The following is a 57,671-nucleotide window of genomic DNA, read 5'->3' as shown; positions in this document are numbered from 1 at the left end:
CGGTCGCCGGCGGCGGCGGCCGCGGCATGCGGTTGGTTGCGGATGCTGCGGCATTTCCGGACGCGCTGCGCAGTGCGCGCTCGGAGGCGCAAGGCGCGTTCGGCGATCCCACCGTCATCCTCGAGCGCGCGATTGTCGATCCCCGCCACATCGAGATCCAGGTGTTCGGCGACCGCCATGGCAACGCCATCCATCTCGGCGAGCGCGATTGCTCGGTGCAGCGGCGGCATCAGAAGCTGATCGAGGAAGCGCCGTCGCCCGCGGTGACGCCGGAGCTGCGCGCGCGGATGGGGGCAGTCGCCGTGCAGGCGGTCAAGGCGATCGGCTATGAGGGCGCCGGCACGCTGGAGTTCCTGCTCGATCGCGCCCGGCAATTTCTACTTCATGGAGATGAACACGCGGCTGCAGGTCGAGCATCCCGTCACCGAGGCGATCACCGGGCTCGATCTGGTCGAATTGCAGTTGCGTGTCGCCCGGGGCGAGCCGCTCGGCCTGAGGCAGGAGGACGTCACCTTCTCCGGCCACGCCATCGAGGTACGGCTCTGCTCGGAGGATGCCGGGCATGATTTCATGCCGCAATCCGGCACCATGGCGCGCTGGCAGATGCCGGTTGGCATCCGTGTCGAGCACGCGTTGCAGTCCGGCTCGGAAATTCCGCCGTTCTACGATTCGATGATCGCCAAGGTCATCAGCCATGGCGCGACCCGCGGCGAGGCGCGCGGCAGATTGATCTGCACGCTGGAGCAGGTCACAGCTTTCGGCGTTACGACCAATCAGGGATTCCTGATCGACTGCCTGCGTCATCCGGTCTTTGCCAAGGGCGAGGCGACCACGGCCTTCATCGGCAACAACCGCGACGTGCTTTTGGCGCCCCGGGCCGATCGCGGCAGCGACCTCGCGCTTGCGGCGCTGCTGCTCTACGTCACCAATCCGCACGCGCCGCCATGGCAGCGCGGCCGCTCGCTATCGGCGACGTTCCCGCTCGGCTTGCGGATCGATCTCGGCCACGGCATGCAGGAGATCGAGATTGTCCGCGAGCGCGACGGCAGCTACGTCGCGACCCGCAACGGCGATCGCTTCAGCTTCGCAATCGATGAGCTCGGTCAGGACAGCATCCGCTTCCATCATGATGGCCTGATGGAGCAGGCCAGGTTCCTGCGCGATGATAATCGGCTGCACATCCTGCATCGCGGCGTCACGCTGTCGGCGCACGATCTCACGCTCGCGCCGCCGGAGAGCGCGGCGGCCGCCGGCGGCGACGGCAAGGTCCGCGCCGCCCTGAACGGCCGGGTCGTCGCAGTGCTGGTGAAGGCCGGCGACAAGGTCGCGGCCGGCCAGCCGGTGATGACGCTGGAGGCGATGAAGATGGAGCACGTACATACCGCGGGTGTCGCGGGCACGGTGTCGGCCATCGATGTTGCCGAAGGCGAGCAGGTGACGACAGGGAAGATCGTGGTGGAAATCGAGGCCGCCGCATAAGTGGTGTCGTCCCGGCCCAGTGTGCAATTGCGCTAGGCCGGGACGACAGTGGAGTATGAGGCGGCTTGCCCCGTCCCGTCGTTCAGCCAGCACGCCACCTGATGCGCGGTGCCGGCCGCCTGCAGCGCGGGGCGTTCGGTCTTGCAGCGATCCATCGCGTAGCGGCAGCGGGTGTGGAAGGCGCAGCCAGGCGGCGGGTTGATCGGGCTCGGCACATCGCCGTCGATCAGCGGCGCGATCCGCCTGGCCTTAGGGTCGGCGATCGGCACGGATGCGAGCAGCGCCTGCGTATAGGGATGGCGCGGATTGGCGAACAATTCGTGCTTGTCGGCGATCTCGACAATGCGGCCGAGATACATCACGGCGACGCGGTGGCTGATATGGGCGACGACCGCGAGATCGTGCGCAATGAACAAATAGGAGAAGTTCTGCTTGCGCTGCAGGTCGATCAATAGGTTGATCACCTGCGCCTGGATCGAGACGTCGAGCGCGGAGACCGGTTCGTCGCAGACGATCAGCCGCGGCCCGAGCGACAGCGCACGGGCAATGCAGATGCGCTGGCGCTGCCCGCCGGAAAATTGATGCGGGAAGTTCTTCATTTGGTCGGGCCGGAGGCCGACCTGCTGGAACAGCTCCGCGACGCGCTCCTGCTTCTTTGCGCCGGTCGCGATGCCGTGCACGCTCAGCGGTTCGCCGACGATATCGCCGGCCGTCATGCGCGGATTGAGCGAAGCGAACGGGTCCTGGAACACGATCTGCATCGAGCGGCGATACGGCCGCAGCGCCGTCTTGCTGAGCGGCGCGATATCCTCGCCGTCGAGCTTGATGGCGCCGCTGGTCGGCTCGACCAGCCGCAACACGGTACGCGCCACCGTCGACTTGCCGCAGCCGGATTCGCCGACCAGCCCGAGCGTCTCGCCGGCGCCGAGCGAAAAACTGACGCCGTCGACTGCATGCACGGTGCCGACCTGCCGGCGCAGAACGCCGCCGCGCACCGCGTAATGCTTGACGAGATCGGTGACCTCGAGGAGCGGCCGGTGCTCGGTCATGACGCCTCCGCCATCTCGCCGGCGCGCCAGCAGGCCGCCCAGTGATTGGGTTTGACCTCGTCAAGCGGCGGATATTCCTGACGACAGCGGTCGACCGCGAGCTTGCAGCGCGGTGCGAAAGCACAGCCGGGCGGCAGATTGGTCAGCGACGGCACCATGCCGGGAATCTCGGCCAACCGAGCATCGCTCTTCGCGCCGAGCGCGATCACCGCCGGCATCGAGGCCATCAGCCCGCGCGTATAAGGATGCAGCGGCGTCTCGAACAGGGACTCGACGGTCGCCTCCTCGACCTTCTTGCCGGCATACATCACGATCACGCGCTGCGCGGTTTGGGCGACGACGCCGAGGTCATGGGTGATCAGGATCAGCCCGGTGCCGAGCCGCTGCTGCAGATCGACGATCAATGCGAGGATCTGTGCCTGGATGGTGACGTCGAGCGCGGTGGTCGGCTCGTCCGCGATCAACAGCGCCGGCCGGCGCGCCAGCGCCATCGCGATCATCGCGCGCTGGCGCATGCCGCCGGAGAGCTGATGCGGATATTCCTGCGCGCGGCGCTCGGGCTCCGGTATCCGCACCAGCCGCAGCATGTCGACGGCCTGCTTCCAGGCTTCCTTGCTGCTCACTTTCTGATGCAGCCGCACCGCCTCGACGATCTGGTCGCCGATCCGCATCACCGGATTGAGCGAGGTCATCGGCTCCTGAAAGATCATCGAGATCCGGTTGCCCCTGACGGCGCGCATCGCGGCATCGTCGAGCTTCAGCAAATCGGTGCCCTCGAGCGTCACCGAGCCGCCGACGATGCGGCCGGGCGGATCGGGCACCAGGCGCACGATCGAGAGTGCGCTGACGCTCTTGCCGCAGCCGGATTCGCCGACGATCGCCAGCGTCTCGCCGCGGCGGACCGAGAACGAGACGTCGTCGACCGCACGGAACAGTCCGGAATTGGTGAAGAACACCGTCTGCAGGTTCCTCACGTCGAGAACCGTCTCTGCCGTCTTGGCCTCGCTCATCAGCCGCGCTGCCTCGGATCAAGGATGTCCCGTAGCGCATCGCCGAACAGATTGGTGCCGAACACCGCAAGGCTGATCGCAATGCCGGGGAAGATCACCAGCCACGGCGCGGTGCGGACATATTCCGCAGCGGATTCCGACAGCATGCGGCCCCAGGACGGATAAGGCTCGGGGATGCCGAGGCCAAGGAACGACAGCGACGCCTCGGTCAGGATGGTCGAGCCGAGCTGCGCAGTGGCCAGAACGATCAATGGCGCGATGGTGTTAGGCAGCACGTGGCGCAGCGCGATCCGCATCTCGCTCATGCCAATCGATTTGGCGGCTTCCACGAACGGCTGCTCGCGCAGCGCCAGCGTGTTGGCGCGGATCACGCGGGCGACCGTCGGGATCAAGGGAATGGCGATCGCGAGGATCACGTTCGGCAGCGACGGGCCGAGCGCCGCGGTCATCACCAGTGCAAGTACCAGCAGCGGCAGCGATTGCAGGATGTCGGTCACCCGCTGGAATACGAGGTCGACCCAGCCGGAGAGATAGCCGGAGGTGAGACCCACGATGACGCCGAGCGTGGCCCCCAAGGTCGTGGAGCCGATGCCGACCGCAAGCGAGATCCGCGCGCCATGGACGATGCGGCTCCAGACGTCGCGGCCGAAGGAATCCGTGCCGAACCAGTGCAGCGTGGAGGGCGCGGCCAGCCGGTGTGCGGAATCGACGGTGAGCGGATCGTACCGGCTGATCAGATCGGCAAAGATCGCGGTCAGCACGAACAGCAGCATGATGATGAGGCCGATCGTGCCGAGCACATGGCGCTGCGCCAGGAAGGCCAGACGTCCCCAGCCGCCGGTCGCGTTAGCCCCGGCGCGTCGCAGTTCGCTGTCGAAGTTGATCGTTGCCACGCGGCCTCTTTAGTTGAGCATGATCTTATCGGAAAACCGGCTCCCACTTTTCCGGATCATGCTAGTCTCCGAACCGGATACGCGGATCGATCGCCGCATAGAGCATGTCGACGACGAAATTGACGACCACGACCACGACCGCGATGAACATCACGAGGTTCTGCACGATCGGGTAATCGCGCCAGCGCAGCGCCTCGACCAGGAAGCGGGCGATGCCGGGGATGTTGAACACCGTCTCGGTGACGATCAGCCCGCCAATCAGAAATGCGGCCTCGATGCCGATCACGGTGATGACCGGCAATACGGCGTTCTTCAGCGCGTGGTGATAGTTCACCGAGGCCTCGGAGGCGCCCTTGGCACGCGCGGTGCGGATGTAGTCCTGGCGCAGGATCTCGAGCATCGAAGAACGGGTGATGCGCATGGTCAGCGCCGCGCTGCGGAAGCCGACCGCCATCGCCGGCACCGCATAGATCGTCAGCGCCTCGAGCCAGGTCTTCGGGTTCGGATTGAAGATCGGCATGGTGCCGAACAGCGAGACCGAGGCCATCAGGATCAACAGGCCGAGCCAGAATGACGGCAGCGACAGGCCGCTGAGGCTGACGACGCGCAGCGCATAGTCGAGCTTCGAGCCCTGATGCACCGCACTGATCACGCCGAGCGGAATGCCGATCGAGGCGGAGAACAATAGCGCCAGCCCTGCCAGGCGCGCGGTGATCGGAATCCGCGGCAGGATCTCCTCGAGCGCCGGCTTCTCCGAGACATAGGAATAGCCGAGATCGCCGCGCAGCAGGCCGCCGATCCAGTGCAGATACTGGATCACGATCGGCTGGCTCAGGCCGAGCTCGCGCTCGAGATTGGCCTTGTCGGCGGGATCGACGAAGCCTGCGGCGTCGAACAGGATGTCGACTATGTTGCCGGGAACGACCCGCAGCAGCACGAAGATGATGACCGAGATCCCGAACAGGGTCACGAGCATCAGAAACAGCCGCCGGACGATATAGGCAAACACCCTCGCGCTTCTCCCTATCTCGTCCGTATCTTGGACTACTTGTCCAGCCAGACGTCCTCGTAACGATAGCCGTTATAGGAGCTGTTGGACATGACCGTGACATTCTTCACGTAAGGTTTCCAGCATGTGCCGGTCCGGGCGTGGAAGATGATCGGCCGCGCGACGTCTTCCTGGAGCTTCTTGTCGATCTCCCAGACCAGCTTCTTGCGCTTGTCGAGGTCGGTCTCCTCGGACTGCTGGTCGAACAGCTTCTCGATGTCCTTGTTGCAATAGTTGGTGTAGTTGCGCTCGGAGCCGCAGGCATAGTTCTCGTAGAACGACTGGTCGGGTTCGTCGACGGCGTTGCCGGTGAGGTTGAGGCCGAGCGAATAGTCCTTGCGTGCGATCTTCGGGAACCATTGCGCGGTGTCGACGACGTCGAGCTCGGCGTCGATATAGATGCTCTTGATCTGGTCGATCAGGATGATCGCGGGGTCGCGGTACACGGCGATGTTGCGGGTCGACACCTTGATCTGCAGGTGCTTGTCCGGACCATATCCCGCCTTCTGCATCAGCTTGCGGGCTTCCTCGCGGTTCTTCTCGATGTCGGGACCGTAACCGGGAATCTGCTCCAACATATCCTTGGGCATCGCCCACAGGCCGTCCGGTGCCGGCTCCATGGTGCCGCCGATGTCGCCCTGGCCCTCGAACATGATCTGGATGAACGCCTTGCGGTCGAGCGCCAGCGCCAGCGCGCGGCGGATGTCGAGATTGTCGAACGGCGGTGCGCTAGAATTGATGATGATGTTGGTAGAGACGTTGTTCGGTTCCACCACGCAGACCGCCTTGGGGTCCTGCGACTTGACGTCCTTGAGCAGCGGGATCGAGACCTCGGTCGGGAACGTCATGTCGAACTTGCCCGATACGAAACCGAGGATCGCGGTCGAGCGGTTCGGGATGATGGTGAACTCGATGCCGTCGAGATAGGGCAGGCCCTTCTTGAAGTAGTCGGGGTTCTTGGTGAGCTTGATCGACTCGTTGGCCTTGAACTCGACGAACTTGAACGGGCCGGTGCCGATGGGCTTGGTGCGCATCTCCGCCGGCGACACGTGGCAGGGATAGACCGGCGAATAGCCCGAGGCGAGCAGCGACAACAGCGCCGGCTGCGGCCGCTTCAGCTTGAACGATGCTTCATAATCGCCGTTCGTCGTAACCTCGTCGACCTGGTCGTACCAGGACTTGCGCGGGTTCTGGCGGAACTTCTGCTGCGACTTGCCCATCAGCATGTCGAAGGTGCATTTGACGTCGGCTGCGGTGAATGGCTTGCCGTCGTGCCACTTCACGTCCTTGCGCAGCTTGAAGGTCAGCGTCCTGTTGTCGCCGCTCCAGGCCCAGCTTTCCGCAAGCTCGGGCCGGATCGTGCTGGCGCTGTTTTGCGCGATGTGCTGATCGAAGATGACGAGATTGCTGAAGATCGGCATGAACGGCACGTTCAGCGAATAGGTCGCGCCCTCGTGGATCGAGGCGCTGCCGGGGCTGTCGCGGTGATAGATTCTGAAGATGCCGCCGGATTTCGGCTCGGCTGCGCGTGAAACGTCGCTGATGGTCAGCACAGCCAACACCGCGACGGCCAGCGCTTGCACGCTCCGCATGGTCCCCTCCACAAATTTCGGTCTCAATGGCCGATTGGCATTGACGATACCACGGTGAGGCTATCGGGCAACCGGCGACGGTCGTGCGGGGATTGGCAATTCGGATGACGCCGACACATTAAAATTTCCACCTGCCGCGAATAATGGCTGTGATTATAGGGAACTCAGTCTGTCTCGCTATGCAATGAGGACTCTCCGTCCGAATTCGATTGATAACCCTTTTGCCTGCGATGTGAAGCGGTCCGCAATCAGCGATACTATGTCGCCGACATCTCGCACGTTATCTGGTCTCGTCATCCTGAGGCGCGCTTCGGCTCCGCGGGATGACGGTAAAATATTCGCATTCACGGTCACTCCGCCGCTTGCGTTGAGGGCGGGTGCATGTTCGCGACACCGTCGGCCTCGGTCGCCGAGATTGTGGTGCGGATCATCAGCCGGCCTTCATGCGCCGGCCAGGGGCGGCCGCGATGCATGGTGGCGCGGTTGTCCCACATCACGACGTCGCCCTGCTTCCATTGATGCAGATAGCTGACGCCGGGTGCGGTCGCAGCTTCCGTCAATTGCTCGATCAGCGCCTTGCCGGCCTCCGTGTCCATGCCTTCGACGCCATAGGCGTGGGAAGCGAGATACAGCGCGCCGCGGCCGTTGACGGGATTGCGCCAGACCATGCGCCAACACACCGGCGGCAACGCGTCGACTTCTTCCGTTGTCGCGAGCCCGGCTGCCACCTTGCTGCGCGAATGCGCGTAGGAATGCCAGGCGAACGAGTCCTCCAATCGCTTCGCCACATCCTTGTCGAGCCGCTCGAAGGCCAGCCGCATCGAGACGAACTCGGTCTCGCCGCCATGTTCGGGGATGATGCGCGCGGACAGGATCGAGGTCAGCGCCGGCACGCGCTTGAAGGAGGAGTCGGTGTGCCAGAGCTGATTGGCCTTGGCGCGCAGCTGCTGCCGATGGTCCGACGGAACCACCTTGCCGTCTGGCCCGAAGGTCGAGAGGATCACGAAATGCGAGCCGGTGCCCATCGAGCCGACCTTGGTCGTCTCGGGCGGACCGAAGCGGCGCGAGAAGGCGAGCTGGATGTCGTCGCTGACCTCCTGATGGCGGAACACCAGCACCGAGTGTTCCTCGAACGCCGCGCGCACCGCAGCATAAGCGGCATCGCTGGCGGCAACATCCGAAAGCGTGACGCCGCGCAGTTCGGCTCCGAATCCGGGGCGCAGTGGGATCACTTCCATCGGCAAATCCTCCCTGTCTTTTTCTTGTTGGGGTGAGGTTAGGGGAAAAGCCGGCCAGCGGCAACGCGGCACGCGCCTTCTCACCCCATCGCGATCAGATTGTGCCGCGTACGCCGATCTGCGACCTCCATGCGATGCGTGATAGAGGCGAACAGCGCCCAGCTGGAATGGAACGCGACGCCGGCCAGAACCACGATGGCGCCGGGAATCGGGCCGATCGCGGCGCGGTCCCAGATCTCGCTCCGGGTGGTCAGCGGCAGGGGATGAATCGCCAGCTTGCCGTAGTAGGCGATGGCCTGGATCGAGAAGATCCAGCCATAGGTCCGACGCAGCCGCCGGCCGATCGCGCGGGCAAGGCTGATGTGATAGCGCGGGCGGCGGTAGTCGTTGGCGAGCAGCTCGGTCCAGGCTGCGTTCGGGGTGGGACCTTCGCCGCGGATCATCGGCGCGTAGAAATCGGTTTCGAGCAGCCGCGCGCGGGCGCGCCAGACGTTGAAATAGCGATAGCGTCGCGCCTCGAACAACAGGAACACCGTGACCAGCAGCCCGACCAGCACCCATCGGCAAGGGCGAGGCCTCGGCGTTGCTGTAGGTCGCCGACAGCGCGATGCCGGTCGTGACCACCGCCCAGTTGGTGGAGCTGTCGAGGCGGGTGCGCCAGACCGTGCTGCGGTAGACCTCGCCGCGATAGAGATGGGCGAGCGCCCCGATCTCGGCGGCAGTGAATTCGAGCCTTCCGGCCGGTACCGGCTCCGGCTCGCGCGGCTGGGGCGACGGCATGGCGGCCTCCGGCGAAGCTGGCTTGCGATCCCGCAGCATAGCGCGGAATCCGCGCGACGGGCGAATTTGTTGCGCCGGCGGGCCTCCCCGCTGCAACGGCCTCGCTCATTGCATCGCTTGTTCAGACGATGCGCGAGGTCTTGTTGCCCCAATAGCGATCGCGCAGCAGACGCTTGTAGAGTTTCCCGGTCGGCAGCCGCGGCAGCTCGGCCTCGAAATCCACCGAGCGCGGCACCTTCTGGCGCGACAGCGAGCTTGCGCAGAAGGCGATCAGCTCCTCGGCGAGCTCCGGCCCCGGCGCGATGCCGTCGACCGGCTGCACCACCGCCTTCACCTCTTCGCCGAGATCGGCATTGGGCACGCCGAACACCGCGGCGTCGGCAACCTTGGGATGGGTGATCAGAAGGTTCTCGCATTCCTGCGGGTAGATGTTCACGCCGCCGGAGATGATCATGAAGGTGGCGCGGTCCGTGAGATAGAGGAAGTTGTCGTCGTCGACATAGCCGACGTCGCCGACCGTGCTCATGCTGCCGTCCGCCGAGCGGGCCTCGCTGGTCTTGGCCGGATCGTTGAAATACTCGAACGGCGTCGCGGTCTTGAACCACACGGTGCCCGGCGTGCCCTTAGGGCACGGCTGCATGTTCTCGTCGAGGATATGCAGGTCGCCAAGCAGCACCTTGCCGACGGTGCCGCGGTGCGCGAGCCATTCCTCGCTGTTGCAGGCGGTGAAGCCGAGGCCTTCGGTCGCGCCGTAATATTCGTGGATGATCGGGCCCCACCATTTGATCATGTCGTCCTTGACCAGAGCCGGGCAGGGTGCCGCGGCATGGATCGCGATCTCGAGCGTCGACAGGTCGTAGCGGCTGCGAACCTCGTCGGGCAGCTTCAGCAGGCGCGAGAACATCGTCGGCACCAGCTGGCTGTGGGTGATGCCCCATCTCTCGACCAGCTGGAGATAGCGCTCGGGATCGAAGCTCTCCATGATGACGACGGTGCCGCCCATCCGGATGGTGAGATTGACCGCAGCCTGCGGCGCCGAATGATAGAGCGGCGCCGGCGACAGATAGACCATGCCCTCGCGGTAGTGCCAGAGATTGGTCAGGAAATCGAACAGCGGCAGGTTTTGCGACGGTGGCTGCTCGGGCAGCGGCCGCACGATGCCTTTGGGCCGGCCGGTCGTGCCGGACGAATAGAGCATCGCGGTGCCCGCATATTCGTCCGCGATCGGCGTCGCCGGCAGGCCTGCGGTGGCTTCCCGCAGCCCGACGATGCGATCGCTTTCACTGTCGCCGTCGACCACGATGCAGAGCTCGACCTGCGGGCATTCCTTCAGCGCTTCGCGCGCGACGTCGAGCTTCAGCTTCGACGTGATCAGGATCCGCGACTGGCTGTTGGTCAGGATGTAGGCGAGCTCACTGGGCGTGAGATAGGAATTGACGCAGGTGAAGTAGAGGCCGGAGCGCTCACCGGCGCCGCACGCCTCGAGGTAGCGGTTGTTGTTCTCCATGAAGATCGAATAGTGGTCGAGCCGCTTCATGCCGCGGTTGCGGAACAGATGCGCGAGACGGTTGTTGCGCGCCTCGAGCTCGCGATAGGTGACGATCTCGCCGGTCCCGGCCATGATAAAGGCAGGTTGCAGCGGGCGCAGGTAAGCATGCTTGCCGGTGTACATCGAAGCTCCGATCTCCCCTCATTCTTGCCTTAGGTCGCCATCACCAGAATCTCGCGAACCTGGGACGGACCGTCGATCTTGCGCGGATTACGCGGCACCCAGGGCGTGCGCATCGCACCCGCCGCAATGCGGTCGAAATGCTCAGGGCCGACGTGGACCTCCTGCAGGCTGCGCGGCATGCCGAGGTTGCGGATGAAGCGGTCGAGCACGTCGCCGGCGTCCTCGCCCGGATGGCCCATCGCGGCCGCGACCAGCGCCTGCCGCTCGGCATTGTCGCGCTTGTTCCAGCGCATCACGGCCGGCAGCATCACGCATGAGGTGTAGCCGTGCGGCACGTCGAACTCGGCGCCGAGCACGTAGCCGATGCCATGGCTCGCGCCCATCGGCACGCCGGAGGCGAGCGGGCCGGTCGACAGCCAGGTGCCGATCTGGCAATCCATCCGCGCGGAAATGTCCTTCGGATCGGCCTTCACCCGCGGCAGGCCGGCCGCCAGCATCTGAAGCCCCTTCAGCGCCTGCGCATCGCCGTAGGGATGCGCCTCGCGCGAGCAGATGCCCTCGACGCAATGATCGACCGCGCGGATGCCGGTCGACAGGAACAGCCAGTCCGGCGTGTGCACCGAGATATCAGGATCGAGGATGGTGGCGCGCGGCATCACCAGGGGATGGCGCAGCATCTCCTTCTGCCGCTTGGCCTCGTTGGTGACGCCTGCGATCGAGGAGAACTCGCCGCCGGCGATCGTGGTCGGCACGCTGATCTGGCGCACGGTGGGAGGGGTCATCTCGGGCGAGACGCCGCCGCGGGTGCGGATCGTGTCGATGCCGTCGGATGTCGTGACATTGTTGGCGAGGCAAAGCTGCACCGCCTTGGCGCCGTCGGTGATCGAGCCGCCGCCGATCGTGACGATCAGATCGGCCTTCGCGTCACGCGCCTGTTGCGCCGCCGCGATGACCGCGGCGCGCGGCGTGTGCGCCGGCATCTGGTCGAAGGTGCCGACACAGCGGGCACCGAGCGCCTGGCGGATCTTTTCTATCTCGTCGGTTTCGCGATTCAGCGTTCCCGACACCATCAGGAAGGCGCGCTGGGCGCCAAGCCGGTCCAGTTGCTCGACGACGGCCTCACGGGCGGGCCGCCCGAACACGACCTCCTCCATGGCGCCGAATACGACACGGCCTCGATGCACGCGCGTCTCCTCCCTCAAAATCGTCCGCCTTGCCGGCGGCCCTTTGCGGGGAGGTTAGCGGAGGAAATCGGGGACGTCATCAGGGGTCTGGGTTGCACGGTCGCAGGCTCCGCATTCATCGCCGTCGTCCGGCGTCCTGGCCTTCGCCGGGACGACATGGAGTATGTTGCGTCGCTTGTGGATCAAGTATCCACATCCTCGTGGCGCGCTGCGTCCGAGTCTTGCGTTTACTTGCCTCCCCCTGGAAGCGAAGCGCCCAGCGAAAGCTCGAGGTCGAAGTCGAATGGCCGGCAGAAATCTTGACGGTAACATCGCGGCGTGTGTTACACCTCAAAGGCAACAGGGACGTGCGCATGACATCCACCGTCGATCTGGCGAAGCTCCATATTGACGACTTCACGCCGCATCAGGGCGCAGAGTTCGAGATGCAGACGGCGGAAAACGCTTTGGCGCTGCAGCTCGCCAAGATCGAGCCCGTGGGCAACAGCGGCCGGCCGGGCGGTGCGTTCTCGCTGCTGTTCACGACGCCGAAGGGAGCCTGGCTGCCGCAGGCGATCTATCCGGTGCGGCATCCGGCGCTGGGCGTGATCGAGATTTTCCTGGTGCCGATCGGTCCGCTCGGCGACGGTAACGGCTATCAGGCGATCTTTACCTGAGGGCCAGAAGTACCCGTCGCCTGCCAGCGCATCAGATCGTAGACGCCCTTGTCTTCCTCGGTGACGAATCCGAGCCGGCGGTAGAGCCGCATCGCCGGATTGAACTTCTCGACATGGATTGTCATGGCCTTGCCGGCGCGGTCGGCTTCATCGAGCAGGTCGCGCATCAGCGCGCCGCCGAGACCGGATCCGCGATGTTCCGGCAGGAAGGCGATGTCGATGACGCAATGCTCGCTCGGCCAGCGGTCGAGATAGAGGCGGCCGATATCCTCTCCACCACGCATCATCACCAGCCAGTCTGCGGTCGGATAGTGTTGCTGGTAATGCGCATGCTGCGCGTGGAATTGCATGGCGAGAAAAGCGGCCTTCTGCTCCATGCTCCAGGGTGCCACCGCCAGTTCCTCGGTGCGGGTTGAAGCATAGAGGCGCGCCAGGAACGGCAAGTCCGCATCGGCGATACGACGAAAAGTCAGGCCGGCATCCGCGGCGCGCGTCCATTCGAACGCCGCTGCAACGGGATCGGTACTCAAGCCATCCGCCATGACGGGTTCAGCCACGCGGCGGGAAAATGCCCTGCAACGCGATGCAGAAATTCAACGTGAGATAGGGCATCAGGTTGTTGTGGGGCTGGTTGCCGCCGTTCGGCAGAATAGAACTTGTCGTTGAGAACGGCGAAATGTTGGTCAGCGTCGCTGTGTAGGCCTGTCCCGGGCTTGCACGTGCAAGGGATCGTGTCGGACCGGGGGTGGCAAGCTGAGACTGATTGATATTGCCCAAGACTCCGTGATTGTGCTGGGGCATCTGGCTTTGCAGCAGGGTCACGGTCGTCGTGCCGGCGGACTGTCCGATGTCGTAGAAGGTGCCGGAGGAGCTCTGCCCCTGCTGCATCGGCACGCTGCCTTGCAGGTTGGGCAACGCAAAGGTACTCCTGCCGTCGCCGCCATAGTAGGTACCGAGCAGGGAGAAAAGTGCGGTGTTCTGCGAGATCGGCATGAGTTGCCCGTTGCAGATGGCCCATCCCAACGGCGCGAAGTCGAACGGAAAAATGCGGATCTCGGCCAGGAATTGATCAGACATGGTCCCGTCCTAGTTCGGGCTCGGGTAAACGCCGAACAGTGAAATGATGAAGTTGTAGCAGAGGTAGGGTTGCATGTTGTCGTGCGGCTGGCTGCCGCCGACGAACGAGCACGCCTGGCTCGCCATCGGCGAAGCGGCCGCGACCTCGCGGTAAATCTGGGTCGCTCCCACCGCGCCCACGACATTGCCCGTCACCGTGTTGCCGGTCGCGTTGTTCAGGGATGCCGCCATCGGGTGATTGTGGATGGGCAGTTGCTGGGTGGTCAGCGTCACCTGTTCGGAGCCACCGCTCTGCCCGAGGGTGAAGCCGCTGCCCTGGTGCAACGGTAGGCGCCCCTGCAGGTTCGGCAGCGCGAATGTCTGCTGGCCGTCACCGCCATAGGTGGTCCCGATCAGATTGTACAAGGCGGCGTACTGGTCGATCGGCAGGAGCTGTCCCTGGCAGAGCATCCAGCCGGCCGGCGCAAAATTGCCGCCGAACATGCGAATCTCGCCGACGTAAGGCTGGCCCATGGCGCGCGTCCTTTAGGTCCGGGAGGGGAAGATGCCCTGCAATGCGATGCAGAAGTTCAGCGTGAGATAGGGCTGCATGTTCTCGTGGGGTTGCGAGCCACCGGCATTGCCGACGGTGCTCGGGTCCAGCGTCGTCAGATTGGCGGCAGCGGTGTAGAGATTGGCCGACGTCGCCATCAGATTGTTGGTGACCGCTGCGTTGTCGGCGCCGTTGGTTGTGCCCTGAAACGTGTGCGGATGCTGGGGCATCTCGGCGATCGATAGCGTGTGAGACGTTTCACCGCCGGTCTGCCCGATCGTGAATCCCGACCCCGCATGCAGCGGCACTTTGCCCTGCAGGTTGGGCAGCGCGAAATTCGTCTGGCCATTGCCGCCATAGGTCGTGCCGAGCAACGAGTACAGCGCCTGGTTCTGATTGATCGGCAGCAACTGGCCATTGCAAAAGGCCCAGCCTTTCGGCGCAAAGTTGAACGACATCATCCTGATTTCAGAGAGAAACGGTAGGGACATCGATCCTCCGTCAGACGATCCGTCTCGTCAGTGACTCAATTACCGAAAATGCAAGGCAAATGCGGTCGCGCGACAACGCGTGCACGATAGCGTGTTTTGCGCCAAGTGCAACCTAAACGATTGTCCGAGTTTTGTGATTTTTGTTCGAGCGCATGACGCGCGGATGTCGTTGCGATGACGTGGCGCTTCGCGACGACGATTGCCGCGATGCGGCGCGACCGAATCGAAACGCCTGCCGGATCGTTCCGGAACCTGTTGCTACCCTCGATCAAACCACCAGATCGTGATGGGTCTGGAGATGATCGATCAGGTTGCCACCCATCGCGGCATAGGTCATTTCGTGACCGGCCCACCATGGGGTCGCGGCACTGGAATGCCCGCCGAACAGATCGGACAAGGTCTGAGTGTTCGCCGTCAGGTCCGTATGGCTTTTGTTGGTCTGCGACTGCGTCTGGGTCAATGACGAGAAGTCGAAGCTGTCGCCGCTGGTCACCTTGGGCGTACCGGTGGTCTGCGAAGTAGTGGTTTGCTGGTTCGAGGTAGAGGTGCCTTGCATGGGCATCGCCTTTTGCAGGGCCGTATTGGATTGGGCGACATCCGATGCAGTGGCAAGCCGGCGCTCACCGTCGGCGAGGCCGATGTACATCAGGCTGTTGGCGTCGGATGGCGAAACGGAGTCGGGGAGGCCGAGCACGTGACCCAGTTCGTGGACCACGGTGGTCAGCAGATCGAGATGACCCGCAGCCGCCTTCGACGGATCGGTCAGGAGATCGGTGCCGGCGGCGTTGAGGGCGTTGGTGAATTCGAAATTGTCCGACAGGGTAGGGTCGATGAACCAGCCGTGGCCGGCGGCATCGGTGTCGATCGTGATCTGCAGGCCGCCTTCCTGACCGACAATCTGGCCGGCGAGATCGGCAACGCTGAAGGATGCAGCATGCAGCAGGGCGAGCTGCGTCGCGTTGGCGCCCACGCTTGCCCATTCTGCGATCGCCGCCGACACCACCGAACTGAGTTCGGCCTGTGTCAGGTGCATCTCACCTGTGCTCGGAGTCGGTGCCTGAACGCCGCCCGCTTCGGCGAGCAATGGTGCGACCACCGCGGGAAGCGTCGGCAGCGTGCTGACCAGCGTCGTCGTGCCGTTGCCGCCCGTGGTGTCGACGGTGATGCCGCCCGTGGTGCTGGTGTTGTCGTCGGTGATGACGCCTGCGGCGGTGCCCGATGTCGAGCCGTTCTTCGAGAGGTTCAGATGGGTGCTGGCGTTGAAGTTGCTCAACTCGACGTCGGTGGCGTAGAGCGTGCTATGGTTCAGCGTATTCTTGCTGCCCGTGCCGCCCCCACCCATGCCGATGACGATATTCGTCGTGCTGGTGTCTGTCGCCGTCGCGCCGTTCTCGACATCGAGGGCCGCGAACGGACTGTTGGAGGTCGGCGACGATACCGAGTTGCCGTAGAGCGTGGCGTTGAGGGTCGAGCTGCCGTCGTTGTTCTGCAGCGCGATGCCGGCGTCGCCGACGCCGGTGATCGTGTTGTTCTGGATCAGCGTCGTCAGGCTGCCGGCGCCTGCGTCGCGGACGAAGATGCCGTCGGAGTTGGATCCCACTTTCGCCGGGCCGATATCGTTGCTGGCGATGGTGCCGGACATGGTGCCGTTGTCCTGGCCCTTCGAGACGAAGATGCCCACGGTATCGAAGGCGTTGGCGCCGCCGTCGGTCAGGATGTTGTGCGAGATGTCGAACGTGGTGGTCGCGGCGGAGACATTGCCGCCGGATCCGCTGGCGATATGGACGGCCGTGCCGCCGCCGGGAACGATCGCCTCGCCGTTGTGGAAGGTGTTGCTCCGCACCACGGCGTCCATCGACGAATTGTTGTTGGCGGCGAACGCGATGAAGTCGGACCGCGTGCCGGAAAACGTGCTGTTGGTCACGGTGTAGTTGGCGGTCGCGGAGTTGTAGACTTGGCCCAGAACGTTGTCGTTGCCGCTCGAGCCGATCAGGCCGAACGTGTCGCTGTCCATGGTCAGGCGATTCAAGGTGCCGCTGGTGTTGTAGAGATCGACATTCTGGGTGAAGCCGCCCGAAATGCTCGATCCCGTAATCGACGCGGTGCCGAGCAGATTGTCGAACCGGATGCTGCTTTCCTCGCGGTCGCCGGCATTGGTGGTGCCGTTGGTGCCGCTGATCGCGCTGTTGGCGAGCGTGAAATTGGTGACTCCATTGCCGTAGATCGCGAAGTTGCTGAAGTCGTGCAGCGCCATGTCAGTCAGCGACACGTTGGTGGTGTTGTGGAGGAAAATGCCGGTGCCGCCATCGCCCGACGTGGTTTGCCCGCCGGCGTCGGTACCGCTCAGGATATCGCCGCCGGTCTTGTTGTTGATCGTGCCACCGGATCCCGCGGAGCCGGTCCCGGTGACCGTGAGCCCGCCGGCCGTTCCCGTCGTGTCGAGAATGATGCCTGCATTGCCCGACGAGCCTGTCGCCGAAATGCTCTTGAAAGTGAGACTGCCGGTGCCGATGTTGGTGTGCTCGACATCGAGGGCGGTGCCGGTCGTCGACGTGATGTTGTTGTTGCTGCCGGTAACGGTGATGGTGCCGCCATGGGTGAAGCTCAAGCCGGCGCCACTGGCCGTCTTGATCACGATGTCGGACATCGTGACGGTGCCGACATTGTTGCCGTCGTCGCTGATGCCGATACCGGTCGAGGCCGAAGTATCGATGCTGACGCCGGTGATCGTGTGACCCGTGGTGCCGAGCAGGTCGATGCCGTTGTCGGCGCCGGTGACATGGATCACCGGATCGGCGCCCGAGCCGACATTCGCGGTGACCAGCTGGTTGGTCACCGGATTGGTGAACGTCAGGGTATGGCTGCCGCCGATCAGGTTGACGCCGTTGGCCAGATTGATGCCGTTGGCTTCGCTATAGGTGCCGGTGCCGTGCTCGAGTACGACATAGTCGCCGGAGCCGGCCGGATTCGCCGCGTTGAAGGCGGCGATCGAGGTGTACGGATCGGCCTGGGTGCCGAGGTTGTGGCTGCTCGTTGCCGAATTGTCGATGTAGAACACCTGCGGCACGACGCCGACGTGAAAGCTCTGCGGCCCCGACGAGAGCGGCCCGCCGCTGCCGGTATGGCCATTGTCGTTGATGTTCAGGGAAACCGTGTCGCTGCCGGTGAAACCGTCGTCGCTGTTGTAGGTCAGCGTCGCCAGCGCGGTGTTGAGCTGCGCGATCGTCCCCGTCAGGGTGACGGTATGGGAGCCGTTGTTGGTGAAACCCGCAAGTCCGGTGGTATCGAACGACAGCGCGCCGTGGTTCGAAGTGATCGTTGCGGTTTCGTTGCCGCCTGCAGAATCGATGTCGGCGACCGAGAGCCCCGATATCGCGAGGTTGGTGTGCGAAAAAGCTGTCCCGACCGATGAATCCGAAGGCACCGTCGCGGTCGGCGGATCGTCGATTGCGGTAACGGTCTGGGTTGCGGATGCCGACCCGGTGTCGTTGCCGCCGTTCGCGGTGCCGCCGTCGTCGACGGCGGTCACGGTATAGGTGCGCGCCGTGGTGTCGGGGGGCTCGCCGGTGTTGTTGAACTGGACCGCGTCGAGCACCGCGTTGTAGTGCGCGATCGTGTCGGTCCCGGTCAGGGTGACGGTTTCGGTGGTAGCCGTGCTGGTGATGTCGAAGTGAATGTTGCCGATGTCACCGCTGGTGCCGGCGTGACCTGCGATCGACAGCGCGTCCGACGGCTTGAGGTCGGTCAGCTCGAAGGTCGCGCTGATCAGGTTGGTGCTGTCGACGTCGGTGATCGTGAGGTTCGGGGCGATCGTGACCGGGATCGAATTCGCCGGCGGCGTGCCGACCGGCGGCTCGCTGAAGTTGGTGATGGCGCCAATTGTCACCACCGGCGGGTTGTTGACCGGGGTGACGTCGATGGTGTCGGTCGCAGGCGTGCCGTCGAGAGTCCCGTCATTGGCGGTGATGGTCACCGTGCGGGCCAGGCCGGACGGGTTGTTGCTGGAGTTGAAGTAAGTGATCGAATCCAGCGCGGTCTGGAAGTCGGCGACGGTGGAGCCGGCGGTGCCGGTCAGGGTCAACTCACCGTGCAAGGCGTCCCATGCGCCGACGATGTGCGCGGTGTTGACGAAAGCGAGTATATCCTGGCCGTTGAAATAGTTGCCGGTGATCTGCACCGTCACATGATCGAGCGTTGCGCTGTCGGCATCGGTGACCGTCAGCGCCGGATCGAATGCGGTGGCGGCCTGCCCTTCGATGTAGTTCAGGATATGGCCGCCGGTCACGACGGGCGGAGCGTCCGGAGGGGCCACGGTCTCGGTGTTTGACGTGCCGGTGACGCCGGCACTGACCGTGTCGGTCGCGGTGATGGTCTGGCTTCCGGCGGTCTCGAACTTTTCGGTGAAGGTGCCGGTGCCGCCGGTCAGCGTCGCGTCGGACGGCAGCACGGCGGTGGGATCGCTCGATGTAAAGTGCACGGTGCCGGTGTAGCCGGTGGCGATGTTGCCATGGGCATCGAGCGCCGTGACGGTGACCGATCCCGCAACGTCGGCGCGGCCGTTGGCCGGGATGCTTACCGCAAAATGGGTGGCTGGGCCGGGCGCGACGTTTTCGGCATTCGACGTGCCGGTGATGGCGCTGACCGTGTCGGTGGCGGTGATGGTCTGGCTGCCGGAGGTATCGAAAGTCTCGTTGAAGGTCCCGGTGCCATTGGTCAACGTCATGTCGGCCGGCAGCACGGCGCTGCCGTCGGTCGATGTGAAGTGCACGGTTCCGGTGTAGCCGAGGACGACGTTGCCGAAGGCATCGAGCGCGGTCACCGTGCCCGAACCTGGGGTGCCGGCTGAGCCGCTGCCCGGGATGCTGACTGCAAAATGCGTGGCGGCGGCCGCCGTCACGGCTTCGGCATTCGAGGTGCCTGTAATCGTGCTCGTCACCGTGTCGGTCGCGGTGATGGTCTGGCTTCCGGCGGTGTCGAGCGTCTCGCTGAAGGTGGCCGTGCCGTTGGTCAGCGTCATGTCGGCCGGCAGAACCGCATGGCCGTCGGTCGACGTGAAGTGCACGGTTCCGGTGTAACCGGTGACGACGTTGCCGAAGGCGTCGAGCGCGGTCACGGTGCCCGAACCTGCGATTCCCGCCGTGCTGCTGCCCGGAATGCTGATCGAGAAATGCGTGACGGGACCCGGCGTCACGGTCTCCGCATTCGAGGTGCTGGTGATGGCGCTGACCGTGTCCGTGGCCGTGATGGTCTGGCTGCCGACCGTCTCGAATGTTTCGCTGAAGCTGCCGGTGCCGTTGGTCAGCGTCATGTCGGCGGGCAGCACGGCATGACCATCGCTCGATGTGAAGTGCACGGTGCCCGAATAGCCCGTGGCGACGTTGCCGAAGGCATCGAATGCGGCGACGGTGACCAAACCTGGTGTCCCCGCGGCTCCGCTCGCCGGAATGCTGACCACAAGACGGGTGGCGGCGCCGCCCGCAACGGCTTCGGTGTTCGATGAGCCGGCGATGGCGGGGATGACCAGATCGTTCGCGGTGATGGTCTGGTTGCCGGCGGTCTTGAATGTTTCGCTGAAGGTGCCGGTGCCGTTGGTCAACGTCATGTCGGTCGGCAGCGTGGCGCTGCCGTCGCTCGACGAGAAATGCACCGTGCCGATGTAGCCGGTGGCGACGTTGTTGAAGGCATCGAGCGCGGTGACCGTGAACGAGCCTGGTGTTCCCGCCGTGCCATTGGCCGGAAGGCTCACCGCGAAGTGCGTGGCGGCGCCGGGCGTGACGGCTTCGGCATTCGACGTGCCGGTGATGCCGGTCACCGTGTCGGTCGCGGTGATGGTCTGGCTGCCGGCGGTGTCGAGGGTTTCGCTGAAGCTGCCGGTGCCGTTGGTCAACGTCACGTCGGCCGGCAGCGCGGCGTGGCTGTCGGTTGACCTGAAGTGGACCGTGCCCGTGTAATTGGTGACGACGTGGTTCAAGGCGTCGAGCGCGGTGACGGTGACCGTGCCCGGCGTCCCCGCTGCGCCGTTGGCCGGAATGCTCACGGCAAAGTGAGTTGCCGCACCCAAGGTCACATCGATCGAGAAGGTCTGCGAACTACTCAAGGTGCCGTCGCTCGCGGTCGCGGTGACGGTATAGGCGTGACCCGGCGCGGTGACGTAGTTGATCTTGCTGGGATCGGCGACGGTGATGACACCTGTCGTGGCATTGATCGTGAAGCCTCCGCCCGAACTGTCGCCAGTCAGGCTGTAGGTCACCGGATTCATGTCGGCCGAGGTCGCGGTGATGCCCACAGCCGTGCCGGCCACCGCGCCTTCCGCGACCTTGTTGGCCGCCGCATTGCTGTCGACGGGAGTGGACGGCGCAACGTCGGTGACCGCGATGGCAAAACTCTGCGCGCTCGTCGCAAGACCGTCGCTCGCCTGAACCGTGATGGTGTAGGCATGGCCAGGGCTGGTCACGTAATTGATCTTGGTGGGATCGGCGACCGTCACCACGCCGGTGTTCGGATCGATCTTGAATCCGCCGCCGGAGCTGTCGCCGATCAGCGAATAGGTGACGGCATGGCCGCTGCTGCTGGTGGCCAGCGCCGTGATGTTGACGAGCGTGTTGGCCGCGGCGCCCTCGATGACCGTGTTATTTCCCGCATTGGCGTCGATCGGAGCCGACAGCTGGTCGGTGACCGGGGGCCACAGCGTGCCGGGAGGGCAGCCGAGGTACAGATATTGCAGACCATACGTGTCGGCGAACGCCTGGGCGGCCGCGTCGAGGACGATATGACCGGTCGAATCAAGCTGAAGTTCGGGGCGCGTTAAACCACCGATTGTATAAGCAGGTATGGTCGTCATGAGCACTCCCGCGATCGGCGTGGAAGCCGATCAATATCTACGATTGTTGGGGACGATGAGGTGTGAAGCCGTTCACACGTTGAAGTTGACTGCTCGCGATCGGCGATCGCGCCAAGCCGCCTGCAATTCGAGAAAGCCGCGATCTCAGCGCAGCCGTGGCTTCAGCAAGGTCAAATGCGCTTGCCATTGACGTAGTCGCTTTCACACACTCGCGCCGCGACAAAACACCATGAATGTTCGAGAAAAAAGCGGCCGGCCAACAATATTCATGCTTTGGCAACCATGACCGTATTGGCGATGCTTCCGAGTGTCAATGTGTGTGCGAATGACAACCGATGCCGCCAACGGCGATTCCGCCGTGCAGCGAGAGGTAGAGTGCTGGAACCTGGTTAACCCTGGCTGCTGTGGGCCGCAGGTGTCCGTGCCAAAATTGGACTCCGGTGCGATGTAACGAATCTGTGAAGCAAGCTCGCGTTGTGATTGATTCGGGGCGGGCCGTCTGTGACCTAGCCGCTCCGATAGGCCAGCCAAACTGCCCCTTTTCGTCGTCACGGTTTCGCGAGCGTGTCGTAAGGCTTTCAGACTACGAAACTATTCGCTTGATCCGGCGGCCATCTTGAACAGACTGGGGTGCGGCTACATCTGTGACGTCCGCTGCCGCGACATTGCGGTGGTCCATCCGTGTTGAATCACCGCAATTTCAGTTGCGACTTTGGTAGGCCTGATTTGGTCGGCGTGCTTCGTGGTCTTTTTGGGGGAGAGCGAATTGAGTTCAATTGACAGAACGGAGCGTCCGGCTCCGGTGAACGGTGCCGAGCCGCGTTCGCTTCGCCGCCAGGGATTCGTCAGGGCGTGCCGGCGCGGTCTCGCGCCGATCGGGCTGTTGGCCGTGCTGGCGCTCGGCGGCTGCGACGACAAGACTGCGCAATCGCAGGCCGCGCCGCCGGCACCGCCCGTGACCGTCGCGCAGCCGGTCAAGCGCACCGTCACCGATTGGGACGAATTCACCGGCCGCTTCGAGGCGATCGAGGAGGTCCAGGTCCGCGCCCGCGTCGGCGGCTTCGTCAACAGTGTCGAGTTCAAGGATGGTGCGATCGTCCATGCCGGCGATCTGCTCTACATCATCGATCCGCGGCCGTTCGAGGCGGTCGTGCTGCAGGCCGAAGGTCAGCTCGCCGACGCGCGGGCCAAGGGCGAGCTTGCCAAGCGGGATCTCGAGCGCGGGCTCAACCTGGTGCAGACCAGCGCGGTCTCCGAGCAGGTCGTCGATCAGCGCCGCCAGGCGTTGCAGGCGGCGCGCGCCGCCGAGACGCAGGCCGAGGGCACGCTGAAGGCCGCCCAGCTCAACGTCGAATTCACCCACGTGCTGGCGCCGATCACCGGCCGCGTCAGCCGGCATCTGGTGACCCCCGGCAATCTGGTGCAGGGCAGCGAGGGCGGTGCGACGCTCTTGACCTCGATCGTGTCGCTCGATCCGATCTACATCTATTTCGACGTCGACGAGGCGACCTATCAGCGCAACAGCAAGCTGTGGTTCGAAGGCCGGCGGCCGAGCTCGCGGGATACCGCGAACCCGGTGCAGGTGACGCTGACCGGCGAGACCAAGCCCTCGCATGAGGGCAAGATGGACTTCCTCGACAACCGCCTCGACGTCTCCACCGCGACGCTGCGCAGCCGCGCGGTGATTCCGAACAAGGATCTCTCGATCCTGCCCGGCCAGTTCGGCCGCGTGCGTCTGATCGGCTCCTCGCCCTACGAGGCGCTGCTGATCCCGGATACCGCTGTTGCCACCGACCAGTCGCGCAAGATCGTGTTCGTGGTCAAGGACGACAACACGGTGGAAGCCCGAGCGGTCACGCTCGGGCCGCTGGATGAGGGCCTGCGCGTGATCCGCGAGGGGCTCAAGCCGGAGGACCATGTGATCGTCGACGGCCTGCAGCGCGCCCGCGTCGGCGCCAAGGTGACGCCGAAAATGGCCCAGGCGCCCGCGGCAGACACCAAGCCCGCGGAAGCTGTCAAGCCGGCGGCAGGTGCCAAGCCATGAATCTCGGCAGGCTCTCCATCAACCAGCCCATCCTCGCGATGGTGCTGTCGATCGTGCTGCTGATCGTCGGCGCGATTGCCTATCCGACGCTGCCGGTCTCGGAATATCCGCAAGTGGTGCCGCCGACCGTCACCGTCACCACGCAGTACCCGGGCGCCTCGGCGCAGACCGTGTCCGACACCGTCGCCGCTCCGATCGAGCAGGAGATCAACGGCGTCGAGGACATGCTGTATCTCTACAGCCAGGCGACGTCGAACGGCCAGCTCACCATCACCGCGACCTTCAAGCTCGGCACCGACCTCGACAAGGCCCAGGTGCTGGTGCAGAACCGCGTTGCGATCGCGCAGCCGCGGCTGCCCGAGGAGGTCCAGCGCAACGGCGTCGTCACCCGCAAGAACTCGCCCGACATCCTGATGGTCGTGTTCATGCTGTCGCCCGACGACACGTTCGACCAGCTCTACATTTCCAACTACGCGCTGCTGCAGGTCCGCGACCAGCTGTTGCGGCTCGACGGCGTCGGCGACATCCAGATGTTCGGCGCGCGCGACTATTCGATGCGGCTGTGGCTCGACCCCGACCGGATTGCCAATCTCGGTCTGACCTCGGCCGAGGTGCTGGCGGCGATCCGGGCGCAGAACCTGCAGATCGCCGGCGGCCAGATCGCCGAGCCGCCGATCGCCGATCGCGCCTTCCAGCCCAATCTCGTGTTCACCGGCCGCCTCAAGGATATCAGGCAGTTCGAGGACATCGTGGTGAAGGCCGGCTCAGACGGCCGCACTGTGCGCCTGCGCGACGTCGCCCGCGTCGAGCTCGGTGCGCTGTCCTACGCTACCAACAGCTTCCTGCTGCGCAAATCCGCCGTCGCCCTGCTGGTGACGCAGCGGCCCGGATCGAACGCGCTCGCCACCGCCAAGAGCATCTCCGACACGATGGAGCGGATGAAGGCGGGTTTCCCGAAGGGGCTCGACTACAACATCGGCTACAACCCGACCGAATTCATCGCCCAATCGGTCCATGAACTGATCAAGACGATCTATGAAGCGATGGCGCTCGTCGTCATCGTGGTGCTGGTGTTCCTGCAGGGCTGGCGGCCTGCGATCATTCCGATCATCGCGATCCCGGTGTCGCTGGTTGGCACCTTCGCGGTGATGGCCGCGCTAGGCTTCTCGATCAACAATCTGACCTTATTCGGTCTGGTGCTCGCGGTCGGCATCGTGGTCGACGACGCCATCGTCGTGGTCGAGAATGTCGAGCGGCATCTCGAGCACGGCATGTCCAGGCGCGCGAGGCCGCGCTCAAGACCATGGAGGAGGTCGGCGGCGCGCTGGTCTCGATCGCGCTGGTGCTGTGCGCGGTGTTCGTGCCGACCGCCTTCCTCGGCGGCATCTCCGGACAGTTCTTCCAGCAATTCGCCGTGACCATCGCGGTCGCGACCGCGATCTCCTGCTTCTGCTCGCTGACGCTGTCGCCGGCACTGGCCTCGCAGATCCTGGTGCCGCACGAGGAGAAGCGCCCGCCGGCCCGCTGGAACGTCATCGCGCGCGGCTGGGACAGCTTCACCGCGCTGTTCAACCGCGTGTTCGACCGGCTGGCGCATGGCTATGCGGCGGTCGCCGACTTCGTGATCCGGCACACCGTGGTCATGGTCGCGATCTACCTCGTCTTGATCGGCAGCGCCGGCTGGCTGCTCGCGACCACTTCGCAGGGCTTCATCCCGGCGCAGGACCGCGGCTACGTCATCATCTCGGCGCAGTTGCCGGGCGCCGCGTCGCTGGCGCGGACCACGGCAGTGGTGCGCGAGATCGAGCGGATTGCGCTGGATACGCCCGGCATCGTTCGCGTCGCGGCGTTCGCCGGCTTCTCCGGCGCGACGCGCACGCAGGCGGGCAATGCCGCGGCGCTGTTCCCGGTGTTCGACGAGCCGGAGGCGCGCCTGAAGAAGGGGCTGACGGCGACCGCGATCACGGCCGAGCTGCGCAAGCGGCTGTCGGTGATCCAGGGCGCTTTCATCATCGTCATTCCGCCGCCGGCCGTGCCCGGTATCGGCACCGGCGGTGGCTTCACCATCCGTGTCCAGGATCGGCAGGGGCGCGGGCCCGAACTGCTGGCGTCCGCGACCGACGAACTGGTGTTGGCCGCGCGCAAGTCGCCGAGCCTCACGTCGGTGTTCTCGCCGTACTCAGCGAACACGCCGCAGCTGTTCGTCGATATCGATCGGGTCAAGGCGCAGAAGCTCGGCGTTCCCATCGCCAATATCACCGACACGATCGAGACCTATTTCGGCTCGACCTATGTCAACGACTTCAACCTGTTCGGCCGCACCTACCACGTCACCGCGCAGGCCGATCTGCCGTTCCGCAAGGAGACCACCGACCTGTCGCGGCTGCGCACCCGCAACGCCAATGGCGACATGGTGATGCTCGGCAGCGTCGTCGACTTCAAGGACATTTCGGGTCCCGACCGCGTCGCCCGCTACAATCTCTACTCGGCGTCCGAACTGCAGGGTGAACCGGCGCCGGGCGTCAGCTCGACGACGGCGCTCAACACCATCAAGAAGATCGCCGACGAAACCTTGCCGAGCGGCTTCTCGTTCGAATGGACCGATCTGTCCTACCAGCAGGTCAACGGCGCCAATGCCGGCCTCTACGTGTTCCCGATCTGCGTGCTGTTCGTCTATCTGGTGCTGGCCGCGCAATATGGCAGCTGGACACTGCCGTTCGCGGTGATCCTGATCGTGCCGATGTGCCTGTTCGCGGCCACGATCGGCGTGCGCATCATGGGCCAGGATGTCAACATCCTGACCCAGATCGGCTTCGTGGTGCTGGTGGGACTTGCCGCCAAGAACGCGATCCTGATCGTCGAGTTCGCGCGCGATATCGAACTCGAGGGCCGGCCACGGCTGGAGGCGGTGATCGAGGCCTGCCGGCTCCGTCTGCGGCCGATCCTGATGACGTCGTTCGCCTTTATCCTCGGCGTGCTGCCGCTGGTGCTGTCGACCGGATCGGGCTCGGAGATGCGCCAGGCGGTCGGCGTCGCCGTGTTCTTCGGCATGCTCGGCGTCACCCTGTTCGGCCTTGTCTTCACCCCGATCTTCTACATGGTGGTGCGCAACCTCGCGGAAGGAAAGAACGAGGGCAAGCCGAAGGAGCCAGCGGCGACCGTGGCGGGTGGAGCATAACCCTCCCCGTCGTCATTCCGGGGCACCGCGCAGCGGTGAGCCCGGAATCCATTTATCGTCTTGGGTATGCGGCCTGATGGATTCCGGGCTCGCGCTGCGCGCGCCCCGGAATGACGGAGGAAAGGCTTTGCATGCCCATACTATTGGCTGAACTGAAATCGGTGGGCAGCAGCCAGGTTATAAAATAATGTCGCGCCGATTTTTCCTGATGAAAGACTGCTGGGAGAACATAACAATGAAGTCGGGATTTTTGGCTGCGGTTGCGGCATGCAGCTTGATGCTGGCGGCGCCGGCAATGGCCCAGGGTGTCAAGATCGGCATCCTGAACGACCAGTCGGGCGTCTACGCCGATTACGGCGGCAAATATTCGCTCGAAGCGGCGCGGATGGCGGTCGAGGATTTCGGCGGCGAGGTGCTGGGACAGAAGATCGAGATCGTCACCGCCGACCATCAGAACAAGCCGGACCTTGCGACCGCGATCGCGCGGCGCTGGTACGAGGTCGAGAACGTCGACATGATCACCGAGCTCACCACGTCGTCGGTCGCGCTCGCGGTGCAGGAGCTGTCGAAGGAAAAGAAGAAGATCGACATCGTGGTGGGCGCGGGCGACCTCGCGCATTTCAGGCGATGCCTGCACGCCCTACAGCTTCCACTGGGCCTACGACACCCGCGCGCTCGCGGTCGGCACCGGGGGCGCGTTGACGGAAGCGGGCGGAGACACTTGGTTCTTCCTGACCGCCGACTACGCGTTCGGCTACGCGCTGGAAAAGGACACCAGCGACATCGTCGCCTCGAAGGGTGGCAAGGTGGTTGGCTCGGTCCGCGTGCCGCTCAACTCGTCCGACTTCTCGTCGTTCCTGCTGCAGGCGCAGAGCTCGAAGGCCAAGATCATCGGGCTTGCCAACGCCGGCCTCGACACCACCAACTCGATCAAGCAGGCGGCCGAGTTCGGCATCGTGCGCGGCGGCCAGAAGCTCGCCGGCCTGTTGATGACGCTGTCGGAGGTGCACGGTCTCGGGCTCGAAGCGGCGCAGGGTCTCGTGCTCACCGAGGGCTTCTATTGGGACCACGACGATGCTTCGCGCGCCTTCAGCGAGCGCTTCTTCAAGCGCACCGGCCGGATGCCGAGCATGATCCATGCCGGCACCTATTCGGCGACGCTGAGCTATTTGAAGGCGGTGAAGGCCGCCGGCACCAAGGACAGCGAGGCGGTTGCCGCCAAGCTGAAGGAGCTGCCGGTCGATGACGCCTTCGCCAAGGGCAAGGTGCTCGCGAACGGCCGCATGGTGCATGACCTCTATCTGTTCGAGGTCAAGAAGCCTTCGGAGTCGAAGAAGCCCTGGGACTATTATAAGCAGCTCGCCGTGGTGCCCGGCGACAAGGCGTTCTTCACCGCCAAGGAAAGCGGCTGCCCGCTGACCAAGTGATGCGGAGCTGTTGAAACAACACAACTGTCGTCCCGGCCTTTGCCTGGCCTTCGCCGGGACGACAGCGGAGGTGTGGTCGCGCCTTCAATGCACCACCCGCCACGCCGCGCCGCCGAGCGCGCCGATCCATAGAATGATCGCGGCCATCGCCTGGATGCCAAATCCGCGGCTGCGCTTCGCCACCGCCTCGCGATAGCCGATGAAATAAACGATGCGGCCGACGACCCAGATCACGCCGACTGCGGCGGCCGCGACGTCGCCGATATAGATCGCAAACAGCCAGAGCGACGGCAGGAAGATCGGCATCCACTCCAGCGTGTTCATTTGGATCCGGAAGACGCGCTCGAAGTCCGGATGGCCCGAGACCGCCGGGAGCTTGATGCCATAGGCGGCACGGGCGCGCGACACCTCGATCGAGGTGTAGAAATAGAACGCGACGGCAAGGCAGGTGACGATGGCCGTGTAGTAATACATGGCAGACGTGTCCTCTTGTTGCATTGGCCCCGATGTCATGACGGGACGACCGCGGCCGGTGTGACTGGCGGGAATTCTTGTTGGGCCGCTCTAGTATCCGGTCATCTCAAGATAACCTAATCCGACGTGGCTGCCCGTAAAGCGGATCGGGCCTTCCCAGTAGGGGAAGCTGGTTCCCATCCAGGCTTTCGGATTGAGCGGCGTGGTCTCGATGGCGAGACCGCGCGCGGGCAGGCTGACGCGCCACGACGTCGGCAGCTTGCGGCCGTCGATTTCGGTGGTCGCGACCGGCGCGATGCTGTTGCCGCTGCTCGCAATCTCGGCCGAGCGGCCGTCAGGCGTGATCCAGTTGCCGAACAGGTTCTCGCGGCCGTCCGTCTGGCGCAGCCGGTACAGCATCAGCTTCTCGTCGCCGGGCAGATGGAGCGAGAACCAGTCCCACCCGGTCTGGTCCGCCGCCAATGGCTGGCTGCTCCATTCGCGATCCATCCAGGCCATGCCCGTAACGTCGAGCGGCCTGTCCTCGATGACGATGCGGCCGGACGCCCGGTAGAATGGCTGGCTGTAGTAATTGGAGGCCTGTCCGCGATCCGACTTGCGGCTGTAGCCATGGTCGCCTTGCAGCACCAGCGGGCGGTCCGCAGTCAGCCGGAGGGCAGTGCTGAAGTCGGCGGCCGCGGCCCTGAGTTCGAGCGGCGCGACGCGCTGCGCGTCGAACGGAGCGATCCCGTGCATCTCCCAGGTGTCGATCCAGGCGCGGAACGGCGTCGCCTCGACCCCGGCCTGCCCAACGCCGCCGCGTGCAAACGTCTCGCTGAAGCGATGTGTGGTGGCGCTGGTCACGGCGGCATGGCCCATCCAGACCTGCTGGTTGGCCCAGCCTTCGCTGGGGCCGCCCGGCTTCATCGCCTGGCGGAATAGCGTCCATTGTGCGCCATAGGCCGCGCCATTCGCGTCGGAGAGGTTCGCCGTCACGTACCACCACTCGATCCGGAACTCCGGATGCGGGCCGTGGTCGATCGGAAATACGAATTGTTTGCCGGGCGCGACGGTGGCAAATCCCTCGGCATTCTCGCCGAGGCCGGCAAAGCCCTGCGCAAGACCCTTGCCGCCGAGCGCGAGCGCCAGCGCCCCGCCGGCAAAGGCGCGGCGGGTGATCTTGCCGCTAGCGCTCATTGACGAAGACCCTGATCAGGCTGGCCGGCTGCATGCGCGCCAGTCTAGCGACCGGCAGCGCCGCCGCACAGAACGCGGCGGCGAGCGCCACCGCAAGCAGTTCGATCAGCTGCAGCGGGAAGATCTGGAACGGCAGCCGCCAGCCGAATGCTTTCACATTGACGATCGCAAGCAGGCACCACGCAACCAGAAGGCCGAGCGGCAGTGCGAACAGCGCGGTGATCAATGCGACCGCCATGGTCTTCAGCAGCTCGAGCGCCGCGAGCCGTCGCCGCGTCAGGCCGATCGCCCACAGCGGGGCCAGCTGCGGCAGCCGCGAATTGGCGAGCGTCAGCAGGCTGGTCAGGAGCGCGATGCCGGCGACGCCGAGCGTGAAGGCGTTGAGCGCCGCGGTCACCGAGAAGGTACGGTTGAACACCCGTCTCGATTCCCGCTTCATCGTCGCCTGGTCGGCGACATTGCGGTCGTCAAGACCGAATTTCTCCTGCAACGCCGTGATCAGCGGTGCAATCTTGTCCGGCGCGACGCGGAGCCCGAGCCGGGTCTGCGGCGTCTGGGGGAAACGCCGCGTCAGTGCCGCGAAGTTGACCGCGATCTGGCCCTTGGGGTTGCCGTAATCGGCGTAGATGCCGACGATCTCGAGCGGCCAGGGGCCGCCGGGGGCGGGGACCTCGATATGATCGCCGATCGCAAGCTTCATCCGTCGCGACAGCTGCTCGCTGACCAGGCAGGTGTCGCCGGGACGCAAGCGCACCCAGGCATTCGCCGTGCTGTCCAGCAACGGCCAGTTGTCTCGGTAGGTGGCGTGGTCGGGCAGGCCGAGCACCTCGATCGGCGCGCCGCCAAGCCGGGTGTCGGCGCGGCCGCCAGGCAGGATCGCCTGAACCTCCGGCCGATCGCGCAGCCAGCCCTTGATCTCCTTTGCCTGCGCATCGCTTGCCGCGCTGATATAGACGTCGGCTGCGAGGCGGCCGTCGAGCCAGACCAGGAAGGTGCGGCTGAAACTTTCCACCATGGTGCTGACGCCGACATTGACCGCGAGCGCGAGCAACAGCGCCATCAGCGCCAGTGACAGGCCCGAGAGCTGCTGGCGGCTGTCGGCCCAGAACCAGATGCCGACCGGCGCCCGCGCGCTGCGCTGGCCGAATGCGAGCGTGATCTGCAGCACCATCGGCAGGATCAAGGCCGCGCCGAGCATCAGCGCAGCCAGTACCGCAAAGCCCGCGATCAGGGAATCGCCGAACTGGATGAGAATTGCTGCGACCGCGAACACCGCCAGCGCCGCGGCACTCTGGAACAGCAGCCAGCGCCGTTGCGCCTGCTGCCAGGCCTGCGGCTGCGCCGTCGCCAGCACCGGCATCCGGATCGCCTTGGCAAGGCTCGCCGCGGCGGCTGCGAGCGCGCCCAAGATGCTGATCGCGATGCCGGCGAACCACCAGATTGGTTTCAGCGAAAGCTGCCCGGGGATCTGCGCGCCATAAAGCCCGCGCAGCGAGGCCGCGACATCGGGCAGCAAGGTCGCCGCGATGAAGTAGCCGCAGACGAGGCCAATCACGCCGGCGATCAGCGCCAGCGACAGCAGCTCGATCACCAGCACGGTGTTGAGCAGCCGTGCCGAGACGCCGCAGGCGCGCAAGGTACGCAGCATCGGCAGTCGCTGCTCGAAGGCGAGGCCGATCGCGGAGTTGACGATGAACAGGCCGACGAAGAACGACAGCAGGCCGAAGGCGGTGAGGTTGAGATGGAAACTGTCGGTCAGCCGCTCGAGGTCGGTTTCGGCGCTCGGCTCGACCAGGCGAAGTTTTTCGCCTGCCACGCTTTGCAATGTCGCGCGCGGCGCCTTGGATTTTCCGACCAGCAGGCGCGACACCTGGCCGGGCATCTTCAGGATGCCCTGCGCGATGCCGATGTCGACGATGAGCGCCCCGGGCGCAAGCTCCGCCTGCACGCGCAGGGGCGGTAAGCTCAAACCGTTGGCCTGCGGCCGGTCGCCTTCCTTGAGGCCGAGATCGTGCAGCGTCTCAGGCGCCACCAGCATTTCGCCTGGCGGCGTGGCGAAGGATAGCAGGCTGCCGCGGCCGACCGCTGGCGCGTTGCCGACCTCGGACGGCAAGGTCACCGGCTCGACGCCGAGCAGGCGGAAGCTGCGTCCATCGATCTGGACGCGGCCCTCCAGCATCGGTGACACCGGCCAGCCGGCGCGGCGCAGATCGACGAACAGTTGCTGCGGGAAAGTCGCGCTGTCTTTGGCGACCAGCATGGCGGTGCGCGCGCCGCCGAAGGTCGCGGCGGCGCGGTCATAGGAGATCCGGGCCTGCTGGTTCAGCGCCTGCACGCCGCTCCACAGCGCGGTCGCGGAGATCAGCCCGATCAAGAGCGTCGCAAGCTGCATCGGATGCCGCCGCCAATGGCTGAGCAGCACGGCGAGGATCCACAAGACGCGCTTCACGCCACCACCCCGCCATGCAGGGTGACCTGGCGGTCGAGCGTCGCGGCGAGCCGGGCGCTGTGGGTGACCATCAGGAAGCCGCAGCCGGTGCGAACGACCAGATCGCGCGCAAGTCGCAGCACCTCGTCGGCAGTGTCCTCGTCGAGGTTGCCGGTCGGCTCGTCGGCGAGCAGCAGCAGCGGCTTCGGCGCCAGCGCGCGGCCGATCGCGACGCGCTGCTGCTGGCCGCCGGACAATTGCTCGGGATAGCGCTTCAGGAGCTGCTTGAGGCCAAGGCGCTCGACCAGTTCGTCATGCCAGGCCGCATCGTGGCGGCCGGCGATGCGGGACTGGAACACGAGATTGTCCGCGACCGTCAGGCTCGGGATCAGGTTGAACTGCTGGAACACGAGACCGAGCCGGTCGCGGCGCAGCTCGGCGCGGCCGGCGTCGTTGAGGCCGGAGACAGTGATATCGGCCAGCCTGATCTCGCCGCTGTCGGCGGCATCGAGCCCGGCGATCAGATGCAGCAGCGTGCTCTTGCCGCTCCCGGATTCACCTGACAGCGCCACGCTCTCGCCGGTCGCGACGGCCAGATCAACGCCGCGCAGCACCGCAACGTCTTCGCCGGCAGAGCGGTAACTCTTGGTCAGGCCGGTGACGCGAAGCACCGCGGCGGTCTGGTCAGATGAAGCGATGGCCGTGCCTCATTCAAGGCTTCTGGTATTTCAGGACGAACTCGTCGATCGGCACCGGCGCCTTGAAGACGGGAATGTCCTTCGGGTCCTCCGTATGATGCAGGAAATCACCCTCCGCGACCAGCCTGAAGCCGGCGGCCTCGATCTCCTGCTTCAGGGTGCTCTCCTCGATCCGGTGCAGCGTCTTGGCGACGCTGGTACCTTCGCCCGCCTTGGCCGAATGGTCGGCGATGACGAGGAAGCCGCCGGGCTTGAGCGCGGCGAACATCTTCTTGTTCATTGCGGCGCGATCGACCGGCAGATAGCTGATGTCGTGATAGAAAAAGAACAAGGTGATCATGTCGAGGTTGTTGACCTCGGGCGGGATCGGATCGTCATAGTCGCGCACGACATGGACGACGTTCGTCATCGCCGGCGACTTGGCGCGGGTGTCGAACCTGTCCTTGACGAAGCGCTCGAGCACGGTCGCCGAGTCCTGGGCGTACACCTTGCCAGACGGGGCGACGGTCCGCGCCAACAGTTCGGTGCTGTAGCCGGCGCTTGCCGCCATGTCGAGGATCGTCATGCCGGGCTTGACGCCGGCAAAGGCGAGCATCTTGGCCGGCTGGCGGCGCTGGTCGACCTGGCGATCCGCATCGCTGCGATCGGGTGCGGCGACGATCGCCGCATAGTCGGGGCTGGCAGCGTCTTCGGCGCGGACAGCTGGTGCGGCGAGCAGCGTGGCTGTGGCGAGCGCAGCGCAGGCAGCCGCGCGAAGCATCGATCTGTTCATGAAACAACCCCGGCGTTTCGTTGCCCCGAACATAGCAGGCGGCCCATGACAGATCACCGCTTCGCGGCCGCGCCGACGCGATCGTGATCGGTCGTTACGGCCGTACCGGGGCGGCCGCCCCCCGGGAAAATGCGTTGTTGCGTTGCCCGCCGAGGCGTGGCTAGCATCGCCAATTGGGGCCGATTTTACGAAGCCAAAAACGAAACGACGGGGAGCCAGACATGACGACGCAACCGATGTCCAAGGGGACGTCAACCGGGACGCCCAAGGGCGCCTGGACCATCACCTTCCTGCTGTTCCTGTTCATGGTGGTGAACTTTGCGGACAAGATCGTGGTCGGGCTCGCCGGCGTGCCGATCCGGAAGGAGATGGGTCTCACCCCGGAGCAGTTCGGCGATCTTGGCTCGTCGTTCTTCTATCTGTTTTCGATCTCGGCGATCGTGGTCGGCTTCATCGTCAATCGCGTCGACACCCGCTGGGTCCTGCTGGTCCTGGCGGTGATCTGGTCGCTGGCGCAATTTCCGATGATCGGCACCGTCAGCCTCACGACGCTGACGATCTGCCGCATCATCCTCGGCGCCGGCGAGGGACCGGCCTTCTCGGTGGCAGCGCATGCCATCTACAAATGGTTTCCGGATGAGAAGCGCACGCTGCCGACCGCAATCCTGTCACAGGGGTCGGCGTTCGGCGTGATCCTCGCGGTGCCGGCGCTGAACTGGATCATCGTCAATCACAGCTGGCATCACGCCTTTGGCGCGCTCGGCATCGTCGGCCTGCTCTGGACCGTCGCCTGGTTTGCGCTCGGCAGGGAAGGGCCGCTGGTCTCGACGGTCGCCGTCATTGCCGATGAACCACGGATTCCCTACTGGAAGCTGCTGACCTCACGCACCTTCGTCGGCTGCGTCATCGCGACCTTCGGCGCCTATTGGGCGCTGTCGCTCGGACTGACCTGGTTCACGTCCTTCATCATCGAGGGGCTCGGCTTCTCGCAGCAACAGGCCGGCTTCGTCTCGATCCTGCCCTGGATCTTCGGTGCGACGATCGTGATCCTGACCGGCTGGATCTCGCAGCTGATGCTGGCGCGCGGTTTCACCACGCGCGGTGCGCGCGGTGTGCTCGGCTCGGTGCCCCTGATCATCGGCGGCTGCATTCTCGCGACGCTGCCCTACGCGCCGCCCGGCGGCTTGATGATCGCAGCCCTTGTGATCGGCTCCGGCCTCTGCGGCTCGATCTACGTGGTCTGCCCGCCGATGCTCGGCGAGTTCACGCCGGTATCGCAGCGTGGCGCGATCATCGCGATCTACGGCGCGCTGTACACCATCTCGGGCATCCTGGCGCCGATGGTGATGGGCAATGTGATCCAGCACGCGGCAACGCCGATGGCCGGCTACATGAGCGGCTTCACCATCAACGCCGCGATCATGGCCGGCTCCGGCCTGCTCGGATTGCTGCTGCTGTGGCCCAACACCGAGCGCGCGCGCCTCACCGGCACGTCGCAGCCCGCGGGCACAATCAAGCGCGCGATGTCGCCGACGTAAGGGGACGCGCGGCTTCGACCGTCCCCCTCCAGGGAGGGTGAGAGTCCGTAGCCCGGATGAAGCGCAGCGCAATCCGGGGCCGCTCTGTCCGCATATGGACCTGTCCCGGATTGCGCGTCGCTCCATCCGGGCTACGAGCTACGCGATCAATTCATTCCCTGCGCGCCGCGGACCAGCCGGCCCGGGCGTGCGCCGGTGGCCTTGCCCGCGCGCTGGGTGACGACGCCGGAGACGATGGTGGCGTCGTAGCCGTCGACCTGCTGCAGCAGGCGGCGGCCGCCGACCGGCAGGTCGTAGTGTACCTTCGGCGGATGCAGATGCAGCCGGTCGTAATCGATCACGTTGACGTCGGCCTTGAAGCCCCGCGCGATCACGCCGCGATCGGTGAGGCCAACCGAGAGCGCGGTCTTGCGCGATTGCGCCGCGATCACGAACGGGATCGAGAGCTTCTCGCCGCGGCTGCGGTCGCGCGTCCAGTGCGTCAGCAGATAGGTCGGGAAGCTGGCGTCGCAGATGATGCCGCAATGCGCGCCGCCGTCGGACAGGCCGGGCACGGCGCTGGGTTCGCGCAGCATCTCATGCACGGCATCGAGATTGCCGTCGGCATAATTCAGGAACGGCACATAGAGCATGCCGCGCCCCTCGTCGGTCAGCATCGCATCATAGGCGAGCTCTTCCGGCCGGCGGCCCTGGCGGCGCGCCTGCGGGCCGAGAGCGTTCTCCGGCGGCTGCTCATAATCCGGCGGATTGCCCAGCAGATACATCTTGTCGTAGTTCGGCCGGAAGAACAGCGGATCGTCGGTCGCGGTCGCGCTCTCGCTCAGGATCGCGGCGCGTACATCGGGCCGGCGCAGATGCGTCAGCCGCTCGGCCAGCGGGAGCCTCGCGATCTCGCGATAGCTCGGATGGGTCTGGAACGGGTTGCGCGACAATTCCAACCCGAGCAGCAGCCCGACCGGCCGCGCCGCGATCTGGGTCGTGATCGACAGGCCGCGCGCGGCGGCCTCATTGATGGTGTCCATGGTCTGCCGCCAGCGCCGCGGCGCCTTGTCGGCCTGCGCGACCGAGAACGAGATCGGGCATTTGGTGTTCTCGGCGACCCGCAGCATCATCGGCAGGTCCTCGTGCACGGTGCTCTGGTCGAGCACGAATTGCAGCACGCTGCGTCCGACGCCGTGCATCGCACCGGCGATCGCGGTCAGTTCGTCCTCGCCCGCCTTCAGCGTCGGCGTGTAATCGCCGGTCGAGGTGCGGTGATTGAGCGTGCGCGAGGTCGAGAAGCCGAGCGCGCCGGATCGCACCGCGTCGCCGGCGAGCGCCGCCATCGCCTTGTTGTCCTCGGGCGTTGCCGGATCGCGGCGTGCGCCGCGCTCGCCCATTACGTAGACGCGCAGCGCCGCGTGCGGCAGCTGCGCGCCGATGTCCATGTCGAAACTGCGCTTCGACAGCCATTCCATGTAGTCGGGGAAGCTTTCCCACGCCCAGGGAATGCCGGCGGAGAGCACCGGCTCCGGAATGTCCTCGACGCCCTCCATCAGCTGGATCAGCCTGTTGTGGTCGCTCGGCCGGCATGGCGCGAAGCCGACGCCGCAATTGCCCATGATCGCCGTGGTGACGCCGTTCTGCGACGACGGCGTGATGTCCTGGCTCCAGGTCACCTGGCCATCGTAATGGGTGTGGACGTCGACGAAGCCGGGCGCGACGAGCTTGCCGCGGGCGTCGATCTCTTCCTTGCCCTTGGCTGCGACCTTGCCGACTTCGGTGATCTTGCCGCCGGTGATTGCAACATCGGCTTCGTAGAGTTCGCCGCCCTTGCCGTCGGCAATGTTGCCGCCGCGGATCACGAGGTCTGGGGTCGAGGTCATGGCATTTCATCCCGAGGCTGTTCTTGGTTATGCGGCATCATGGGTGAGCCCTTGATGCTGTCAACCGGCGCCGGTGAAGCTCTGGGATGCGCTGGCGATGATTAGCCAGCGCGTGTTGCGCTATCGCGCGTCAGCAGCACCGTGGCGCCACGGCCGATGCAGCGGGCCGCTGCGGTTCATCTCGATGAAACCGTCGCGGATCGACCCGAGCCTCCAGCAGGTGCTGTCGCGGCGATCGGAATGAATTCCTGTTGCGCATTACGCTTCAGCGCGCTTCTCGCGCTTGGATAGCGATGCGGCCAAATCCAACATAAAGGGGGTGGTCTTAGATGGAACTTGCGGCCAACCCGGGCTGCAATAGCCCGATATGCCTTGTCATTGTCATGAAACCTTCATACACCATGTTGGGAGCGATTTCGTTGAATGGACGGCGGCCGGTCGTGACCGATGCGGGGACTGCCATTGCCGTCAGGCATGGCGATCAGGCGGAAATCGAACTCAAGCTGCTTGCGCCGCAAGGAAGCCTCGAAAAACTGCGCGAGGCACCCTGTATCGTGCAGTACGCACGCAATCGCGGCGCATTTCACCGGCTGGAAACGGTCTATTACGACACGCCGGAGCGACTCCTGTTTCAGCACGGCATGTCACTGCGCGTGCGACGAAGCGGCAAGAATTTCATCCAGACGCTGAAGCTTGCGCCCAATGGCGCGCAGCCTCTGTCGCGACGCCAATGGGAGGTGCCGGTTGAAGGCATCGCCCCTGATCTGGCGCGGTTCCCCGCCGACGAGATCGGCGATCCCGTGGCGGCGCTGAGCAACGATGTGCTGGTGCCGGTGTTCGCGACAAAAGTTCGCCGGCACGCGCGGCAGCTCGATCTGCCCGATGCATCGGTTGAAGTCGCCTTCGACGAGGGGACCATCGAGGCCGATGCGCGCCAGGAGGTGCTGTCGGAAATGGAGCTTGAACTGAAGAGAGGCAATGCCGGCGTCCTGTTCGATCTTGGAACGCAGTTGCTCGACGCAGCGCCGCTGCAGATCGGCACGCGCAGCAAGGCGGAGCGCGGCTATGCGCTGGCGTTCGACGTCGCGCCATCGGCCGCGAAGGCCGAATTGTCGGGCATCACCGCGGACCTCGTGGTCGACGACGTCATCGCATTGTTGGTGGGCTCCTGCTGGCATCATCTGCTGAAAAATCATGCGGTGGCCGAGCAGGGATCGGACCCCGAAGGCGTGCACCAGATGCGCGTGGCGTTGCGGCGCTTGCGGACGATCTGTGCGTTGTTCCGGCGCGACATTCCATCCCCGGCATTTCTGGCGATCAACAGCGAAGCAAAATGGCTGATGCGGCAACTCGGTCAGGCCCGCGACTGGGACGTCTTCGCCGGAACGACGATCACCCGCCTGGTCAGCGCGGTTCCGGATATCGACCTGGACGGCCTCCGCAAGGCGGTCGAGCAGCGCCAGAAGTCGAGCTACGGTACCTTGCACAGCGTTCTGGCGGATCCCCGCTGCAGCCGCTTCCTGCTCTCGCTGGGGCATCTGGCGGAACGCCGTAGCTGGCGCAACGAGATCGACAGCGAAGCACTGGCTGTCCTGTCGCAACCGATACCGGTGCTCGCCGACAGGATCCTGGAGCGATTGCATCGCAAGACATTGAAGCGGGGTGCGGGCTTCCGGCGGCTCGATATCCACGCCCAGCATAATCTCAGGATCAACCTCAAGAAGTTACGCTATGCGGCGGAGTTCTTCCTGCCGCTTTACGCCGCCCACGCGCCGGCGAAGCGCTACGTGAAGCGGCTTGCCGGGCTGCAGAACAGCCTCGGGCGGGTGTGCGACATCGGCAGCACGCGCGTGCTGCTCCACACCATCGCGCAGGACGACCAGCCTGCGCTGCATTTGGGCATCGGCGCGATGGCCGGCTGGTTGGCTCGCGATCAGATCGCGGTGGCGAAAACGCTGCGCAAGAGTTGGCGCCGGTTCAAGACGACGCCCGCATTCTGGGGCCGGTGAATCGCGCCTTTTGCCGACAGTAGCTGCGCGGTTAGAGTGATCGCCTAACGGGGTTGCGCGTGGATCGCAAGCTCAGCGGCCTTCGGCTTGCGCTCGGTGACCAGCGCGAGCAGCACGGTCAACACCATGAAGACCGCGGAGGCGCCGAACACCCAACGCGGCATGTGCTGATCCATGATCCAGCCGAACAGCAGCGGACTCACGATGCCGCCGAAGTTGAACCCGGTGGAGACGATGCCGAAGGCGCGGCCCGCGGCGCCGGGCGGGGCGGCGTTGCGCACCATCATGTCGCGGGACGGCGCGATCACGCCGCCGAGGAATCCGGCAAGCCCCATCGTAAGCGTGAGCGCCACGGGCGGCAGGTTCACCAGTGCGACCAGCACGACCAGCACGGCATTGACGGCGAAGCAGCCCGCAGCGACTTGGCTGTGGCGATGGGTCCAGTCGGCGAGATAGCCGCCGGCGAGCACGCCCGCGGCGCTTGCGCCGAGGGTCGCGGTCAGCGCGATGTTGGCGGTCGAGAACGACGCGCCATAGCCGCCCATCAATGCGACCACGCCGAAATTGTTGATGCCCGAGGTCGACAGGCTGAGCAGCGTGAAGAAGACAGTCAGCATCATCAGCGCCGGGGTGATCACGCCGACCTTCGGCGCCGCGTCGTCCTTCGGCTTGTTCTTGTTGGCGCCGGCATCGGGAATCCCGAGCACGATCAGGAACAGTGCCACCAGCGGTCCGACCGCGCCGGAGACGATCAGCGCGCCGAGGCCACCGATCGAGGCGACGAGGGCTGCCACGATCGCAGGCGCCACCGCGCCGCCGAGGAAGCCGGCAAAGGTGTGGATCGAGAAGGCGCGGCCCATCCGCGCCTCGTCCATATGGGCCGAGAGGATGGCGTAGTCGGCCGGATGATAGACGCTGTTGGCAAGGCCGAGCGCCACGGCACAGACGATCAGCGACGTATAGCTCAGATGCAGGCCGAGCCCGATCAGCGCGCACCCGCCGATGGTCAGCCCGATCAGCAGGATCGAGCGGGCGCCGATATGGTCGGCGAGGTAGCCGATCGGCGCCTGGGTGAGGCCCGAGACCACCGCAAACACCGTCAGCGCGAAACCGAGCTCGACATAGCCGACGCCGAGCTGCTGCTTGAGGAACGGGAACAGCATCGGCAGCACGAAGATATGGAAATGGCTGACCCAATGGGCGACCGAAATCCCCGTCAGCGTGCGTAGCGCGCTGTCGGCTTTAGCTTGCTGCGGTGCGGCCAGAATGTCGACCATGTCCGTGACAACCCACTTTTTCCAAAGCCCGGCAGGGCCGGCAGAAAATAGAGGCTGGGCGCTAATTGTCCATGAACGCGGGCGCATGGCTGCCCCCGGCGCGGGCGTGCCGGATCGACACATGCGGCATTAAAGGCGGCGACAAAGTGCGGTCTTGCGGTGATGATCGGTCATGATCGATCCCAAAAAGCAGCTCAAGGTGCTTGTGTCAGAGGGCTCCAGCACCTCCGGCCGCGAGGCGATCACGGTGCTGGGGTTGGCCGGCCATCACGTCGAGGTTTGCGACCCCTCACGCTGGTGCCTGGCGCGCTATTCCCGCTTCGTCCGCAAGTACCACCATTGTCCGCCGCTGCGGTCGGATCCGGCCGGCTTCCTCGGCTTCGTCGAGCGCCTGCTGGCGTCGCGGCATTTCGATGTGTTGCTGCCGACTCATGAGCAGGGGTTTCTGTTCGCTCGCGCCGCGCCGCGGCTGACATCCCATGCCGGCCTCGCGCTGCCGGATTTCGACAGCTATCGCGCGGTGCACAGCAAGGCAGGCTTCAGCCGGCTGCTCGACCAGCTCGGGCTGCCTCAGCCGCCGACCCGGATCGTGAATTCGGCCGACCAGTTGCGCGAGGCGGTGCGGTTTCCGTCCGTGGTCAAGACATCGGTCGGCACCGCGAGCCGCGGCATCTGGTTCGTGCGCGACGCCGGCGATCTCAACCGCGCGCTCTACGACCTCGAATCCGCTGGCGACTTTGCCGGCGAGGTGCTGGCGCAGGATCTCATCACCGGCACGGTCGAGAAGGCGCAGTCGGTGTTCTGCCGCGGCACGCTGATCGGCTTCCACGCCTACCGGCAGATCACGGCCGGAGTCGGCGGCGGCGAGGCGATCAAGGAGAGCGTCAGCCGGCCGGCGATCCGCGCTGTGCTCGAGACCATCGGTGCGCATCTCAACTGGCACGGCGCGCTCTCGGTCGACGTCATCATGCCGCTCGACAGCACGACGCCGCTGTTGATCGATTGCAATCCGCGGCTGGTCGAGCCCATGAACGCGCACCAGTCCGGCACCGATCTGGTCGATCTGTTGCTGCGTGTCTCGCTCGGCGAGACGCCGACGCTGCTGCCCGATGGCCGCGCCGGGGTGCGGACGCATCTCGCCATGCAGGCGCTGCTCGGCAGCGCATCGCGCGACGGCACCCGGCGCGACCTGATCCGGGAATGCGGCCGCATCGCCACCGGTGAAGGTCTCTATCGAGGAAGCAGCGAGGAATTGACGCCGATGCGGCTGGACTGGCTCAGTGCCGTGCCGCTCGCGATGACCACCGCACTACTGCTGGCGTCGCCGCCGATCGCCGCGTCGCTGGCCCGCGGCGGGTTTGGTGCGCATCTGCTCGACCGCGCGAGTATCAAGGAGATCGAAAGCGAGGATTTCTTGCGCGATCCCTCAACACGTGGTCCCGGCTCCCGTGCGCAATTGCGCACCAGGCCGGGACGACGGTGATAGATGTTGCCGTGTCCTACAAGGGCTCGTCGTCATTGCCGTAGCGATCGAGCTTCGGCGTGGCGATGTCGCCATCCTCATAATAGTCGTCGTCTTGCGGCGCTGCGGGCGGCGGAGGCTTTTTCGACTTGTCGTCGGTCTTGTCGTTGCTCCCTGTGCTGCCCCTGCTCGTCCTTCCGGCCTTGGCCATGCGTTTCCCCTGCGCGGGTCAAACTATCTGCCGGAATTCTACTCCAGTTCCCCGCGGCTTGTAACGTGAGGAGATGGCGCGGCCGGGCCGCTCCGCTGCGCCAATCATTGCCCTAGAACGTCGCGCCTGCCTTGACCATGTAGGTGCGGCCGGGCAGCGGATAGGCCGAAAAGCGGCCGGCCGTGAACGAGCTCGCAACGGCGTAGTCGTAGTAGAGCGCGTTGAACAGGTTGTTCACGCTGACCGACCAGAAGAAGCGGTCAACCTGTCCGCTGAGCTTGACATCGGCAGTGGCGTTGCCGGGAATCCGGCTCTGGGTATTGGCTTGGTCGTTGTCCATGATGCGCGAGCTCCAGGCCCGCACCGTGGCGTCGAACACCAGATAGTTCTGCCAGATATTCCAGGTCACGCCGAGATTCCCGGTGGTGCGCGACACCAGCGGCACGTCGTTGCCGGCCCAGATGCCTTCGCGGAACACGGCGCGGGTGATTGCCATGCCGCCGCGCAGGGTGACGCTGTCGCTGACCTTGAGCGAGGCGCTGGTTTCTGAGCCGTAGCGGCGGGTGGGGTCGAGGTTGGTGTTGTAGAACAGCACCGGGTTGAAATGGATCTCGTTCTCGAGATCCATCAGATAGACGCTGGTCTGCACCTGAAACAGGTTGGTCTTGACGCGGAAGCCGCCCTCGACGTCCTGCGACGTCTGGGTCTTGAGCTGAAAATTCTGCGGGATCGGGGCGAAAGTCAGCGGGTCGAACGCCGGACCCGATGCGACTCGCTCGTCGACATCGGGCGTGCGGAAGGCGCGCGCGGCGCGGCCGAATACCGAGAAGGCGTCGGTGAAGCGATGCTCGGCGCCGACATGCAGTGCATATTGGGTCTCGTTGCTGTCGAGCGGCGCTGCTTGCGTGTCGAAGGCAAACGGCGCGTTCGGATCGTAGCGGTCGCGCGCCGAGACGCTCGTGTTTTGTACGCGCGCACCGTAGGAGAAATCGGTGGTCGGCAGCAGACCCAGCGTATGCTGCCAGTAGCCGGCCACGCTCTGCTGCTCGATATTGTAGACGTGGAAGGGCTCGACGCCTTGATAGGCGCCGCGCGCCTCGCGGAACGTCGAATCGTAATAGTCGATGCCGGTCAGGATCGTGGACGGCATCCCCAGCATCATAGTCTTGACGCTGAGGCGCGGCGTGAGCGACCAGGTGTCGAGCGCGGCGTCATTGTAGGTCGAGGCGAAGCTGATGGTCGGCACGGTGCCGAAGAAGCCGCTCTGCGTCTCGCGTTGCCGCCAGCCGCCGTCGACGATGAGGTCGACGCCGTTGATCAGCGTCTTGGTGAAACCGGCCGTGACGCTGGCAGTCTGCTGGTTGGCATAGTCGAACGGCGTCGCCGCGCCGCGGCGATCGGTCAGCAGCTCGTTGACGCCGATCGACGGATCGACCAGCCGTCCGCCGGGCAGGCCGAGCTTCTGGTCGCTGCCGGTGACGGTGAGGAAGGCGGTGAGATCTGACGTCGTGTAGTTGACGTTGCCGACGGCGTTGCGCTGGTCGAGCGCGTTGTTGACGCGGTAGCCGTCTGACTTGATGCCGTTGCCGTAGAACGAGGTCGACCACGGACCCGCATTGAGCGCCGTGGAGACCGCGGCCATGCGGGTGTTGAACGCGCCGAAGCCGCCTTCGGCCCTGATCGTGGCCGGTGGACCGCCGGCGCCGGTCTTGGTGATGATGTTGACCACGCCGCCGACCGCGTTGTCGCCATACAGCACCGCGCCGCTGTTGCCGCGTGTGATCTCGATCCGCGCGATCGAATCGAGCGGGATCGTCGTGAGGTCGAAGCCGGCCTTGTCGACGTCGTTGAGGCGGCGGCCATTGAGCAGGAACAGTGTGTTGTCAGAGGCGAATGCGCCGAAGCCGCGCAGGTCGACCGCGGTCTTGGCGCCGTTCGGGCCGCCATAGAGCGATTGCAGCTGCACGCCGGGCACCTGCGCGAGAATCTCGGGCAGCGACTGTCGCGGCGAATGCGCGATGTCGTCGGCGGTGATCACGGTCGAGGACGATCCGACAATGCCGGCGAACTGGCGGCCGCCACCCGTTCCACCCGTTCCGGTGGCCGTCGCCGTCGTGTTCGATCCGGCTCCGCTGCCGACATTGTTGCCTTGCACGGTACCCGGCGCCGGGCGGCGCGGCGCCGGTGCTTCATCAGCGGCCGGCTTGGCGCGCGTGACATTCTGGTCGCCCGGCTTGGTGATTTCGACGGCCGGCAGCTGATCGGGCGAGGGGGCCTGCTGCGCCCGTGCGGTCGAGAGAACGATTGTCGGTACGATCATCGCCAGTGCGAGCAGAAGCGCGCGGCGGCGCCGGGAGAAAGCGTTGGAGAACATCTAGGCGAGACCTCGGTAACGTCAGTGGTACGTCACCGCGAACCAGTCTCACCGTTGCGCTCTCGCATCAGGTGAAGCTCATGCCTGTACTCCCCGACCGGCATCTTCACGTGTGACCACGGCTGACGGCAGGTCTCCTGGCTCGCGGGTCGTTACCCTTCGCCGCCTTCCCAGGACCGAGTTTCCCAGTGGCATTTGACGAAGGATTCACCGCATACAGTTGCGGGGGCAGCCGCGGCGTTGGGGAAGTTTCCCCGCACCGCATTCCCTTTTCATCACATGAAAGAACCGTCATGTTCATCTAGGGTTCGGCCGGGCAGCAAAGTCAACCCGGCGAATGTCGGACAATGGCCGCGCGGCCACGGTTTTTGTCGGGTGTCGCTTGCCTGCCACGGCGATCGCTGTAAGAGCATGGATCCAATGAGCGTGCAGGATTTTGCCTTGGCGGCCGAGGTCGCGGCGCGGCGCCGGTGGGGCGCCACCGCGGCGCTGTTCGCGCTGGTGGTCCTGCTGTGCGTGCTCTCGCTCGGTATCGGGCCGGTGCGGGTGTCGCCGCTTGCGGTGATCGAGGCGCTGTTCGGCGGCGGCAGCGACGTGGCGCAGGTGATCGTGCGCGAGATCCGGCTGCCGCGCACCATCCTGGCGTTCGCGATCGGCGGCATTCTCGGGCTATCGGGCGCGGCGCTGCAGGGCCTGCTGCGCAATCCGCTGGCTTCGCCGTCGCTGTTCGGCGCGCCGCAATCGGCGGCATTCGGTGCGGTTCTGGTGATCGCTCTGGGCCTCGCCGATGTCCGGTCCTATGCGCTGCCGGTGGTGGCGATCATCGCGGCGTTCGGTTCGGTGTTCGCGCTGCTCGCGATCGCCGGCCGCAATGCCGGGCTGTTGATCCTGATCCTGGCGGGGCTCGCGATCTCGAGCTTTGCAGGAGCTGCGACGGCGCTGGTGATGAACCTCTCGAGCAATCCGTTCGTGGTGCTCGAGATCGCATTCTGGCTGCTCGGCTCGCTGGAGGACCGCAGCTTCCAGCACGTGGCGCTGGCGCTGCCCTTCATCATCGCGGGCGCCGCCGTCCTGCTCAGCCAGGCGAGCGCCTTCCGCACGCTGACGCTCGGCGAGGAGGCCGCGCAAAGTCTCGGCGTCGATGTCGCCCGGCTCCGGCTCCTCGTCATCACCGGCGTTGCGCTTGGTGTCGGAGGCGCGGTCGCCGTGACAGGCACGATCGGCTTCATCGGTCTCGTTGCTCCCCATTTGATGCGTCCCGTCATCGGTCATGATCCGGCGCGGCTGCTGGTGCCGAGCGCGCTCAGCGGCTCGGCGCTGCTGCTCGCCGCCGATATCGCGGTGCGCATCATCCCCTCGACTTCGGACATCAAGGTCGGCGTGCTGACCTCGATCATCGGCGTGCCGTTCTTCCTGTATCTGATCATGCGCGAACGCCGCGCGCTCGGCGGAGGCGTGGCATGACGCTGCTCTCCGCCACCGCGCTCAACGCCTCGCTCGGTAGCCGCAAGGTGCTGCACGACGTCTCGCTGTCGCTGGAAGCGGGCCATCTGGTCGCGCTGGTCGGCCCGAACGGTGCCGGCAAGACCACGCTGCTGCGCGCGCTGGCCGGGCTCATTCCATCCGATGGCGACATCAAGATCGACGGTGACACACTGGCCTCGCTGCCGCTGCGCGAGCGCGCCAAGCGCTTCGCCTATCTGCCGCAGGGGCACATGGTGCATTGGCCGTTGCCGGCGCGCGATATCGTGGCGCTCGGCCGCTATCCGCATGGCGCGACCGATCCGGCGCGGCTGTCGCCGAAGGATATCGAGGCGGTGCTGCGGGCGATGCAGGCCGTCGATGTCACTGCATTCAGCGATCGCCGCGTCACCGAGCTGTCCGGCGGCGAGCGCAGCCGCGTCGCGCTGGCCCGGGTGCTGGCGGTGGAGGCGCCGGTGATCCTCGCCGACGAGCCGACCGCCTCGCTCGACCCGCGCCACCAGATCGATGTGATGCAGAAGCTGCGCAATGTCGCCGACACCGGCGTGCTGGTCATCGTGGTGACGCATGATCTCGGGCTCGCCGCGCGCTTTGCTAATCACGTGCTGGTGCTGGCGGAGGGGCGGCTCGCGGCACATGGCGCACCCGCTGAGGCGTTGTCGGAGAGCGTGCTGGCCAGCGTGTTCCGGATCAGCGCGTATCGTGCCGAATTCCAGCGCGAGGCCGTCATCGTGCCGTGGGCGGACGTGTGATGCGGATGTGGCGCCTCGTAGCCGTTGTCGCGGTGTGGTCGATGTCGTGCGCTGCCGCCTCCGCTGGCGGACCGCGCATCGTCTCGATGAATGTCTGCAGCGACCAGCTCGTGCTGTCTCTGGCCGATCCGGACCAGATCCTCGGCCTCAGCCGCTTTTCCGCGCGATACCTGGCAATCCTGGGCGGCCGAGAAAGCAAAAAGCTATCCGCGCCTGTCCGGCGAGGCCGAGGATGTGCTGCTGCTCAAGCCCGACGTCGTCGTGGTCAGCCTGTTCGACAAGCGCGCGACGCGCGACCTCTTGAAGGCGCAGGGGTTGCACCTGGTCGAATTCACGGTGCCGCGCACGCTGGACGAAGTGAAGGACCAGATCCGTGCGATGGGCGATGTGGTGCAGCATCCCGATCGGGCGCAGGCCGAGATCGCGCGCCTCGATGCGGCGATCGCGCGGGCGCGGACGGTGGCGAGCGCCCATCATTATCGCGTGTTGCCGCTAGAGCGCCGCGGCTTCGTGTCGGGCGACAGGAGCCTCATCAGCTCGCTGCTGGCGGCAACCGGCCTGACTAACGCGGCCGGCGAACTCGGGCTCGACGCGGGCGGATTTGCCTCGCTGGAGGCGATCGTGAAATTGCGGCCGGACCTTATCCTGGTGTCGGAGGCCGGCGATCGCGCCGAGGATGACGGCCGCGCCTTCCTGCTGCATCCGGCGCTGGAGCGGTTCTATCCGGAGAGCAAGCGCATCGTGCTGCCGGAGCGGCTCACCGTGTGCGGCGGCGTGATGCTCGCCGATGCGCTGGATCGGTTGACGGAAGAATTGCAGCGGGTGACGCGATAGGCCTACCGTCGTCATTGCGAGCGTAGCGAAGCAATCCATCCTTCCGCTTGCTGAGGCATGGATTGCTTCGTCGCTTCGCTCCTCGCAATGACGGAGAGTGATCTAACCCGTCACCACCCGCCCGCCGGCCTTTTTCCAGGCGTCGATGCCGCCCTCGATATGGGCGGTGTTTGCCAGCCCCGCCTTCTTCGCGGCGGCAACGGCCATCGCGGAACGCTCGCCGAAGGCGCAGAAGAACACGACGCGGCGGCCGGTCGCAGCGGCGACCTCGCGCAGCATGCCGCCGGGTTGCAAGGTGGCGCAAATCCCGGGATAGGGCGCGTGCAGCGCGCCCTCGAGCGTGCCGTGCTTGGCGCGTTCAGCGCTCTCGCGCAAATCGACCAGCAGGATATCGGGCCGGCCGAGGCTTGCGATGGCGTCGCGCGCGCTGAGCGAGAGGCCTTCCTTCGCAAGCTCTTCCTGGTGCAGGCCGACATGCATGTTGGCGGGCACCGCAACGTCCATCATCTTCGGATTTGGCAGATGGAGGTTGTTCATCAGCTCGATATAGTCGTCGACCGATTTGACCTGCAGCCGCGGATTGTAGCGCTTCTCCTCGCCGATGGTGGAGACGGTGTCACCCTTGTAGTCATGCGCCGGGAAGACCATGGTTTCCTCGGGCAGCTTGAGCAGGCGGTTGAAGATCGAATCATACTGCGCCCGCGCGCTGCCGTTCTGGAAATCGGTGCGGCCGGTGCCGCGGATCAGCAGCGTGTCGCCGGTGAAGACGCGATCGCCCATCAGATAGCTGTAGGAATCGTCGGTGTGGCCGGGCGTGTACATTGCCTCAAGGCAGAGACCCTCGATTGTCACCCTGTCGCCGTCCGAGACGCGCATCGACACCACGTCGGCCTTGCTCTGCTCGCCCATGATCGTGATGCACTGCGTGCGGTCACGCAGCTCGCCGAGGCCGGTGACGTGATCGGCATGCAGATGGGTGTCGACGGCCTTGACCAGCCGGAGGTCGAGTTCCTGCAGCAGCTTGCAGTAGCGGTCCGCCTTCTCCAGCACCGGATCGAGGATCAGCGCCTCGCCGCCGGCGCGGCTGGCGAGCAGGTAGCTGTAGGTGCCGGACACGCTGTCGAACAGCTGGCGAAAGATCATGACGGCTTACCTGTTCTCCGGGTCGAGGTCATGGAGAGGATATTATTCCATAGATAGGGGCGATTCAAAGTAAATCCATCCCCAGGCGAAGCCGGTCCCGTCACCCCCGATCCATCACCGTCACCCTGAGGAGCCGCGACGCGGCGTCTCGAAGGTTCGACGGCCCGGCCCTTTCCGAGAGGAGTATTGGCGTGCGCGGTCAATGGGGCCGTGCACCCTTCGAGACGCGCTACGCGCTCCTCAGGGTGACGGAGTTGGTTGGAGGGATGACGGGTTCTGCATGGGGCGCGCCCTATGCGAGGCCGAGCGCCGCGATGAGCGTGCGCCGCATCATCCGTGCCTCGCAATGCCCGGATTATCCTCGACGCCTTTCAGCGTCACGCCGGGCTCGTCGCGGTTCGGCGGCCGGCCGGAGCGCAGATGCCTGGCCACCACATCCCAGATCGGCGCGCCGCTCTGCGGGTTGACCGAGGCCCAGCCCGCGACATTGTAGTGCTTGCCGGCTTCGAGATGCTTGCCGTTGCGAAGCTTGAGCTCGGAGATGCGCTTGCCGACGCTCTCGCCCGGCGTGCAGGTGTAGGCGAGGCCGCCAACGCGGACCATGTCGCCGCCCTGCTGGTAATAGGGATCGACGTTGAAGAGGTTGTCGCAGACGTCCTCCAGCACATCCTTGATCTGGCTGCCGGTCATCGTGGCCACGTAGGTCTCGGGATAGGTGATCGCGGTTTCCGACAGCACGTCTTCCATGGTGACCGGCTGGCCGGCCAGCGTGGTGAGGCCCCAGCGGAAGCCGGGCGACAGCGCGATCTCGGCGTTGAGCTCGTTGAGCAGCGCATCGCAGATCAGCTGGTCGACGGTGCCGGAAAAGTTACCGCGGCGGTAGAGCAGGCGATCGGCCGTGCCGAGCTTGTCGCCCCATTCGTCGGCATGAGGTTCGCGCATCTTGTCGATCAGCGCCTGCATCGCCGGATCGGGCTTCAACAGCTCGGCGAACACCGGCAGCAGACGGTAGCGGACATTGGCGACCTTGCCCTTCGTGAGATCGAGATCGAGCACGCCGATGAACTTGCCGTTGGAGCCGGCATTGGTCACCAGCGTGACGCCGCCGGGATTGGTCACCGTGATCGGGATCGGGATCGCGTCATGGGTGTGGCCGCCGAGGATGACGTCGATGCCGGTGACGCGGCTGGCGAGCTTGAGGTCGACGTCCATGCCGTTATGCGACAGCAGGATCACCGCCTCGACCTTGTCGTTGTTACGATGGCCGTCGACGAGCTTTTGCAGCTCCTCGTCGCGGATGCCGAACTTCCAGTCCGGCGTGAAACGCTTGGGGTGCGCGATCGGCACATAGGGGAAGGCCTGGCCGATGATCGCAACGCGATGGCCGCCGATCTCCTTGATGACAGACGGCTTGAACACCCGCCCGGAGGCTGGATCGAACGCCTTGGCGTCGTTGAACGCGGCCTCCTCGGTCAGGAACACGTTCTGCGCCAAAAACTCGCCCTTGAAGCGGGAGAGATTGTCGCGCAGGACCTGTTCGCCATAGGTGAATTCCCAATGCCCGGTCATCGCCTCGATGCCCAGCAAATTGGCGGCCTCCACCATGTCGGCGCCGTTCATGGCGTTGGCGAGCCCGGTGCCCTGCCAGAGGTCGCCGCCGTCGAGCAGGATCGAGCGCTTCTCGCCGACATCGGCGCGCAGCTTGTCGACCAGCGTCTTCAGGTGCGCGAAGCCGCCGAGCCGGCCGAAACGGACGGCGGCCTTCTCGAACTCGACGCAGGTAAAGGCATAGGCGTCGGCGCTGTCGGGCCGGATGCCGAAGCGGTCGAGGAACGCCTTGCCGACCAGATGCGGCGGCTGGCCGGCCATCGCGCCGACGCCGATATTGACGCTGGATTCGCGGAACAACACCGGCCTCAGCTGCGCATGCGTGTCGGTCAGGTGCAGGATGCGGGCGTTGCCGAAACGTTCGAGGTCGTAGACGCTGGCGGTATCGGCGCCGCGCGCGAGGCGTGGCAGGCCGGCCACAAGCGTCGCGGCGGCTGAGCTTCTCAGGAAATCCCGGCGGCGGATGATCATTGCCTTACTCCGCGCGGCCTTCCGCCAGCGCGCCTTTAGCGAACTTCCATGTCCTTCCAGCGTTCCTTCTCGCTGGTGGCCTGGAAGATCGATGCCTTTGCCAGTGCCTCGGCCTCCCTGGCCTGCGCGACGGCAGCCTCGTAATCACCAGCATCACCGGCCTTTTTTGCGGCGGCGAGGGTCGAAGCGGTCGTGGTCCACTGGTTGCGCAGGCTGCCGGCTTGCTTGTTGGCGGCTTCTGCCGCCGCATAGGCCGCCTTGTAATCGTCCTCGGAGGCCGCGTGGACCAGGGTCGCCGTTGTGATCGCCAGCGCGGACGCCGCGAGGAGGGTCTTGATCGCCGCGCTCATGGCCGCGCTCCCGGCCCCGAGATCGGCAGGCCGTTGCTGACATAGGACAAATAGTATTCGAGGTTGCGATACTCGTCGTCTTGCGGATTGAGCGGCACGCCGCGGATCTGGCTGTTGCAGGTGGTGAAGCGGCGGCTGGTGGTGCCCATGCCCGACCATTCCGAGCGGTAGATCGGCATTGCGTTCAGGATGCCGAGCGCCGGTGCCAGCACCTCGGCGCGGATCCGCTCGCCCGGGCTCTGGATGTGGCAAGTCGCGCAGGAGAAATTGAGCTGGCCGCGGCGGGTGTAGAAATACTCCTTGCCCTTCTGATAGGCCTCCAGCGCCCGCGGATCGTTCGGGATCTTGATGTCCATCGGCTTGCCGCGCGAGGTGAAGGCCATGTAGGCGGTGAGCGCCGCCATGTCGTCCTTCACATAGGAGAACGGCGCCTCGCCGTTGGCCTCGCGGCAACGGTTGAGCGCGAGCTCCAGCGTGACGACCTTGCCTTCCTTCTCGTCGAAATAGGGATAGTTCTGGCGGATGCCGATGCCCTTGTTCGGGAAGCAGTCGGCGTAGGTCTTGCCGTTCTTGAACGGCGTTGCGAACATCTCCTTGCCGGCCTCGAGCGAGAACTCGTAGGGCGGAAACTGCTCCTTCTCTTCCCACTGCTTGTGCAGGTCCTCATTCATCGAATAGGGACCGTTGACGAAATCCTCAAGCTTCAGCTTGGGGAATTTGGTGGTGAAGAATTTCTGGAACGCGGCCTTGTCGGCGGCGGGATCGATGCTGTCGGCTGCGTGCGCCGCCGGCGCGAGCGCCAGCACGCCGAGCGCCAGCGTCGTGATTGCTGCGCGGATTGCGAAGCGCCACGTCATTGAATTTTCGCCGTGGCGGTGTCGGTCGCGCCCTTGTTGTCGACCCAGCTGACCTTCAGATCGTCGCCCTTCTTGCCGCCCTTGAAGGCGAACTTGACATAGGGGTCCTTGGAGACGCCGCCGCCCCAGTCGGCGACGAACACCGGCTTGCCGTCATACTCGAAGGTCAGCACCTGGATGAAATGCGGCGGGATGATCTCGCCCTTGGCGTCCTTCACGAAGCCGGAATCCATCGGATGCTGGATCAGCGCCTGCACCTCGGTGATGTCGCCGTTTGACGTGGCGCGCACGCGAATGCTCGATGCCATCTTGATTATCCCTCGATTGAACTCAGCCGCCGCAGCCGCCGACGGTGACCTTGATTTCCTTTTGAGCGCTGTAGAGCTTGCCGCCGGCCTCGACGATCACGGTGACGTTGCTGGTCTTGGCCATCTTGATGCGGTTGGCGACGCTCGGCAGCGTGCCGGCGGGAATCTTGTATGAGGCGATCAGCGAGATCGGGTTCTCGCTCACGAGGAACGAGATCGAGGTGACGTCGGCCAGCGTCGTGGTGGCGGAGATCGGCACCACAGCGCCGTTCTCGGCGATCTCGGGTGCGTCCATCTTGACCTTGTCGGAGGGCTCGGCGGTCTTGCCGTAGAGCGCCTTGATCGCGTCGGCCTCGTTCTTCTGCTTGAAGGCCTCTTCCGGATATTTGTCGTTGGCGGCGGCGAGCGCCTGTGGCACGTCGAACGGAATGACGCCGAGGCCGATCAGCGCGGCGACGCCCGCGCCCTTCAGCACCAGGCGGCGCGCCCCTGAAAATTCGCTGGTCGTGATGCTCATCGTAACAATCTCCTCAAGCTATTGTCGCCGCGTCACAGCGTCTGCAGAAAGTCCACCACCGCATCGATTTCCTTCTCGCTCAAGATCCGGTTGCGGCCGAACGGCGGCATCACCGTTTGCGGGTTGCGCTTGGTCTCATCGGTCACGATCGCGATCAGCTCGTCGCGGCTGTATTTCGCCTTGAGGCCGGTCAATTCGGGGCCGATCGTGCCGGGCAGCTCGCCGCCCTTGATGACATGGCAGGTCAGGCAGTTGCCTTTGCCGCGGTCGAAGGCGAGCCTCTGCCCCTCGGCGGCGGATTGGGCCTGCGCGGGTGCGGCCACGGCGGTGCCGGCCAGCAGCGCCAGAACGAAGGCTGGCTTGACGAAAGTGGCGATCAAGGACGTTTCCCGGGCTTCAATCTCGATGATCCCATCGCAATATAAAGAGGGAAAAGCATAAAGGCCATCGGCTGGCAATGTGGAGAATAGGCGTGTTGCGACGGGGTTAATGGAAGCGTGGTGGTTCGGAACTGGAGCGGGCTCCTGCGCCTTCCACCTGTCATGTTCATGCGGTTGAGCGAGGCGATAGGAGAAGCAGGGTGGCGGAGTTCGTGGTGGAGTTCGGCAAGGACGGCAGGCCGGTCGAGGCGGATGGGCGGCTCGACGCGGCGGCATTCCACCGCAATCACCAGCCGATCTGGGCGGTCCTGAAGGATTACCTCGCCGGCCGGTCCGGCGACGTGCTGGAGGCCGGCAGCGGCACCGGTCAGCATGTCGCGTATTTCGCCCGCCAGACGCCCGATATCACCTGGTGGCCGAGCGACCTCCATGCCGCGCATCTGCGCAGCATCGCGGCCTGGCGCGCGCATGCCGGCCTCGCCAACATCCAGCCGCCGCAGCCGATCGATCTGTCCGATCCGGCCTGGTCGCCTGTGCCATCGGACGGCAAAGGTCCGGACAAACTGCTCGCGATCTTCTGCGCCAACGTCATCCACATCGCGCCGTGGCGCGTCGCCGAGGGCCTGTTCGCCGGCGCCTCCAGGCATCTGCGCGCCGATGGCCGGCTGTTCCTCTACGGCCCGTTCAAGCGCGGCGGCAAGCACACTGCGCTGAGCAACGCCGTGTTCGATACGTCGTTGCGTGAACGCGACGCCGAATGGGGCGTGCGCGATATCGCCGATCTCGAGACGCTTGCGGAGAGCGTCGGGCTGAAGCTCGCCGGTAGCTTCGAGATGCCGGCCAACAACATGATCCTGATGTTCGTGCGGAAGTAGCCGCCATGACCTCGGTCATTGATGTCCATCGGGCAGGAAATTGATGGATCGGACCGCATTCAAAGAAGACCTATTCGAAGCGCTGCTACAGCAGGGCTTCGTGCGGGGGCGAGACCGGATGCGCGCTTCGAATGATCGAATGGTCACGCTCGTTGGAGTTGAGAAGGGCTTTGGCGGTCAGTGGTTCATCAATGTCGGACTTTGGTTCACCTGGGCAGGAACTGAGGAGCCGAATCGCGTGGAACAGGCGCATCTGTATTTTCGGCTCGAAAGACTGTTTCCTCAGTATAGAGAGATCGTCCTTGCCGCGGGTGACCTAGGCGACGTAGGCCAATCAGAGGCTTGCCAAAGACTCGCAGAGCTAATCAGCAGCGAAATTGCAACGAATGTAAAGCGACTGGGCACGGAAGAGGGACTCGTTGAAGCGTATCGTGCTCGTCGTTTGGAGGGCGGTTTGGTGACGAAGGTTGCCAAGGAATGGCTTTTGGCAGCGAGTTGACTTGGGCGTCACGCCTTACCCCTGCGCTTTCGCCTGTTGTGTCATTTGACACACCGACGTGTGTGAAATAGCATACTCCAACGACGGAGGCCAGAATGACGAGACGGCTTTATCCGGCCGTGCTGGAGCGCGGTCCGCGCGGCGCGTTCGGTGCGTGGTTTCCCGACTTTCCCGGCTGCGTCGCCGGCGGCAAGTCCCAGGAGGAGGCGATCGAACGGGCCGAGCATGCGCTGGCGCAGGCGGTCGACGGCTGGGTCGAGCAGGGCCATGCGCTGCCGGAGCCGACGCCGATCGAGCGGATCGTGCCGCCCAAGGGCTCCGACGTCGCCGCCTTCTTCATGGTCGGCGTCGATCCGCCCGATCCGTCCGAACGGGTGAATGTCTATCTGCCGAAGAGCCTGATCGCGCGGATCGACAAGCGCGCCGCCGAGCTCGGCATGAGCCGCTCGAGCTTCTTCGGCTTTGCGAGCTCGCTCGCGCTCGAATGGCCGGGCGGATACCCGCGCGGCGCCCCGATCGCGCCGCGCTCCAAGGTGCACAAGACCGGCGCGCTGCGCGCCGAGAAGCGGGCAGGCAGGAAGCCTGCGCGGTAGCTTCCGCTCGTCATTCCGGGGCGCGCCTCTTGGCGCGAGCCCGGAATCCATTTCTCCGCGCGTTTCGTGGATGAATGGATTCCGGGCTCTCGCTTCGCGAGCCCCGGAATGACGACGGGATAGGGTGCTAGCCGCTCCTTATTTCGAAAGGCGGAGCCATCCATCTCGTGCGCCTCCCGCATGGCCTTCGTCCGTTTGCGCCGGTTGATCGGCCTCGACCCGCTCTCCATAGTGCGCGCGATTGGAGGCTCCCGCCGGGGCTTCGAGGCGGGACTGCCGATGATCGACGTGACAGCTGCGGATGAGGCGAGCGACGACGCGCGGGCGCGCAGCAATGTGTGGCGGCTTGCGGCGGCGCAGGCGCTGACCGGCGCCAATTCGGCGGTGATCTTCGCCACCGGCTCGATCGTCGGCGCGACGCTGGCGCCCGACATCTCGCTCGCGACGATGCCGCTCTCGATGTATGTGCTGGGGCTTGCCGCCGGCACGCTGCCGACCGGCGCGATCTCGCGCGCCTATGGCAGGCGCATCGCCTTCATCGTCGGCACCTTCTGCGGCACGCTCACCGGCGCGCTCGGCGCCTGGGCGATCCTGCACTCGTCGTTCTGGCTGTTCTGCGGCGCGACCTTCCTCGGCGGGCTCTACGGTGCCGTCGCGCAGTCCTATCGCTTTGCCGCCGCCGATGGCGCCAGCGTCGCGTTCCGGCCCAAGGCGGTGTCGTGGGTGATGGCCGGCGGCGTGTTCGCCGGCGTGCTCGGGCCGCAGCTCGTGCAATGGACCATGGATTTCTGGCCGCCTTACCTGTTCGCATTCTCGTTCGTGATGCAGGCGCTGGTCGCGCTGGTGGCGATGGCGGTGCTGTCGGGGGTCGACGCGCCGAAGCCCGCGGCGGCGGATCTGCATGGCGGCCGCCCGTTGCTCGAGATCGCAAGGCAACCGCGCTTCATCGCCGCGGCGCTGTGCGGCGTGATCGCCTATCCGATGATGAATCTGGTGATGACCTCGGCGCCGCTCGCCATGAAAATGTGCGGGCTGTCGGTCAGCGATTCCAATTTCGGCATCCAGTGGCACATCGTGGCGATGTACGGCCCGAGCTTCTTCACGGGCTCGCTGATCGCCCGCTTCGGCGCGCCTCGCATCGTTGCGCTCGGGCTGGCGCTCGAGGCGGTCGCCGCGACGATCGGGCTGTCCGGCATCACGGCGCCGCATTTCTGGGCCACCCTGTTCGTGCTCGGCGTCGGCTGGAACTTCGCATTCGTCGGCGCCTCCGCGCTGGTGCTGGAGACGCACCGGCCGCAGGAGCGCAACAAGGTGCAGGCGTTCAACGATTTCCTCGTGTTCGGCATGATGGCGATCGGCTCGTTCTCGTCGGGCCAGCTGCTCGCGCATTACGGCTGGAACGCCGTCAACATGGTGGTGTTTCCGCCGGTGCTGCTCGGGCTCGTCGTGCTGTCACTGGCGTCATTCGCCAAGCGGCGGGCGAAATTGCGCGCGGTGGAAGAAATCCCGGACCCAAGCATCTGATCTTGCTATTTGAGCATGGTCTCCGCGCAAACGCTTCGCGTTTGTCGCGAGGGAAAACCGCTTCGCACTTTTCCGGACCGTGCTGCTGCCAATTGCTGACACTTCGACCGGTTTCGAAATGATCGGCTTGCAAGGCTGATCACATCGTGGGAACGGATCAGTCCGGCCTTGACGATGTGAGAAGCAAGAGCAAGAAATGGACGCATCATCACCCGCGCTGCATGACGAATCCGCGCTCGGCTATGAAGGCTGGCGCATCGTCGTCGTCTGCTTCCTGCTTGCGACCTTCGGCTGGGGATTGGGCTTCTACGGCCAGAGCGTCTACGTCGCCGAGCTGCAGCGGCTACACGGCTGGCCGGCGTCGCTGATCTCGTCGGGCACGACCTTCTTCTATTTGTTCGGCGCCGCGCTGGTCGCCTTCGTCAGCGAGGCGATCAAGGCGTTCGGCGCGCGCAGCTGTCTGATCGCGGGCACCCTCGCGATGGCGGTTGCCGCCGTTGCGATCGGCGAGGTGCGCGAGCCCTGGCAGCTTTATCTCGCCGATGCGCTGCTGGCGTTCGGCTGGGCCGGCACCAGCCTCGGCATCATCACCAACACGCTCGGGCTGTGGTTCGACAAGAAGCGCGGCATGGCGATCAGCCTGGCGCTGAACGGCGCGAGCTTCGGCGGCATCGTCGGCGTGCCGCTGCTGGTGACGGGGATCGGCACCTTCGGCTTCTCCGGCGCGATGATCGCGGCCGCGGTGCTGCTTGTCGTGGTGATGGTGCCGGTGATCCTGATCTTCGTCGGGCGGCCGCCGGCGCATCTGCGTGCGGTGACGTCAGCGGCCGACGCGCCGTCGGCGACGCAGGTGCGCGCCAATGCGCTACGCGACATCCGCTTCCTCTCGGTCTCGACTGCCTTCGCGCTGGTGCTGTTCGCCCAGGTCGGCTTCATCGTGCATCTGATCGCCTATCTCGATCAGGTGATCGGCCGCGAGCGCGCCACGGTAGCGATGGCGCTG

The 57,671-nt window shown here is 65.2% G+C and carries 42 protein-coding genes, 5 pseudogenes and 1 riboswitch (2 of these 48 running past the window's edge); of the genes and pseudogenes, 16 read left to right on the top strand and 31 right to left on the bottom strand.

Annotated elements, in window-relative coordinates; all coding sequences use genetic code 11:
• Positions 1–1,479: pseudogene (locus ACVISU_RS19040) on the top strand (acetyl/propionyl/methylcrotonyl-CoA carboxylase subunit alpha) (it extends 502 nt beyond the left edge of the window).
• Between the two features lie 32 nt (positions 1,480–1,511).
• Here ACVISU_RS19040 and ACVISU_RS19035 read toward each other — a convergent pair.
• The 10 genes and pseudogenes from ACVISU_RS19035 to ACVISU_RS18990 form a co-directional block, all read right to left on the bottom strand.
• Entirely contained in the window at positions 1,512–2,528 is a 1,017-nt protein-coding gene (locus ACVISU_RS19035; RefSeq protein WP_456707936.1) for an ABC transporter ATP-binding protein, read from the bottom strand.
• Positions 2,525–3,538 carry an ABC transporter ATP-binding protein gene (locus ACVISU_RS19030; RefSeq protein ID WP_456707935.1) on the bottom strand — a complete coding sequence of 338 codons (1,014 nt, stop codon included), beginning with the start codon at positions 3,536–3,538 and terminating at the stop codon, positions 2,525–2,527. Before ACVISU_RS19030 ends, ACVISU_RS19035 begins: the two co-directional genes overlap by 4 nt.
• Positions 3,538–4,431 (bottom strand): ABC transporter permease, encoded by an 894-nt coding sequence (locus ACVISU_RS19025; RefSeq protein WP_050401828.1) that lies wholly within the window; start codon positions 4,429–4,431, stop codon positions 3,538–3,540. The genes ACVISU_RS19030 and ACVISU_RS19025 overlap by 1 nt, the downstream gene beginning before the upstream one ends.
• 61 nt (positions 4,432–4,492) lie before the next feature.
• Positions 4,493–5,440, bottom strand: coding sequence for an ABC transporter permease (locus ACVISU_RS19020; RefSeq protein WP_456707934.1), 948 nt, complete (start codon positions 5,438–5,440; stop codon positions 4,493–4,495).
• 35 nt (positions 5,441–5,475) lie between these two features.
• The gene (locus ACVISU_RS19015) at positions 5,476–7,071 is read right to left on the bottom strand and encodes an ABC transporter substrate-binding protein (RefSeq protein ID WP_050401830.1); all 1,596 of its coding nucleotides are present in this window, start codon (positions 7,069–7,071) and stop codon (positions 5,476–5,478) included.
• Positions 7,072–7,421: 350 nt separating this feature from the next.
• Positions 7,422–8,309, bottom strand: a complete 888-nt coding sequence (locus ACVISU_RS19010; protein WP_456710856.1) for a TauD/TfdA dioxygenase family protein — start codon at positions 8,307–8,309, stop codon at positions 7,422–7,424.
• Positions 8,310–8,389: 80 nt separating this feature from the next.
• On the bottom strand, positions 8,390–8,866 hold the full coding sequence (locus tag ACVISU_RS19005; RefSeq protein ID WP_456710855.1) for a DUF2270 domain-containing protein: 477 nt from the start codon (positions 8,864–8,866) through the stop codon (positions 8,390–8,392).
• 67 nt (positions 8,867–8,933) lie between these two features.
• A pseudogene (locus ACVISU_RS19000) lies at positions 8,934–9,089 on the bottom strand (DUF2270 domain-containing protein); the annotation flags it as partial.
• Positions 9,090–9,210: 121 nt separating this feature from the next.
• Positions 9,211–10,761: an AMP-binding protein gene (locus ACVISU_RS18995; RefSeq protein ID WP_050401833.1), complete on the bottom strand. Its 1,551-nt coding sequence runs from the start codon at positions 10,759–10,761 to the stop codon at positions 9,211–9,213.
• Between the two features lie 29 nt (positions 10,762–10,790).
• Positions 10,791–11,945, bottom strand: coding sequence for an iron-containing alcohol dehydrogenase (locus ACVISU_RS18990; RefSeq protein ID WP_050401834.1), 1,155 nt, complete (start codon positions 11,943–11,945; stop codon positions 10,791–10,793).
• Positions 11,946–12,298: 353 nt separating this feature from the next.
• Between ACVISU_RS18990 and ACVISU_RS18985 the strand changes: the two genes are divergently transcribed.
• Complete coding sequence (locus tag ACVISU_RS18985; RefSeq protein ID WP_244522060.1) at positions 12,299–12,601, top strand: DUF6916 family protein; 303 nt, start codon at positions 12,299–12,301, stop codon at positions 12,599–12,601.
• On the opposite strand, the gene ACVISU_RS18980 is transcribed toward ACVISU_RS18985, so the two are convergent.
• The 5 genes from ACVISU_RS18980 to ACVISU_RS18960 all read right to left on the bottom strand — a co-directional run bounded on the left by ACVISU_RS18980 (position 12,583) and on the right by ACVISU_RS18960 (position 21,542).
• The gene (locus tag ACVISU_RS18980; protein WP_456707933.1) at positions 12,583–13,131 is read right to left on the bottom strand and encodes an N-acetyltransferase family protein; all 549 of its coding nucleotides are present in this window, start codon (positions 13,129–13,131) and stop codon (positions 12,583–12,585) included. The genes ACVISU_RS18985 and ACVISU_RS18980 overlap by 19 nt on opposite strands.
• Positions 13,132–13,150: 19 nt before the next feature.
• Positions 13,151–13,678 carry a phage tail protein gene (locus tag ACVISU_RS18975; protein ID WP_456707932.1) on the bottom strand — a complete coding sequence of 176 codons (528 nt, stop codon included), beginning with the start codon at positions 13,676–13,678 and terminating at the stop codon, positions 13,151–13,153.
• Between the two features lie 9 nt (positions 13,679–13,687).
• A complete protein-coding gene (locus ACVISU_RS18970; protein WP_050401838.1) occupies positions 13,688–14,191 on the bottom strand; it encodes a phage tail protein in 504 nt (167 codons plus the stop codon).
• Positions 14,192–14,203: 12 nt separating this feature from the next.
• Positions 14,204–14,701, bottom strand: a complete 498-nt coding sequence (locus ACVISU_RS18965; RefSeq protein ID WP_050401839.1) for a phage tail protein — start codon at positions 14,699–14,701, stop codon at positions 14,204–14,206.
• 268 nt (positions 14,702–14,969) lie between these two features.
• Complete coding sequence (locus tag ACVISU_RS18960) at positions 14,970–21,542, bottom strand: hypothetical protein (protein WP_456707931.1); 6,573 nt, start codon at positions 21,540–21,542, stop codon at positions 14,970–14,972.
• An 802-nt stretch (positions 21,543–22,344) separates the two neighbouring features.
• Between ACVISU_RS18960 and ACVISU_RS18955 the strand changes: the two genes are divergently transcribed.
• The 3 genes and pseudogenes from ACVISU_RS18955 (at position 22,345) to ACVISU_RS18945 (ending at position 28,191) form a co-directional block, all read left to right on the top strand.
• Complete coding sequence (locus ACVISU_RS18955; RefSeq protein ID WP_456710854.1) at positions 22,345–23,586, top strand: efflux RND transporter periplasmic adaptor subunit; 1,242 nt, start codon at positions 22,345–22,347, stop codon at positions 23,584–23,586.
• Positions 23,583–26,764: pseudogene (locus tag ACVISU_RS18950) on the top strand (efflux RND transporter permease subunit). Before ACVISU_RS18955 ends, ACVISU_RS18950 begins: the two are co-directional and overlap by 4 nt.
• 235 nt (positions 26,765–26,999) lie before the next feature.
• A pseudogene (locus ACVISU_RS18945) lies at positions 27,000–28,191 on the top strand (ABC transporter substrate-binding protein).
• 84 nt (positions 28,192–28,275) lie between these two features.
• Here ACVISU_RS18945 and ACVISU_RS18940 read toward each other — a convergent pair.
• The 5 genes from ACVISU_RS18940 to ACVISU_RS18920 all read right to left on the bottom strand — a co-directional run bounded on the left by ACVISU_RS18940 (position 28,276) and on the right by ACVISU_RS18920 (position 33,739).
• Entirely contained in the window at positions 28,276–28,665 is a 390-nt protein-coding gene (locus ACVISU_RS18940) for an MAPEG family protein (RefSeq protein ID WP_456707930.1), read from the bottom strand.
• A gap of 90 nt (positions 28,666–28,755) precedes the next feature.
• Positions 28,756–29,841, bottom strand: a complete 1,086-nt coding sequence (locus tag ACVISU_RS18935; RefSeq protein ID WP_456707929.1) for a lipocalin-like domain-containing protein — start codon at positions 29,839–29,841, stop codon at positions 28,756–28,758.
• Positions 29,831–32,290: an ABC transporter permease gene (locus ACVISU_RS18930; protein WP_456707928.1), complete on the bottom strand. Its 2,460-nt coding sequence runs from the start codon at positions 32,288–32,290 to the stop codon at positions 29,831–29,833. Before ACVISU_RS18930 ends, ACVISU_RS18935 begins: the two co-directional genes overlap by 11 nt.
• Positions 32,287–32,940: an ABC transporter ATP-binding protein gene (locus tag ACVISU_RS18925; protein WP_050401846.1), complete on the bottom strand. Its 654-nt coding sequence runs from the start codon at positions 32,938–32,940 to the stop codon at positions 32,287–32,289. The genes ACVISU_RS18930 and ACVISU_RS18925 overlap by 4 nt, the downstream gene beginning before the upstream one ends.
• A 40-nt stretch (positions 32,941–32,980) precedes the next feature.
• Complete coding sequence (locus tag ACVISU_RS18920) at positions 32,981–33,739, bottom strand: class I SAM-dependent methyltransferase (protein ID WP_456707927.1); 759 nt, start codon at positions 33,737–33,739, stop codon at positions 32,981–32,983.
• 221 nt (positions 33,740–33,960) lie between these two features.
• On the opposite strand from ACVISU_RS18920, the gene ACVISU_RS18915 reads away from it, so the two are divergent.
• Positions 33,961–35,277 (top strand): MFS transporter, encoded by a 1,317-nt coding sequence (locus tag ACVISU_RS18915; protein ID WP_456707926.1) that lies wholly within the window; start codon positions 33,961–33,963, stop codon positions 35,275–35,277.
• Between the two features lie 146 nt (positions 35,278–35,423).
• On the opposite strand, the gene ACVISU_RS18910 is transcribed toward ACVISU_RS18915, so the two are convergent.
• Positions 35,424–37,142 carry an N-acyl-D-amino-acid deacylase family protein gene (locus ACVISU_RS18910; protein ID WP_456707925.1) on the bottom strand — a complete coding sequence of 573 codons (1,719 nt, stop codon included), beginning with the start codon at positions 37,140–37,142 and terminating at the stop codon, positions 35,424–35,426.
• A 329-nt stretch (positions 37,143–37,471) separates the two neighbouring features.
• On the opposite strand from ACVISU_RS18910, the gene ACVISU_RS18905 reads away from it, so the two are divergent.
• On the top strand, positions 37,472–39,151 hold the full coding sequence (locus ACVISU_RS18905) for a CYTH and CHAD domain-containing protein (RefSeq protein ID WP_456707924.1): 1,680 nt from the start codon (positions 37,472–37,474) through the stop codon (positions 39,149–39,151).
• Between the two features lie 44 nt (positions 39,152–39,195).
• On the opposite strand, the gene ACVISU_RS18900 is transcribed toward ACVISU_RS18905, so the two are convergent.
• Positions 39,196–40,428 (bottom strand): MFS transporter, encoded by a 1,233-nt coding sequence (locus ACVISU_RS18900; RefSeq protein WP_456707923.1) that lies wholly within the window; start codon positions 40,426–40,428, stop codon positions 39,196–39,198.
• A gap of 172 nt (positions 40,429–40,600) precedes the next feature.
• On the opposite strand from ACVISU_RS18900, the gene ACVISU_RS18895 reads away from it, so the two are divergent.
• Positions 40,601–41,911 carry a hypothetical protein gene (locus ACVISU_RS18895; protein WP_456707922.1) on the top strand — a complete coding sequence of 437 codons (1,311 nt, stop codon included), beginning with the start codon at positions 40,601–40,603 and terminating at the stop codon, positions 41,909–41,911.
• 16 nt (positions 41,912–41,927) lie between these two features.
• Here ACVISU_RS18895 and ACVISU_RS18890 read toward each other — a convergent pair whose 3' ends face one another.
• Complete coding sequence (locus tag ACVISU_RS18890; protein WP_172803599.1) at positions 41,928–42,101, bottom strand: hypothetical protein; 174 nt, start codon at positions 42,099–42,101, stop codon at positions 41,928–41,930.
• Between the two features lie 112 nt (positions 42,102–42,213).
• Positions 42,214–44,475 carry a TonB-dependent receptor gene (locus ACVISU_RS18885; RefSeq protein ID WP_456707921.1) on the bottom strand — a complete coding sequence of 754 codons (2,262 nt, stop codon included), beginning with the start codon at positions 44,473–44,475 and terminating at the stop codon, positions 42,214–42,216.
• A 110-nt stretch (positions 44,476–44,585) separates the two neighbouring features.
• Positions 44,586–44,783, bottom strand: a riboswitch (cobalamin riboswitch).
• Positions 44,784–44,895: 112 nt separating this feature from the next.
• Between ACVISU_RS18885 and ACVISU_RS18880 the strand changes: the two genes are divergently transcribed.
• From ACVISU_RS18880 to ACVISU_RS18870, 3 genes and pseudogenes are all read left to right on the top strand, one after another.
• The gene (locus ACVISU_RS18880) at positions 44,896–45,939 is read left to right on the top strand and encodes a FecCD family ABC transporter permease (RefSeq protein WP_456707920.1); all 1,044 of its coding nucleotides are present in this window, start codon (positions 44,896–44,898) and stop codon (positions 45,937–45,939) included.
• On the top strand, positions 45,936–46,709 hold the full coding sequence (locus ACVISU_RS18875) for an ABC transporter ATP-binding protein (RefSeq protein ID WP_456707919.1): 774 nt from the start codon (positions 45,936–45,938) through the stop codon (positions 46,707–46,709). The genes ACVISU_RS18880 and ACVISU_RS18875 overlap by 4 nt, the downstream gene beginning before the upstream one ends.
• A gap of 5 nt (positions 46,710–46,714) precedes the next feature.
• Positions 46,715–47,543: pseudogene (locus ACVISU_RS18870) on the top strand (ABC transporter substrate-binding protein).
• 102 nt (positions 47,544–47,645) lie between these two features.
• Here the strand turns inward: ACVISU_RS18870 and ACVISU_RS18865 are convergent.
• From ACVISU_RS18865 to soxX, 7 genes are all read right to left on the bottom strand, one after another.
• The gene (locus ACVISU_RS18865; protein ID WP_456707918.1) at positions 47,646–48,686 is read right to left on the bottom strand and encodes an MBL fold metallo-hydrolase; all 1,041 of its coding nucleotides are present in this window, start codon (positions 48,684–48,686) and stop codon (positions 47,646–47,648) included.
• Positions 48,687–49,016: 330 nt separating this feature from the next.
• On the bottom strand, positions 49,017–50,765 hold the full coding sequence (soxB, locus tag ACVISU_RS18860) for a thiosulfohydrolase SoxB (RefSeq protein ID WP_456707917.1): 1,749 nt from the start codon (positions 50,763–50,765) through the stop codon (positions 49,017–49,019).
• A gap of 35 nt (positions 50,766–50,800) precedes the next feature.
• Positions 50,801–51,115: a hypothetical protein gene (locus ACVISU_RS18855; protein WP_456707916.1), complete on the bottom strand. Its 315-nt coding sequence runs from the start codon at positions 51,113–51,115 to the stop codon at positions 50,801–50,803.
• Complete coding sequence (gene soxA, locus ACVISU_RS18850) at positions 51,112–51,972, bottom strand: sulfur oxidation c-type cytochrome SoxA (protein ID WP_456707915.1); 861 nt, start codon at positions 51,970–51,972, stop codon at positions 51,112–51,114. The genes ACVISU_RS18855 and soxA overlap by 4 nt, the downstream gene beginning before the upstream one ends.
• On the bottom strand, positions 51,969–52,280 hold the full coding sequence (soxZ, locus tag ACVISU_RS18845) for a thiosulfate oxidation carrier complex protein SoxZ (protein WP_050406040.1): 312 nt from the start codon (positions 52,278–52,280) through the stop codon (positions 51,969–51,971). Before soxZ ends, soxA begins: the two co-directional genes overlap by 4 nt.
• 22 nt (positions 52,281–52,302) lie before the next feature.
• Positions 52,303–52,797: a thiosulfate oxidation carrier protein SoxY gene (gene soxY, locus ACVISU_RS18840; protein ID WP_050406041.1), complete on the bottom strand. Its 495-nt coding sequence runs from the start codon at positions 52,795–52,797 to the stop codon at positions 52,303–52,305.
• Between the two features lie 32 nt (positions 52,798–52,829).
• Positions 52,830–53,120, bottom strand: coding sequence for a sulfur oxidation c-type cytochrome SoxX (gene soxX, locus ACVISU_RS18835; protein ID WP_083992212.1), 291 nt, complete (start codon positions 53,118–53,120; stop codon positions 52,830–52,832).
• 257 nt (positions 53,121–53,377) lie between these two features.
• Here soxX and ACVISU_RS18830 point away from each other — a divergent pair, with 257 nt between their 5' ends.
• The 5 genes from ACVISU_RS18830 to ACVISU_RS18810 form a co-directional block, all read left to right on the top strand.
• A complete protein-coding gene (locus ACVISU_RS18830) occupies positions 53,378–54,052 on the top strand; it encodes a DUF938 domain-containing protein (protein WP_050406043.1) in 675 nt (224 codons plus the stop codon).
• 43 nt (positions 54,053–54,095) lie between these two features.
• Positions 54,096–54,551: a hypothetical protein gene (locus ACVISU_RS18825; protein ID WP_456707914.1), complete on the top strand. Its 456-nt coding sequence runs from the start codon at positions 54,096–54,098 to the stop codon at positions 54,549–54,551.
• Positions 54,552–54,646: 95 nt separating this feature from the next.
• On the top strand, positions 54,647–55,144 hold the full coding sequence (locus ACVISU_RS18820) for a type II toxin-antitoxin system HicB family antitoxin (protein ID WP_050406047.1): 498 nt from the start codon (positions 54,647–54,649) through the stop codon (positions 55,142–55,144).
• Between the two features lie 279 nt (positions 55,145–55,423).
• Positions 55,424–56,668 carry an MFS transporter gene (locus ACVISU_RS18815; RefSeq protein WP_456707913.1) on the top strand — a complete coding sequence of 415 codons (1,245 nt, stop codon included), beginning with the start codon at positions 55,424–55,426 and terminating at the stop codon, positions 56,666–56,668.
• A gap of 196 nt (positions 56,669–56,864) precedes the next feature.
• Positions 56,865–57,671: the 5' portion of an MFS transporter gene (locus ACVISU_RS18810; RefSeq protein ID WP_456707912.1), read on the top strand. It continues 423 nt past the right edge of the window; only the first 807 of its 1,230 coding nucleotides appear in the window; it begins with the start codon at positions 56,865–56,867; its stop codon lies beyond the right edge, outside the window.

The sequence above is a fragment of the Bradyrhizobium sp. USDA 4452 genome (genome assembly GCF_054063575.1).
The sequence above is the reverse complement of the archived record's forward strand: the minus strand, read 5'-3'. Positions and strand labels throughout refer to the sequence as shown.

What these genes read in the sequence shown, in the direction of transcription:
- ACVISU_RS19035 (WP_456707936.1), bottom strand. Translation starts at nt 2,528, where the DNA reads ATGACCGAGCACCGGCCGCTCCTCGAGGTCACCGATCTCGTCAAGCAT.
- ACVISU_RS19030 (WP_456707935.1), bottom strand. Translation starts at nt 3,538, where the DNA reads ATGAGCGAGGCCAAGACGGCAGAGACGGTTCTCGACGTGAGGAACCTG.
- ACVISU_RS19015 (WP_050401830.1), bottom strand. Translation starts at nt 7,071, where the DNA reads ATGCGGAGCGTGCAAGCGCTGGCCGTCGCGGTGTTGGCTGTGCTGACC.
- ACVISU_RS19010 (WP_456710856.1), bottom strand. Translation starts at nt 8,309, where the DNA reads ATGGAAGTGATCCCACTGCGCCCCGGATTCGGAGCCGAACTGCGCGGC.
- ACVISU_RS18995 (WP_050401833.1), bottom strand. Translation starts at nt 10,761, where the DNA reads ATGTACACCGGCAAGCATGCTTACCTGCGCCCGCTGCAACCTGCCTTT.
- ACVISU_RS18985 (WP_244522060.1), top strand. Translation starts at nt 12,299, where the DNA reads ATGACATCCACCGTCGATCTGGCGAAGCTCCATATTGACGACTTCACG.
- ACVISU_RS18975 (WP_456707932.1), bottom strand. Translation starts at nt 13,678, where the DNA reads ATGTCTGATCAATTCCTGGCCGAGATCCGCATTTTTCCGTTCGACTTC.
- ACVISU_RS18970 (WP_050401838.1), bottom strand. Translation starts at nt 14,191, where the DNA reads ATGGGCCAGCCTTACGTCGGCGAGATTCGCATGTTCGGCGGCAATTTT.
- ACVISU_RS18965 (WP_050401839.1), bottom strand. Translation starts at nt 14,701, where the DNA reads ATGTCCCTACCGTTTCTCTCTGAAATCAGGATGATGTCGTTCAACTTT.
- ACVISU_RS18960 (WP_456707931.1), bottom strand. Translation starts at nt 21,542, where the DNA reads ATGACGACCATACCTGCTTATACAATCGGTGGTTTAACGCGCCCCGAA.
- ACVISU_RS18940 (WP_456707930.1), bottom strand. Translation starts at nt 28,665, where the DNA reads ATGTATTACTACACGGCCATCGTCACCTGCCTTGCCGTCGCGTTCTAT.
- ACVISU_RS18935 (WP_456707929.1), bottom strand. Translation starts at nt 29,841, where the DNA reads ATGAGCGCTAGCGGCAAGATCACCCGCCGCGCCTTTGCCGGCGGGGCG.
- ACVISU_RS18920 (WP_456707927.1), bottom strand. Translation starts at nt 33,739, where the DNA reads ATGAACAGATCGATGCTTCGCGCGGCTGCCTGCGCTGCGCTCGCCACA.
- ACVISU_RS18915 (WP_456707926.1), top strand. Translation starts at nt 33,961, where the DNA reads ATGACGACGCAACCGATGTCCAAGGGGACGTCAACCGGGACGCCCAAG.
- ACVISU_RS18910 (WP_456707925.1), bottom strand. Translation starts at nt 37,142, where the DNA reads ATGACCTCGACCCCAGACCTCGTGATCCGCGGCGGCAACATTGCCGAC.
- ACVISU_RS18905 (WP_456707924.1), top strand. Translation starts at nt 37,472, where the DNA reads ATGGAACTTGCGGCCAACCCGGGCTGCAATAGCCCGATATGCCTTGTC.
- ACVISU_RS18900 (WP_456707923.1), bottom strand. Translation starts at nt 40,428, where the DNA reads ATGGTCGACATTCTGGCCGCACCGCAGCAAGCTAAAGCCGACAGCGCG.
- ACVISU_RS18895 (WP_456707922.1), top strand. Translation starts at nt 40,601, where the DNA reads ATGATCGATCCCAAAAAGCAGCTCAAGGTGCTTGTGTCAGAGGGCTCC.
- ACVISU_RS18890 (WP_172803599.1), bottom strand. Translation starts at nt 42,101, where the DNA reads ATGGCCAAGGCCGGAAGGACGAGCAGGGGCAGCACAGGGAGCAACGAC.
- ACVISU_RS18885 (WP_456707921.1), bottom strand. Translation starts at nt 44,475, where the DNA reads ATGTTCTCCAACGCTTTCTCCCGGCGCCGCCGCGCGCTTCTGCTCGCA.
- ACVISU_RS18880 (WP_456707920.1), top strand. Translation starts at nt 44,896, where the DNA reads ATGAGCGTGCAGGATTTTGCCTTGGCGGCCGAGGTCGCGGCGCGGCGC.
- ACVISU_RS18875 (WP_456707919.1), top strand. Translation starts at nt 45,936, where the DNA reads ATGACGCTGCTCTCCGCCACCGCGCTCAACGCCTCGCTCGGTAGCCGC.
- ACVISU_RS18865 (WP_456707918.1), bottom strand. Translation starts at nt 48,686, where the DNA reads ATGATCTTTCGCCAGCTGTTCGACAGCGTGTCCGGCACCTACAGCTAC.
- soxB (WP_456707917.1), bottom strand. Translation starts at nt 50,765, where the DNA reads ATGATCATCCGCCGCCGGGATTTCCTGAGAAGCTCAGCCGCCGCGACG.
- ACVISU_RS18855 (WP_456707916.1), bottom strand. Translation starts at nt 51,115, where the DNA reads ATGAGCGCGGCGATCAAGACCCTCCTCGCGGCGTCCGCGCTGGCGATC.
- soxA (WP_456707915.1), bottom strand. Translation starts at nt 51,972, where the DNA reads ATGACGTGGCGCTTCGCAATCCGCGCAGCAATCACGACGCTGGCGCTC.
- soxZ (WP_050406040.1), bottom strand. Translation starts at nt 52,280, where the DNA reads ATGGCATCGAGCATTCGCGTGCGCGCCACGTCAAACGGCGACATCACC.
- soxY (WP_050406041.1), bottom strand. Translation starts at nt 52,797, where the DNA reads ATGAGCATCACGACCAGCGAATTTTCAGGGGCGCGCCGCCTGGTGCTG.
- ACVISU_RS18825 (WP_456707914.1), top strand. Translation starts at nt 54,096, where the DNA reads ATGGATCGGACCGCATTCAAAGAAGACCTATTCGAAGCGCTGCTACAG.
- ACVISU_RS18820 (WP_050406047.1), top strand. Translation starts at nt 54,647, where the DNA reads ATGACGAGACGGCTTTATCCGGCCGTGCTGGAGCGCGGTCCGCGCGGC.
- ACVISU_RS18815 (WP_456707913.1), top strand. Translation starts at nt 55,424, where the DNA reads ATGATCGACGTGACAGCTGCGGATGAGGCGAGCGACGACGCGCGGGCG.